This window comes from Halobellus litoreus (genome assembly GCF_024464595.1).
Taxonomy (GTDB): Archaea; Halobacteriota; Halobacteria; order Halobacteriales; family Haloferacaceae; genus Haloquadratum; species Haloquadratum litoreum.
Genome location: NZ_JANHAW010000003.1, coordinates 230,192 through 287,862 on the forward strand (window position 1 = coordinate 230,192; position 57,671 = coordinate 287,862).

43 protein-coding genes and 1 pseudogene (2 of these 44 running past the window's edge) are annotated in these 57,671 nt (G+C 62.4%); 20 read left to right on the top strand and 24 right to left on the bottom strand.

The window, feature by feature from the left end; all coding sequences use genetic code 11:
- A protein-coding gene (locus NO360_RS15425; protein ID WP_256308740.1) for a heavy metal translocating P-type ATPase crosses the window boundary here: on the bottom strand, positions 1-2,117 show its 5' portion. Its footprint begins 478 nt before the window's first position; 2,117 of the gene's 2,595 nt are visible here — the first part of the coding sequence; it begins with the start codon at positions 2,115-2,117; the stop codon falls past the left edge of the window.
- A 350-nt stretch (positions 2,118-2,467) separates the two neighbouring features.
- Here NO360_RS15425 and NO360_RS15430 point away from each other — a divergent pair, with 350 nt between their 5' ends.
- The 5 genes from NO360_RS15430 to NO360_RS15450 all read left to right on the top strand — a co-directional run bounded on the left by NO360_RS15430 (position 2,468) and on the right by NO360_RS15450 (position 7,850).
- Positions 2,468-3,496: a zinc-dependent alcohol dehydrogenase gene (locus NO360_RS15430; protein ID WP_256308741.1), complete on the top strand. Its 1,029-nt coding sequence runs from the start codon at positions 2,468-2,470 to the stop codon at positions 3,494-3,496.
- 76 nt (positions 3,497-3,572) lie between these two features.
- Positions 3,573-3,980 (top strand): 6-pyruvoyl trahydropterin synthase family protein, encoded by a 408-nt coding sequence (locus NO360_RS15435; RefSeq protein ID WP_256308742.1) that lies wholly within the window; start codon positions 3,573-3,575, stop codon positions 3,978-3,980.
- A gap of 19 nt (positions 3,981-3,999) precedes the next feature.
- A complete protein-coding gene (locus tag NO360_RS15440; protein ID WP_256308743.1) occupies positions 4,000-4,911 on the top strand; it encodes an SAM-dependent methyltransferase in 912 nt (303 codons plus the stop codon).
- A 62-nt stretch (positions 4,912-4,973) separates the two neighbouring features.
- The gene (locus NO360_RS15445; protein WP_256308744.1) at positions 4,974-6,002 is read left to right on the top strand and encodes a sodium:calcium antiporter; all 1,029 of its coding nucleotides are present in this window, start codon (positions 4,974-4,976) and stop codon (positions 6,000-6,002) included.
- Between the two features lie 261 nt (positions 6,003-6,263).
- A complete protein-coding gene (locus tag NO360_RS15450) occupies positions 6,264-7,850 on the top strand; it encodes an APC family permease (protein ID WP_256308745.1) in 1,587 nt (528 codons plus the stop codon).
- A 106-nt stretch (positions 7,851-7,956) separates the two neighbouring features.
- On the opposite strand, the gene NO360_RS15455 is transcribed toward NO360_RS15450, so the two are convergent.
- The 7 genes from NO360_RS15455 to NO360_RS15485 form a co-directional block, all read right to left on the bottom strand.
- Positions 7,957-8,709, bottom strand: coding sequence for a hypothetical protein (locus tag NO360_RS15455; protein ID WP_256308746.1), 753 nt, complete (start codon positions 8,707-8,709; stop codon positions 7,957-7,959).
- Positions 8,710-8,757: 48 nt separating this feature from the next.
- Positions 8,758-9,780 carry a metallophosphoesterase family protein gene (locus NO360_RS15460; protein WP_256308747.1) on the bottom strand — a complete coding sequence of 341 codons (1,023 nt, stop codon included), beginning with the start codon at positions 9,778-9,780 and terminating at the stop codon, positions 8,758-8,760.
- A 90-nt stretch (positions 9,781-9,870) separates the two neighbouring features.
- On the bottom strand, positions 9,871-10,707 hold the full coding sequence (locus NO360_RS15465) for a mycofactocin-coupled SDR family oxidoreductase (protein ID WP_256308748.1): 837 nt from the start codon (positions 10,705-10,707) through the stop codon (positions 9,871-9,873).
- Complete coding sequence (locus NO360_RS15470; RefSeq protein WP_256308749.1) at positions 10,704-12,230, bottom strand: aldehyde dehydrogenase family protein; 1,527 nt, start codon at positions 12,228-12,230, stop codon at positions 10,704-10,706. The genes NO360_RS15465 and NO360_RS15470 overlap by 4 nt, the downstream gene beginning before the upstream one ends.
- Before the next feature lie 3 nt (positions 12,231-12,233).
- The gene (locus NO360_RS15475; protein WP_256308750.1) at positions 12,234-13,298 is read right to left on the bottom strand and encodes a zinc-dependent alcohol dehydrogenase family protein; all 1,065 of its coding nucleotides are present in this window, start codon (positions 13,296-13,298) and stop codon (positions 12,234-12,236) included.
- A gap of 144 nt (positions 13,299-13,442) precedes the next feature.
- Positions 13,443-14,240, bottom strand: coding sequence for an IclR family transcriptional regulator (locus NO360_RS15480; RefSeq protein ID WP_256308751.1), 798 nt, complete (start codon positions 14,238-14,240; stop codon positions 13,443-13,445).
- Between the two features lie 770 nt (positions 14,241-15,010).
- Entirely contained in the window at positions 15,011-15,385 is a 375-nt protein-coding gene (locus NO360_RS15485) for a DUF7344 domain-containing protein (protein WP_256308752.1), read from the bottom strand.
- Positions 15,386-15,973: 588 nt separating this feature from the next.
- Here NO360_RS15485 and NO360_RS19110 point away from each other — a divergent pair.
- The 7 genes and pseudogenes from NO360_RS19110 to aglF all read left to right on the top strand — a co-directional run.
- Positions 15,974-16,240 (top strand): annotated as a pseudogene (locus NO360_RS19110) (HalOD1 output domain-containing protein); the annotation flags it as partial.
- A 264-nt stretch (positions 16,241-16,504) separates the two neighbouring features.
- Positions 16,505-16,732 (top strand): DUF7563 family protein, encoded by a 228-nt coding sequence (locus tag NO360_RS19115; RefSeq protein WP_425601429.1) that lies wholly within the window; start codon positions 16,505-16,507, stop codon positions 16,730-16,732.
- Positions 16,733-17,726: 994 nt separating this feature from the next.
- A complete protein-coding gene (locus NO360_RS15490; protein ID WP_256308753.1) occupies positions 17,727-18,029 on the top strand; it encodes a HalOD1 output domain-containing protein in 303 nt (100 codons plus the stop codon).
- Between the two features lie 337 nt (positions 18,030-18,366).
- Positions 18,367-19,545 carry a sugar phosphate nucleotidyltransferase gene (locus tag NO360_RS15495; RefSeq protein WP_256308754.1) on the top strand — a complete coding sequence of 393 codons (1,179 nt, stop codon included), beginning with the start codon at positions 18,367-18,369 and terminating at the stop codon, positions 19,543-19,545.
- Positions 19,545-21,356 carry a glutamine--fructose-6-phosphate transaminase (isomerizing) gene (gene glmS / locus NO360_RS15500; protein ID WP_256308755.1) on the top strand — a complete coding sequence of 604 codons (1,812 nt, stop codon included), beginning with the start codon at positions 19,545-19,547 and terminating at the stop codon, positions 21,354-21,356. Before NO360_RS15495 ends, glmS begins: the two co-directional genes overlap by 1 nt.
- 347 nt (positions 21,357-21,703) lie before the next feature.
- Positions 21,704-22,603 (top strand): NAD-dependent epimerase/dehydratase family protein, encoded by a 900-nt coding sequence (locus tag NO360_RS15505; protein ID WP_256308756.1) that lies wholly within the window; start codon positions 21,704-21,706, stop codon positions 22,601-22,603.
- Between the two features lie 202 nt (positions 22,604-22,805).
- Positions 22,806-23,537, top strand: coding sequence for a UTP--glucose-1-phosphate uridylyltransferase AglF (aglF, locus tag NO360_RS15510; protein WP_256308757.1), 732 nt, complete (start codon positions 22,806-22,808; stop codon positions 23,535-23,537).
- A gap of 113 nt (positions 23,538-23,650) precedes the next feature.
- On the opposite strand, the gene NO360_RS15515 is transcribed toward aglF, so the two are convergent.
- The gene (locus NO360_RS15515; protein ID WP_256308758.1) at positions 23,651-24,664 is read right to left on the bottom strand and encodes a hypothetical protein; all 1,014 of its coding nucleotides are present in this window, start codon (positions 24,662-24,664) and stop codon (positions 23,651-23,653) included.
- 277 nt (positions 24,665-24,941) lie between these two features.
- On the opposite strand from NO360_RS15515, the gene NO360_RS15520 reads away from it, so the two are divergent.
- Complete coding sequence (locus NO360_RS15520) at positions 24,942-27,479, top strand: bacterio-opsin activator domain-containing protein (protein ID WP_256308759.1); 2,538 nt, start codon at positions 24,942-24,944, stop codon at positions 27,477-27,479.
- Between the two features lie 166 nt (positions 27,480-27,645).
- Positions 27,646-27,891: a HalOD1 output domain-containing protein gene (locus NO360_RS15525; protein ID WP_256308760.1), complete on the top strand. Its 246-nt coding sequence runs from the start codon at positions 27,646-27,648 to the stop codon at positions 27,889-27,891.
- Positions 27,892-28,037: 146 nt separating this feature from the next.
- On the opposite strand, the gene NO360_RS15530 is transcribed toward NO360_RS15525, so the two are convergent.
- From NO360_RS15530 to NO360_RS15545, 4 genes are all read right to left on the bottom strand, one after another.
- Entirely contained in the window at positions 28,038-29,330 is a 1,293-nt protein-coding gene (locus NO360_RS15530; RefSeq protein WP_256308761.1) for a nucleotide sugar dehydrogenase, read from the bottom strand.
- Positions 29,327-30,430, bottom strand: a complete 1,104-nt coding sequence (gene wecB, locus NO360_RS15535; RefSeq protein ID WP_256308762.1) for a non-hydrolyzing UDP-N-acetylglucosamine 2-epimerase — start codon at positions 30,428-30,430, stop codon at positions 29,327-29,329. The genes NO360_RS15530 and wecB overlap by 4 nt, the downstream gene beginning before the upstream one ends.
- The gene (locus tag NO360_RS15540) at positions 30,427-31,542 is read right to left on the bottom strand and encodes a glycosyltransferase family 2 protein (RefSeq protein ID WP_256308763.1); all 1,116 of its coding nucleotides are present in this window, start codon (positions 31,540-31,542) and stop codon (positions 30,427-30,429) included. Before NO360_RS15540 ends, wecB begins: the two co-directional genes overlap by 4 nt.
- Before the next feature lie 376 nt (positions 31,543-31,918).
- Positions 31,919-32,203, bottom strand: a complete 285-nt coding sequence (locus NO360_RS15545) for a PadR family transcriptional regulator (protein WP_256308764.1) — start codon at positions 32,201-32,203, stop codon at positions 31,919-31,921.
- A 424-nt stretch (positions 32,204-32,627) separates the two neighbouring features.
- On the opposite strand from NO360_RS15545, the gene NO360_RS15550 reads away from it, so the two are divergent.
- The 4 genes from NO360_RS15550 to NO360_RS15565 all read left to right on the top strand — a co-directional run bounded on the left by NO360_RS15550 (position 32,628) and on the right by NO360_RS15565 (position 38,062).
- Positions 32,628-33,221, top strand: coding sequence for a metal-dependent hydrolase (locus NO360_RS15550; RefSeq protein WP_256308765.1), 594 nt, complete (start codon positions 32,628-32,630; stop codon positions 33,219-33,221).
- Between the two features lie 279 nt (positions 33,222-33,500).
- Positions 33,501-34,430 (top strand): glycosyltransferase family 2 protein, encoded by a 930-nt coding sequence (locus tag NO360_RS15555; protein ID WP_256308766.1) that lies wholly within the window; start codon positions 33,501-33,503, stop codon positions 34,428-34,430.
- Between the two features lie 65 nt (positions 34,431-34,495).
- Positions 34,496-36,277, top strand: coding sequence for an ABC transporter ATP-binding protein (locus NO360_RS15560; protein WP_256308767.1), 1,782 nt, complete (start codon positions 34,496-34,498; stop codon positions 36,275-36,277).
- Positions 36,278-36,616: 339 nt separating this feature from the next.
- A complete protein-coding gene (locus NO360_RS15565) occupies positions 36,617-38,062 on the top strand; it encodes a lipopolysaccharide biosynthesis protein (protein WP_256308768.1) in 1,446 nt (481 codons plus the stop codon).
- 40 nt (positions 38,063-38,102) lie between these two features.
- On the opposite strand, the gene NO360_RS15570 is transcribed toward NO360_RS15565, so the two are convergent.
- The 3 genes from NO360_RS15570 to NO360_RS15580 form a co-directional block, all read right to left on the bottom strand.
- Positions 38,103-39,755: an asparagine synthetase B family protein gene (locus tag NO360_RS15570; RefSeq protein ID WP_256308769.1), complete on the bottom strand. Its 1,653-nt coding sequence runs from the start codon at positions 39,753-39,755 to the stop codon at positions 38,103-38,105.
- A 209-nt stretch (positions 39,756-39,964) separates the two neighbouring features.
- Positions 39,965-41,326: a sulfatase gene (locus tag NO360_RS15575; RefSeq protein WP_256308770.1), complete on the bottom strand. Its 1,362-nt coding sequence runs from the start codon at positions 41,324-41,326 to the stop codon at positions 39,965-39,967.
- A 49-nt stretch (positions 41,327-41,375) separates the two neighbouring features.
- Positions 41,376-42,542, bottom strand: coding sequence for a glycosyltransferase family 4 protein (locus tag NO360_RS15580; protein ID WP_256308771.1), 1,167 nt, complete (start codon positions 42,540-42,542; stop codon positions 41,376-41,378).
- A 373-nt stretch (positions 42,543-42,915) separates the two neighbouring features.
- On the opposite strand from NO360_RS15580, the gene NO360_RS15585 reads away from it, so the two are divergent.
- Positions 42,916-45,753, top strand: coding sequence for a hypothetical protein (locus NO360_RS15585; protein WP_256308772.1), 2,838 nt, complete (start codon positions 42,916-42,918; stop codon positions 45,751-45,753).
- 167 nt (positions 45,754-45,920) lie between these two features.
- On the opposite strand, the gene NO360_RS15590 is transcribed toward NO360_RS15585, so the two are convergent.
- The gene (locus NO360_RS15590) at positions 45,921-46,901 is read right to left on the bottom strand and encodes a glycosyltransferase family 2 protein (protein ID WP_256308773.1); all 981 of its coding nucleotides are present in this window, start codon (positions 46,899-46,901) and stop codon (positions 45,921-45,923) included.
- 102 nt (positions 46,902-47,003) lie between these two features.
- Here NO360_RS15590 and NO360_RS15595 point away from each other — a divergent pair, with 102 nt between their 5' ends.
- Positions 47,004-48,548: a hypothetical protein gene (locus NO360_RS15595; protein WP_256308774.1), complete on the top strand. Its 1,545-nt coding sequence runs from the start codon at positions 47,004-47,006 to the stop codon at positions 48,546-48,548.
- A 97-nt stretch (positions 48,549-48,645) separates the two neighbouring features.
- Here the strand turns inward: NO360_RS15595 and NO360_RS15600 are convergent, their stop codons facing one another.
- From NO360_RS15600 to NO360_RS15630, 7 genes are all read right to left on the bottom strand, one after another.
- Positions 48,646-49,788: a glycosyl hydrolase gene (locus NO360_RS15600; protein WP_256308775.1), complete on the bottom strand. Its 1,143-nt coding sequence runs from the start codon at positions 49,786-49,788 to the stop codon at positions 48,646-48,648.
- Positions 49,789-51,672, bottom strand: coding sequence for a hypothetical protein (locus NO360_RS15605; RefSeq protein ID WP_256308776.1), 1,884 nt, complete (start codon positions 51,670-51,672; stop codon positions 49,789-49,791).
- Positions 51,673-51,800: 128 nt separating this feature from the next.
- Positions 51,801-52,469, bottom strand: a complete 669-nt coding sequence (locus NO360_RS15610; protein ID WP_256308777.1) for a ParB N-terminal domain-containing protein — start codon at positions 52,467-52,469, stop codon at positions 51,801-51,803.
- A 226-nt stretch (positions 52,470-52,695) separates the two neighbouring features.
- Entirely contained in the window at positions 52,696-54,069 is a 1,374-nt protein-coding gene (locus tag NO360_RS15615; protein ID WP_256308778.1) for a prenyltransferase/squalene oxidase repeat-containing protein, read from the bottom strand.
- Positions 54,070-54,160: 91 nt separating this feature from the next.
- Positions 54,161-55,264: a DUF354 domain-containing protein gene (locus tag NO360_RS15620; RefSeq protein WP_256308779.1), complete on the bottom strand. Its 1,104-nt coding sequence runs from the start codon at positions 55,262-55,264 to the stop codon at positions 54,161-54,163.
- Between the two features lie 239 nt (positions 55,265-55,503).
- On the bottom strand, positions 55,504-56,451 hold the full coding sequence (locus tag NO360_RS15625; protein WP_256308780.1) for a DUF1616 domain-containing protein: 948 nt from the start codon (positions 56,449-56,451) through the stop codon (positions 55,504-55,506).
- Positions 56,452-56,696: 245 nt separating this feature from the next.
- Positions 56,697-57,671: the 3' portion of a glycosyltransferase gene (locus tag NO360_RS15630; protein WP_256308781.1), read on the bottom strand. 156 nt of this gene lie beyond the right edge of the window; only the last 975 of its 1,131 coding nucleotides appear in the window; the start codon falls outside the window, past its right edge; its stop codon occupies positions 56,697-56,699.

Sequence of the window (57,671 nt, forward strand, 5' to 3'; positions counted from 1 at the left end):
CGCTCGTTGTCGCCGGTCAGCATCACGGTTCGGCCGACGCCCAGTTCCTTCAACCGCTCGACCGTCCGCCTGGCCTCGGGCCTGACCTCGTCGGCGACGGCGACGACCCCCTCCAGTTCGTCCGCGGTTCCGACGAGCACCACCGTCTTCCCCTCGGCCTGGAGCTCCGGGACCGTCTCTTCGAGGAGGTCGAGACAGTCGTTGCGCTCGCAGATGTCCCGGGCCGTCCGCGTCACGACGCCGCCGTCGGTCGTCGCGTGGACGTGCGAGAGATCGAACCCGAGTTCCTCGAACAGCGCCGGCTTGCCGGCCACGTGCGGCGTCCCGTCGAGCGTCGCGCGGACGCCTTTCCCGGTGAGGCTCTCGAACTCCTCGATCGACCCGGCCTCCTCGGAATCGACGCCGACTTCGCCCGCCGCCGCGACGATGGCCTCACCGATCGGGTGCTCGCTCCGCTGTTCGAGGCCGCGAGCGCAGCGGAGGACGTCCTCCTCGGTGTTGCCGTTGAGCGCGATCACGTCGGTCACGGCGAGTTCGCCGCTGGTGAGCGTCCCGGTCTTGTCGAAGGCGACGACGTCGACCGCGCCCATCGCCTCCAGGTGGCTCCCGCCCTTGATCAGCACCCCGTTCTTCGCGGCGCTCGTGATCCCCGAGACGACCGAGACGGGCGTCGAGATGACGAACGCGCACGGACACGCCAGCACCAGAAGCGTCAGTCCGTAGACGATGGCCGTGGGCCACGCGACGCCGAAGACGAACGGCGTCCCGAGCGTGACAAGCACCGCGAACGCGACGACGACGGGCGTGTAGTAGGCCGAGAACCGCTCGACGAACTGCTCGCGCTCGGTCTTCTTCGACTGAGCGTCCTCCACCATCTCGACGATCCGCGAGAGCGTGTTGTCCTCGGCGCCGCCCGTGACGCGGACTTCGAGGTATCCGCCCTCGTTGATCGTTCCCGCGTAGACCTCGTCGCCGACGGTCTTGTCGACGGGGACGCTCTCGCCGGTGATCGGGGCCTGGTTCACCGCGCTCTCGCCGTCGACGACCTCGCCGTCCATCGGCAGTTTCTCCCCCGGTCGGACCACGACGATCTCGCCCGGTTCCACCGCTTTCACGGGGACCGTCTCCTCGCCGCCGCCCCGCTTCACCGTCGCCTCGTTCGGCGAGAGGTCCATCAGTTCCCTGAGGGAGTCGCGGGCGCGGTCCATCGAGTACCGCTCCAGCAACTCGGCGACGCTGAAGAGGAACGCGAGCGTCGCCGCCTCGAAGTACAGCGCCTCGCCGAACGCGAGGCTCGCCGACAGCGCGCCGAGGATCGCCACCGACATCAGGAAGTCGATGTCGAGGTTCAGGTTTCGTGCCGAGTAGTACCCGTTTCGGAGTATCGCCTGCCCGCCGGTCGCGACGGCCAAGAGGAAGAGGAGGTCGGCTAGCAACAGTTCGTTCCCGACGAGGCTCCCGATCCGGACGTTCGCGCCGACGAGGAGGAACTCGAACCCCAGCCCCATCGCCACGAACACGCCGCTCGCCCACGTTTTGAGCGCTCGGCTGCTCGTCCAGATCGAATCGCGATCCGCACCGGAACCGTCCGCTTCGCCCTCCCCGCCCGTCGCCCCGGTGACCTCGTAGCCCGCGCGTTCGACGGCCGCGACGAGATCGGCCTCCGAGACGCGTTCCCCGTCGTAGGTGACGCTGACGCTCCCGGTCGTCGGTCTCGTCTGGTACGACGTCACCCCTTCGACGCGGTCGAGCGCGGTCTCGACTTTGCCCGCGCAGGACGCGCAGTCCATCTCGGGGACGTCGAACGTCACGCGTGCCGTCGTCCCCTCCTCGACGGAGTATCCTGCTTTCTCGACGCGCTCAGCGATATCGCCTTCGCTCGCGACGTCCGCGTCGTACGTGACGCTCAGCCGCCCGCTCGCGACCTGTGGATCGATCTCCTCGACGCCGTCGAGCGAGGAGACGCTCGACTCGACTTTCCCCGCGCAGGACGGGCAGTCCATATCCGGCACGCCGAACGTCGCCGTCTCCGCTCGGTCCTGTCGGTTCGGCGGGTCACCGTCCACGCGATCCGACTCGGGACGCCGATCCGACTCGTTCCGACTCGGTTCTGCCATTACTCGCCCGTAGCCGGTCGCCATTTATTAACTTCACTGCTATCGAACCGGCCTAAATTCGCATAAATTATTAACTATATCTGATTGAGTTGTTAAAATTCGGTATTCGGGTATCGTCGGTCCGATATGGGGACGTCCCTTAACGGAACTCGACCGCGGTTGCCGGGGTCTCCACCGATAGCCTGCCAGGCCGCGACGGCCGACAGTATGAATACCACGTAGTTCGACCAAGAACGTATCATCCGACTTGCTATGCGCACTGTCTCGTTCGACCGGGGCGGGGACGGAGACTCCGCGTCCGTTCGAGTGTCCGGTCCGCAACGATTCCCGCGTCTAAGCGTCACTGGCTGATGGAACGGCAGTCGCTGTACTTCACCGGCCCGTTCGAAACCGAGGTCAGGCCGACAGACGTCGAGACGAGCGAGGAGGAGGTGCTCGTCGAGACGCGCGTTTCGGGTATCAGCGCCGGAACCGAACTGCTCATCTACCGAGGGGAAGCCCCCACGGACCTGCCGGCCGACGAGACGTTCGAGACGATCGACGGCGACCTGTCGTTCCCGCTGCGGTACGGCTATGCTGCCGTGGGCGAGGTCGTCGACGTCGGCGACGCGGTCGACGACGAGTGGCTCGGACGGTCGGTGTTCGCGTTCGACCCCCACGAAACCCGCTTTTCGATCGCCCCGGAGAACCTCCTTCGGGTCCCGCAGGACGCGACGCCGGAGTCGATGACGCTGTTCCCGTCGGTCGAGACCGCGACGTCCCTCGTGCTCGACGGCCGGCCGCGGGTGGGCGAGGAGGTCGTCGTCTTCGGGGCGGGCGTGGTCGGTCTCTGCACCATCGGTATCCTCTCGTCATTTCCGCTGGACAGGCTGGTCGCGGTCGAACCCATCCCCGAGCGGCGGGAGCGCGCCCGGTCGATGGGAGCCGACGTCGCCGTCGCTCCCGATCGGTTGTCCGAATTCCTACCCGACGGGAGCGACGGCCGTCCCCCGAACGCGGCTCCCGGCGGCGTCGACCTCGCGTACGAACTGTCGGGCTGTCCGTCCGCGCTCGACGACGCCGTCGACGCGGTGGGCTACGACGGGCGCGTGATCGTCGGCTCGTGGTACGGCGAGAAGCCGGCCACGCTCGACCTCGGCGCGTCGTTTCACCGAGACCGCATCTCCGTCGAGTCGAGCCAGGTGAGCACGCTCGCGCCGGAGACCCGCGGTCGGTGGACGAAGCAGCGCCGGGCCGAGACGGCGCTCGATCGGCTCTGCGACCTCGACGTCTCCTCGCTCATCACCCACCGAGTCCCGTTCTCCGACGCGCCCGAGGCGTATCGCCTCCTCGACGACCGTCGAGACGGGGTGCTGCAGGTACTGCTCACGTACCCGTGATTCACCACACCCAGACAGCCGAGTCACGCCACGCCGAGAGAGACGATTTATCATAATCCAACCGAGACGATTCACTATGACACGGAGCGACACAGACGACGCCTACGAACTGACCGTCACGAGATCGTTCATCGCACAGCATTACCTGACCGTGCCCGACCCCGGTCCCGAGGGCGACGTGCACAGCCACCACTTCACGGTCGAACTCAGATTCTCGGGTCCGAGCCTCGGCGAGTACGGGTACCTGGTCGATATCGACGCCGTCGACGCGATCCTGGACGACCTCGAAGACCGCTACCGCGACGAACTGCTGAACGACCTCCCCGAGTTCGAGGGCCGCAACCCGAGTATCGAGCACTTCGCGCGACTGTTCGGCGACCGCGTCGCCGAGGCGCTGGCCGATCCCACGCCGACGGGGCTGACCGTCCGGATCTGGGAAGACGACGTCTCCTGGGCGAGCCACAGCCGTCGCCTGCACGGATGACAGTCTCCCGGGAAGATCGATGAATCACGCTCGACCCAGATACCTGGAGTCGAAGCGCTCGATCGACGACCGAGCGCTCTCGCGACGCGTCCGGGAACGGCTGTTGACCGAACTCCCACACGACCCGCAGATCGTCGAAGCGGGGTGCGGGACCGGCGTTACGGTCTCTCGGCTCCGCTCGTGGGGTATCGATTCGGGCCGGTACCGCGGTGTCGACACCGACGAGCGGATCGTCTCGTTCGCCCGCGACGTCCGGCCCAAAACCCTCCGTCGTCGGGGCTATCGCGTGAGCAACGCTGGGAGGGCTCACCGAGAAGAGATGGCGGCTCGATCCACCGACGGCGACGCCCTCGGGACCGACTTCGCGGTCGGGGACCTCGGCGTTCGCTTCGAGGTCGGAGACGCCCTGGAGGTCCTCGACGCCACCACCGGCCGCGACCTGGTCGTCGCCCAGGCGTTCGCCGACCTCGTTTCGCTTCCCCGGTTCGTCTCGGCGGTCGAGTCCGCCCTCCGGCCGGCCGGGCTTGCCTACCTCCCGATCACGTTCGACGGGGGGACCATCTTTCAGCCGGACCATCCGGCCGACGACGCGGTCGAGCGGGCCTACCACGCGGCGATCGACGCGCGGCCGGGACGGGACGTTCGCGCGGGTCGCCACCTCGTCGATCTGTGCCGCCGACGCGAGGGGACGCTCCTGACGGTCGGGAGTTCGGACTGGGTCGTCCGCCCGCGGGGTCGGCGGTACCCGGGCGACGAACGCTACTTCCTGTCTCGGATCCTCGGATTCGTCGAGGAGGCCGTCGGCTCCGCTTCCCAGTCGGTCGAGGACCTCGACTCGTGGCTCCGGACCCGTCGCCGGCAACTCGAACGGGGGGAACTCACCTACGTCGCCCACCAGTACGACCTGCTGTACCGCGCGCCACCCGGCTGACCCCCTCGGCCCCGGCTGCCGACCGATACGTTCTTTCCCCTACTTCGAGACGTTCCGGAGAGATGGCGTTGTTTGGACTGCTCCCCCACACGCCGGTCGTCGACGCCTTCGTGATACTCGTCACGACCGGGCTGATCTGGATCGGTAGCGGATGGCTCGAAGAGAGCGCGGAGGGGCTGGCCGCCCACTACGGGCTTCCCGCGGTGGTCCAGGGGTCGATCATCGTCGCGATCGGGTCGAGTTTTCCCGAACTCGCGAGCGTCGTGTTCGCGGCGCTCTCGGGCGTGTTCGACATCGGCGTGGGGGCCGTCGTCGGCTCCGCTATCTTCAACATCCTGGTGATCCCCTCGCTGTCGGGACTCGCCGCCGCGGAGTCGCTGGAGACGAACCGGACGCTGGTGTACAAGGAAGCGCAGTTCTACATGATCGCGGTCTCGGCGCTGATCATCACGTTCGCGTTCGCGGTCATCTACGTACCGGTCCCGGGCCAACCCCCGCTCGTCGGCCGGATCACGCGCCCCCTCGCGGTGGTGCCGCTGCTCCTGTACGGGCTCTACGTCTTCATCCAGTGGCAGGACGTCTCCGACTTCGGGCAGGCGGGCGTCGAGGACGCGAACATTCGGCGGCAGTGGCTGACGCTCGCCGCCGGACTCGCGCTGATCCTCGTCGCCGTCGAACAGCTCGTCGGCAGCGTCGAGTCGCTGTCGCAGACGTTCGGCGTCCCGGAATTGCTCGCCGGCGTGACGATCGTCGCCGCTGCGACGAGTCTCCCGGACCTGCTCGTGAGCGTTCGTTCGGCCCGCGATGGCAACAGCGTCACGAGCCTCGCCAACGTCCTCGGGTCGAACACGTTCGACCTCTTGGTCGCCATTCCGGCCGGCGTCCTCATCGCCGGGAGCGTGACGATTGACTTCGCGACAGCCGTCCCGATGTTCGCGATTCTCACGCTCGCGACGGTGGTCCTGTTCGCGATGATTCGAACGGACCTGCGGCTCACGACCGGCGAAGCGTACGGTCTGCTGGCGGGCTACCTCGTGTTCGTCCTGTGGCTCATCACCGAGACACTGGGCGTAACGACCGTCCTCCGGTGACGAACCGACAGCAGAAAGTATAGAATTCAGAAAGTAAATAAAATATATAGCACATACGACAAACAAATTTTCTGTGCTAACCCGATTAATCGGGTGTATGATTCTATTTGCTGGATACTTCTCTTAGATCGATTTATTTTTGAAGGAAATACAGATATATAAGTAAAATTATAGCACGTTCTCTCACTCTATATTTATACTATATAAAATATCCATTACCGTTAAGTGTTACCGCGTTCAGGGTTGTCACGGAGGTTCAAGATGTCAGGGGACGATACCTTATTCGTCCGAGAAGCGACCGGATTGGTCCGAGACTGGTCGTCGTACGATGCAGGAATATACGCGTTCCTGTCGGTAAACATCGTCACGTTGGGCTTCTACATCTGGACGTTCAACGCGTTCATTCCGCAGGGGAGCCCGATCCTGGCGACGCTGATCGCCGTCGTCGCGATCACGTTGCAGAACGTGGTGTACGCGACGCTGGTGGCGTCGATGCCCCGCGTCGGCGGCGACTACGTCTGGCAGAGTCGGCTGTTGAGCGGCTTCTGGGGGTTCTTCCTCTCGTGGCCCGGGTGGGTGTTCATCCTCTGGCTCTGGGTCCCGATCTACGGGTCGATCCTGTCGTGGCTCGTGTTGGGACCGGTTTCGGCCCTGTTCGGATTCGTCGAACTGGCGAACTTCTGGAACTCGAGTCTGGGGCTTTTCGCCTCCTCGATGATCGTCGTCGCCTTCGTGTTCATCTACGTCAGCCTCGGGATGAAGTGGTACGCGAGAATCCAGCAGGCACTGTTCTACGTCGGCGTCGTCGGGTTGCTCCTCTTCGTCGGGGGACTGCTCACGACGAACCCCTCGCAGTTCCAGTCGGCTTTCGACTCCCAGATGGCCGCGTGGGGGATGGGTCAGACCTACAACGGTATCATCGAGGGAACGTCGGTGAGCTTCGCCTCGGCCTGGAACCTCAACTGGGGCGCGTCGTACAAGCTGTTCCCGATGCTGTTGTTCTGGATTATGTGGACGGTCTGGGGGTCGACGCTGTTCGGTGAGGTCCGGGAAGCGGGCGAGTTCAAGAAGATGTTCGGCGTCTTCGAGGGCGCGCTGCTCGCCGCCGCGGGGCTGGCGATCGTCCTGTGGCCGCTCTTCGACTCCGCGATCGGATACACGTTCTACCAGGCGCTGAACTACAACTACTTCGTCGGCGCGGGCGCGCAGCAGTGGCTCTCCTCGCCGACGACGCTGGCCGCCATCGCGATGGGGAACGGCGTCCTCGCGAAGCTTATGGCGATCCTGATGGCCGGGTGGTTCTTCGCCTGGTCGGGGACGGTCTTCCTCTCTTCGACGCGGGTCATCTTCGCGACGGCGTTCGACCGGACGATCCCCGAGGTCTTCTCGGAGGTCAAGGGACGGTACAACACCCCGATATACGCCATCCTGCTGATGGCGATTCCGGCCGCGATCCTCACGGTGATTTACTTCTTCGCGCCCGGCTTCCAGACGCTGACCTTGGCGGCCACGTTCGCGATCGCCGTCACGTTCCTCGGCTCGACGATCGCGTGTATGCTGTTCCCGTGGCGGCGTCCGGAACTGTTCTCGAAGAACCCCGTCTCGAAGTACGAAATCGCCGGCGTCCCGGTGGTCTCGATCGTCGCGGGCGTGTACGTGTTGATCCTCCTGTCGGTGTTCTACCTCTGGGCGACCGAGAGCGTCTACGGCCTCAACAATATGCGTTCGATGGGGTTCCTCGGCGTGCTGTACCTCCTCTCGGCGATCATCTACCTCGGAATGAAGTCCTACCGCGCTCAGGAGGGCGTCGACCTCGACAATCTCCACTCGGAGATCCCCAAAGACTGATCGCGTCGACGACGCGACGTCGCCGCGTTTCGGTTTGTTTTTTGTTTTGACCCCACCTCGGTCCGACGGTCGACGAACAGTCGTCGACGCCGTCGCCGAACGACCGTCACCCGAGTTCCGGCCGTTTGTACCACTGCTTGTGCTCGCCGACGACCGATCTGAGCTTCCACTTGAGGCTCTTCGAGTGATCGTCGATCTCGCTTCGGAGGTCGTCGATACGCCCGAGAACCTCGGTCTCGTCGATCGGGAGATCGTTCCCGTCGACGTACTCGCGGACCCTGTCGAGACTGAACGTCACCGTCCGCCACAGCCCCCAATCCTCGGCGCAGAGGCCGGCGACGTACGCCGAATCGATCGTTTCGGTGTCGTCGCCTCCGGCCTCCACCGGGTGATCGCTGAGCATCGCGAGGATGTCGCGAACGTCGCGGTCGCTGACCTCGACGATCTGGAGCTTCGACAGCAGGAGATCCTCGATGGGGACCGTCGGGTGATCGATGTCGATCCGGTCGCGAAGCCCCCAGGCGTGACAGAAGTCGAACCGGTCGATGATGTAGTCGGCCTTGCGTTCGTTCACCGGATCGAAGAACTCCAGTCGGAACCGACGCATCGTGTTGAACCGCTCGTTCGCCTCGTAGCCGAGGTCGATCATCAGTTCGGTCATCTCCTGTTCCTCCTCGCGCCGCCCGACGAAGTCCACGTCGCGATACCCTCGCTTGAACGGCTCTCGACGGGCCGTCTCGGCGTGGCGGTTGATTGCGGTCCCCCCGATCAGCCGGACTGTCAGGTCCCGTTCGTCGGCCCGATTGACCACTCGCTCGGCCTCCTCGATCGGATCGGATCGCGGCTGGCTCTGGCTCACGGCGGTAGCACCTTGCTACCGTGTAGCACTCCGTGACGATAATTAAATTTACCCCCGCACGAGGCCAACGACGTCGACCTCCGGTTTGAGGTCGATGACCGCCCCTTGCAGCGATCCTTCCGAATAGACGCTCCCGGGATTGATCGCGGTCGTCTCGCCGATCTCCGTCTGTCCGCGGGACTCGTGAATGTGTCCGTGCAGCGACAGCGGCGGCTGGTAGTCCTCGATGATCTCTCGCACCGCTTCGCTCCCCACGGGTTCCGTCGACTGCGCGCCGAACTTCGGTCGGAGGTCCTCGTCCAACTCCGGCGCTTCGTCGAGCCCCGAATCGTACGGCGGTTCGTGGAAGTTGAAAATCGCGCGGTCGTAGTCGTCGACAGACCCGACGACGGCCTCGAGGCGCTCTCTGAGTTCCGCCTCGGTCTCCTCGCGGTCGGTGTCCCACGGCGTCGGATGCGTCCACCCCGAACTGGCCATCTGATACCCCTGGCCGATGTCGACGACCTCGCCCTCGACGAGGCGGACGAGATCGGACGACTCCCACACCTCGTCTATCTCGAAGGGGTCGTCGTTCCCGGGACTGGCGTAGACCGGCGTGTCGTCGAGTCGCTCCTCGCCGAACTCGATCCACTCCTCGATTCGGGACTTCATCTCCGCGATGAAAATCTCGTCCTGACGGTCGTCGGCGTCGTCGGCCTCCTGTAACCGCTCGTACTCCGCCTGCTCCATTACGTAGGGGTAATAGCCCGTGTTTTCGAGCGACTCCAGGAGGTCGTCGAGTTCGTCCCCGTCGGTGATCGTGTGCTCGTCGCCCTGTCGAGTGTACGTGTACTGCTCTCCTTCGTCGACGATGGGAAAAATCGCCTTGCCGGTGGTGTCGCCGCCGAGAATCAGCACGTCGGCCTCGTAGAAGTCCGCACTGTTGATGAACTTCCGCCAACAGGCCGTCGATCCGTGGATATCCGTCGCGAAGAATATCCGCGTCACCCCCGACTCCTTGTCCATCCCGGCGCTCTCTCTGGAGGCGTTCTCCTGATTGAGCTTCCGCTTTAGCGTGTCGATAACTCCCATGGTTCTCCCTCTCAACAAATCCGTTTGTTTCCAAAAAAGGTTTGGCACGCTCCGGAACAGGGGGTTCGGTCCCGGACTCTTCGAGCGGCCTTATTTCGCCATCAGCCCCGCATCGACGGCCACTGCGGTTCCGGTGACGTACCGGGCGGCGTCGCTCGACAGCCACAGGTAGGCCTCGGTCACGTCCTGGGACTCGACTGGTCCCTCGTCTATCACGTTCCAACTGCCGGTGTATTCGTTGAGTTCGGCGATGGCTTCCTGTCCGTATTTCTCCGTCAGACCTCGGGTCATCGGCGAATCGATACCCGTCGGCGACACGCAGTTGACGTTGATGTCGTACTGGCCAAGTTCGATGGCAAACGACTTCGTCAAGCCCACGACGCCGTGTTTTGCGGCCGTGTAGTGCCCACCGCGGTAGCTCGCACCGTGACCGGCGGTCGAGGCGGTGCTGACGATTTTCCCGCCCTCACCGCGCTCGATCATGTGCTGGGCGACGTGTTTCGAGCAGAGCCAGACCCCTTTGAGATCCGTGTCGAGCATCTCGTCCCACTGCTGTTCGCTCATCTCGTGGAGGTATTCCAGGTTCCAGATGCCGGCGTTGTTCGCGAGCACGTCGATCCGGCCGAACTCCTCGACCGCCCGCTCGACGGCGGCCTGCACCTGTGCCTCGTCGCGAACGTCCATCTCGAGGGGCAGTGCCTCCTGTCCTTCGCGTTCGATCAGTTCGGCCGTTTCTTCGAGGTCCGCCGTCGTTCCGAGCGGGTAGTCGGCGGTCGCCAGGGAATCACAGATGTCCGTTACCACGACGTCCGCGCCGTGTTCCGCGTAGGCGACCGCGTGCGATCGCCCCTGGCCGCGAGCAGCGCCCGTGACGAACGCTACCTGACCGCTGAAGTCGTACTCCGGGATGTTCTCTCCTGAGGTCATAGGTTCGGGTTCTCCGATGGATCGTCGAGGTTGACGTAGACCGTCTTCGTCTGTCGGTAGTGTTCGATCGCTTCTTCTCCGAGGTCGCGGCCGATGCCGGACTGCTTGAACCCGCCGTAGGGCCCCTCTGGACGGATCGGCCCGTAGGCGTTGACGTAGACGATTCCGGCCTCCAGATCGGCCGCCGCCCCGTGTGCCAGATCTGTGGACTCCGTCGCGATGCCGGCAGCGAGACCGTAGTCGGTGTCGTTCGCCAGCGCGATGGCCTCCTCGTACGTCTCGAACGACTGAATCGTCTGCACCGGCCCGAAGATCTCGTCGCGGGCGATCCGCATCTCGTTGTCGACGCCCGTGAACGCGGTGGGTTCGACGTAGTGCCCGTCCGCGAGCGCCGGGTCGTCGGGAACGCCGCCGCCGACTGCGAGGGTCGCGCCCTCGGACTTCCCCACATCGATGTACTCCCGGACGGTCTCGAACTGCTCGCCGTTCGTGAGTGGGCCCATCGTCGTGGCCTCGTCGAGCGGATCGCCGAGTACGTACGATTCGGCTCTCTCGACGAACCGATCGACGAACTCGTCGTGGACGTCCTCGTGGACGAGCACGCGCGACAGCGCGTCGCAGATTTCGCCCGCGCTGTAGTAGACGCCGTCGGCCGCGGCGTCGACGGCGGTGTCGAGGTCCGCGTCGGGGAAGACGACGAGCGGTGACTTGCCTCCGAGTTCGAGCGTCACGGGAGCGATACGGGCGGCGGCAGCCCGCATTACGCCTTTGCCGACGGCCTCGCTCCCCGTGAACGACACTTTCCGCACGTCGTCGTGTTCGACCAGTTCCGAACCGACCGTCGAACCCCGTCCCGTGAGCACGTTCACGACGCCGTCCGGAAAGATCCCTTTCGAGAGTTGGACCATCCGAAGGGTGCTCAGCGGCGCGTGCGCGGACGGCTTGAGCACGGCGCAGTTGCCGGCGGCGAGCGCCGGCCCGAGTTTCCAGGCGGTCGCCCACGCCGGGAAGTTCCACGGCGTCACCTGCCCGACGACGCCGTACGGTTCCGAGCGCGTGTAGAGATGCAGTTCACTCCCAGTAGGAATCTGCTCGCCCGTCTGCGCCCGCGTGACCGAAGCGTAGTATCGAAGGGTCCCGATCGCGCCCTCGACCTCCCCGCGCGCCTCCTGCAGCGTCTTCCCCGTGTCGAGTGACTCCAACCGCGTCAGTTCGTCGACCCGGTCTTCGAGCGCGTCGACCCACTCCGAGAGGCGTTTCGAGCGCGTTTCCGGCGTCGCCTCGCTCCACGTGCGGTCGTAGGCGTCCCACGCGGTCTCGACGGCGCGGTCGACCGCGTCCGCGTCACAGGCCGGCACCGCCACGATCGGTTCGTCGATCGCCGGGTCGGTGGTCGCGACGGTCGTGCCGGCCGTCTCGGTCTCGCCGTCGATCCAGGGTCCGACCTCGACCGTCAGAAGCGCCTCGGTGTGTGCGCTGCGGTGTCGCTCCCGAATCGCGTCTTGGGTTTCGTTTCGGGACATCGCTCACGCAAACTCGCTGACGACGGGGATACCGACCGTCTGGTAGTCGGTCATCGCTTCGAGTTCCTCGCTGACTCCGTCCAGGCCGATCTCGTCGGTGATCACCGCACCCGGGTCTAACTTTCCGTGTTCCACCATTCGGAACATCTCGCCGTATTTCGACGGCGGGAGACCGCTCGACCCGTTGATCTCGATCTCGTTCATGACGATCGTGTCGGTCGGCAGGGGATTGTAGCCGTGTTGCTCCTTCGTCGTGAGCCCGATCTGCACGTGGCGTCCGCGGGTCCGCAGGGAATTTATGGCGTTCTTACACGTTTCCTCGATCCCGAGGGCGTCCAGCGAGACGTGCGCCCCGCCGTCTGTGATGTCTTGCACTTCGTTCACCGGGTCGTCGACGTCCGCTCCGTCGACTGTCGCAATCGCGCCGAGCTCCTCGGCCAGGTCCAGTTTCTCCTCCATCAAGTCGACCCCGATCACGTTGGCGCCCAGCGCATCGGCGATCTGGACGGCAGAGAGCCCGATGCCGCCGAGTCCGTAGACGACGACGTACTCGCCGCGGCTGACGTCCGCCTGGTGCGCCATCCCGCGGTAGGCGGTCATATACCGACAGCCCATTCCGGCGACTTCGACTTGATCGACTCCGTCGGGAAGGGGGACGGCGTTGATGTCCGCGTGCGGAATGGGGACTTCCTCGGCGAACGCGCCGGGTGCGCCCTCCTGGAAGCCCAGACCGAGGTGGTTCTCACAGAGGTTCTCGTAGCCCACGCGGCACTCGTGGCAGTGCCCGCAGGCGAAATTGAACGGAATTGCCACCTCGTCGCCTTCGCTGACCGATTCGACCTCCTCGCCGACTTCGATGACGGTTCCGGACGGTTCGTGGCCCAGGATGTGTCCCCGTGGCGGCTTGTAGTCGAACCACTCCCAGTTACCGACCCACCCGTGCCAGTCACTTCGGCAGACGCCACAGGCGTCGACACGTGCGACGACGCCGTCGGGATCCGGCGTCGGTCGCTCGACGTCCCTGATGGCCAACGGCTCTTCATACTCTTCGAGTACTGCTGCTCGCATACGGATTGAGGTGTGTGACCTCCTGACAAAAAACTTCCCCTGGACCTGACCGATTCGCGCTAACCGCCGCGTAGCTGCTCCGAAGATTCCAAAAGACGCCACCTTCGAGTCGCTCTCGGGCGAGATGACCACCGACGTGGGCGTTCACACCGGGGGCAGAATGGATTCCAGTTCGGATTCGAGCGAGTCGACGACGGCCGAGAGGGAGCGCGGGATTTCCGTGTCGAGCACCGATCCGTCGATGCGATACGTCGGTCCCGACACGCTGAGCGCGCCCAGTGCGGATCCGTCGACGCCGGTCACCACCATACCGACGCTCCGGAGTCCTTCGGTGTAGTACCTGTCACCGATGGCGTATCCCCGCTCGGAGATCCGGTCGAGTTCGTCGAACAGTTCCTCCCGCGACGTGATGGTGTGGTCCGTGAGCGCGGGGAGTCTGTGTTCGTCGATGATCGAATCGACGCGCTCTCTGGGGTAGGACGACAGGATCGCGAGGCCCGACCCGGTCGCGTGCATCGGATAGTACGTTCCGATGTTCGCTCGGTAGCGTTTCGTGCCGTCGTCGCTTCCGTACTTGGCCCACTTGTGGTACGATTCGACGATGGTAATGACTCGGCCGTGGTCGTCGACCACGAAATCGCATTCCTCTTCGGTGCGTTCTGAGAGTTCCTCGACGGCCGATTTGACGGCCGAGAACCACGACCACTGCTCCCGAGCGTACTCGCCGAGGTTCAAGAACCGGTAGCCGATGTAGTACCGCTCGCCGACCTTCCGGAGGTATCCCGCCCGCTCGAGAGTCGTGAGGTGTTTGTGTGCAGTACTTTTTGCGATGTCGTGGGCCTCGACGATCTCGTTCGTCCGCGCGCCGCCACGATCTCGTATCGTGGAGACGATTTCTAGTGAGGTTTGCGTGGTCTTTACAATCGTTTCATTGTCAGACATTAATTATCAAACTATAGCACGGTGGTATAAAGATTTCGTATATTCGAATTAGTCGGGCTCGTATGCTGATACCGTCGCTCGGCTGATTTGGATTATGCCCCGAGCAGTCACTGATACAGATCCGAAAGTGGGCAAATAGGACCGATTTAGCGGTGGTCTTACGCGAATCTGGCGGCCGGCCAGGTGACCCGCTACAGCTCCGTGCGCCTTTCCAAAATTATAAAATGTGAAATAACACGAGCAAACCGGCTGGCCGGACCTGCGATATTCCCGAACCTCCTGTCTGGAACTATTCAGAATTGTATTATATATCTTATTATCATTATATTTTCGGTTACACGCTGTCTACGAGTTGAGTTCGGTTTAATCGAACTGGGATGATACAAGTAACAAACGTACATATGTTAGAAACCGCTAGCGCCCGCTGAGAGAAGTCAGCGATATTCACCGGTGGGTCTCGGGGGGATTGTTCTTTTTATAACTCCGCTGCGGAAACAGAACTCTGTTCGCCGGCGTCCCGGAGTGGTTTATATCGCTCCGAATATATAGTATACCATAGATAAATTATATTATTGTACAAATAATATTATGAATATCCGTCTCTTGATCAGGCCACCTGTTTTTTCCGCAGGGATCGGCCGATTTGACGGGAGTCGAACCCACGAGATACCGCTCTCGAACAGATTCAGTCGGTAACAGCTATTCATCTCCTTCGATATATTTATCAGATATCTCGTGAACGTCCGTCGCGATCGTCGGGACGAATAGTATCACCAGCCCCCGGGAAGTTCGTCGGAATTGTCTCTGAGTAGTTCTACGACCGGTCGTACATCGTCGAAGGACGGCCCCCGAGCGATCGCGTTCGCCTCTTCGTCCCAGTCGATCACGTCTCGCTCTTCCAACTGGGGCAGGTGGTTGTGTCGGAGTTCGACTGCGAGTCGTTCGATCGCGTCATCGGTTCCGGACTCCCGATTCCCTTCCCCCAGAGTGGTTTCTGCGAGGCGTTCGAGCATCGCTTCCACACGGTATTGGTCGTCTGGGTCGCATTCACAGAGCGTCAGCAGGACACGGTACCGGTTCTCGTCTGCGAGCAGTCTGAGGGCCTGTTCGGTCGACAATCGATCGCCGCTTCGGGTCGGACTCATCGCACTATCCCGGCGGAAATTGGACTGGAATGGACCACGCCACGGCCAGCTCGCAGCGGCCTCTCGCTTCGAGGCCCGCGGGTTCGGTTGAGTGACATACTATCTGATAGACATTTTTCACACATTGGTATTAGTAACAGCCCTTTACTCGGCTCTTTTCGACCGCCCCGTGTCGATAGCGGGGATATAACGAGCGTATGGACTCGGTGTGGGTTTGGACGCACTGCCGGCGAAGCGCGGACTACGAAGCAAAGTGGTCATAGTTGATCACGACTCCTCCCGGGCAGTGCTCGCTACCAACGGGACTGTCCGGCTCAGTGGATTGAATTGGTCGGGAGGTACTTCGTATGCCTCCGTATGTACACCGAACCGGCTGTAGGAACGCGGTAGCAGATCGGCTTCAGTGACCGAAACAACAAAATATCAGCCTACGCTACAGAAAACGAATAATGCACAAATATTACTTCACTGCAAATATCCGATCGTCGGGTCGTCGTCCGGCGACTCAACGACCGCACGGTGTCTCGGAATGAGTGGTGAAGTTGAACAGACTATGTACCGTACGACTGGGCGGACGTTACCCCGTCCGTCGCCGTCGTTGCGGCCCTCGGCCGAGTTACCGGGCGGGAACCAACCGATCTCCCGCGGTTGAACGAGCCGGTCGACCCCGACGCGCTCGACGCGCTATCCTCGAATCTGACGTTCGACCAGGGATCCGTGACGGTGTCGTTCGCCTCCGCCGACCGTTTGGTGACCGTCACGGGCGACGGCACAGTTGTGGTGAGCTGCGATTCTGAAACGTTCAGACCTGATCAGTACGGGGTCAACTCGAGGCTCGTTTGGATCGGCCGATAAAAATAGCGCCCGTCGATCCGACGGATCGTGTATGGTTGTAGAGGGGGTGGGTGGGGGGGACGTCGGATGTCGGGGCACAAGGAACGTGCGTCGCCATCCCCTTGGTTAGCATCTCGTTATCGCCCGTTTCGGACGAATTATATCCCCGTGTTACCCGTCAGGCGACAATCAGTCCCGGTAATCCGTCCGTCTGTTCGGGTTTTCCAGCCTTATCGCTCGATAGCTCCTGTATAACCAAGAGTGCATTGTGATATCGAGAGACGTATGTCAGACCGAACCGCTTCGACTTCGACGACTCGACAGTGTACACGGTGTGGATCGGCGGTCAGCAAACAGTTCATCCGCGTGTTCGGCGTCGACAATACGGTTCACGGGTGCCTCAACTGCCTCACTCGAACGCAGTTGGCCGTCGGTGAGGCGGCGACGCGTGGTGACCGAAGCGACGAGACGCACGATCAAAAGATCCGGTGGCCGACCAGTGACTTGCCGTAGGAAACGAGACCCGCCTCGCCTGCACGACGCGCGGCGGATAGCGTCGCTGCGCCTCTTTCCGATGGAGCCCTCGCGTTCGAGTCAGTGGCCAGGAACCGGTTTCGAACGCCACTATCGGTACGCGACAGTACGGCGGCGTGCCGTCCTGGGGATTCTTCTGATGCGGTTCGACACCACGCTATCGACGACTCGCGCTCTTCGTTTGCTGACTTCCGGACCTTACCGGCGAGGGGTATCCAGAGCCGACGCGGATGAGATGGGCGCAGAGCTCCTGCCGACACTCTGAGACCGGAAGGCGCCGCCCGTCGGTCGACCCGTTCGACCTCTCGAAACCAACCTGTTCTGGTGCGAACGTCCCACTGTGAACCGAGCGTGCCCCGATCGAGACTGGAATCGCCACCCGATGTCGCCAGCCGGCGGCTTTCAGGTCGGGGAAACGCACTCGGGGACGTGCGCGGAGGACGGCTCGACCTGACCGTCGGCCAGGGCTACGGCGTCAGCGACGTCCACTGGTTCGAACACCTGTCGTCCGAGAGTCCCGTGGAAGAAGCGCCCGCCAGCCGATGGTTCGACTGTTAGCTCGATCGTCTCTGAGAGCAACCCCGTCGATGTCGGCGACTTCACTCGTACTGATTCGAAGAATTCGGGGGGAGGCCCCCGAAATTCGGGGTCGAAGATCCAAACGCAGAGACCGTACCGCAACTGCGGCGGGATGTCCGGGGTCAAGGGACGCTCGCAGACAGCCGCGGTACGCTTGCAGTTTCGGCGATCCCGATATTTACTATAAATCATCTAAATCCGATAAGGAGAACTTATTCTTTCCCGTAATTAGGCCACTACACGCCGGTATGCGACGACGTTTACTCTCCTCCTCTCGGCTGCGTTCGGACGCGGGCGACGCGGAATGACGACTGAACCGATCGCTGACACGACTGTGAGAGCAGGATCGACACTGTTTATACCGCCCGGTCGGTACGCCCGACAAGCACTCAGTATGAACTCGTCACAAGTGACACCTTCGGGCACGGTCGCGAATGCTGACTCCTCGATCATTTACCGATCTCGGCGAGAACCCGACGCGTCGGCCACCGTCTCCGTAATCAGAGCGGTCGCCGAAGTCGAAGACGTGACGCCGGGCGATTTACCGGTCTTAGGCGACGTAATCGATCCAGAGGCGCTCGACGGCGTGTTCGAGGGAGGTCAGCGCGTCGGGCGGTCGAACGCGCGGCTATCGTTCGACTACTGTGGGTACACCGTCACCGTCACCGAGGACGTCGTGACGCTCAGCGTTCGATAACCAAGTCTCGGGGAGCTTCCTAACGGGAGCGGTGGGGACTCTATATCGTGCCTTCTGAGGCGGTTATCACGCCAATTACGGATCGAAATCGACCGTTTTTCCGACAGGAGCGATCGACTATTTTTGTCAGCCAGTAGGAATCACTTAACGAACAATCGGCTATTATGGTTCTTTTGACCGTCCGTCGACTTTCTCCAAGGCTATTCATTACAATACTTTAATCCGGTGTCAGGCCGGATATGCATAGCTCCGGCCAGAGAACACACGCGTTGCTCCGGACGATTGATGCCCTCGGTGGGACTGTTCCGCCTCGTTCGACGCTGGTTGCGTCTCACGTATGACTTCGATCGATCAAGCGGTGGTACTCGCTGCGGGCGAAGGTCGTCGGATCCGTCCGCTGACTCGGTATCAACCCAAACCGATGCTTCGAATCGCCGGTCGTCCGATACTCGAATACCCCCTGGACGCGCTCGCAGACAACGACGTCGAGTCCGTCGTCCTCGTGGTCGGCCACGCGAAAAACCGGATTCAAAACCACTTCGAGAGTAGCTATCGGGACCTCGAAATCACGTACGTCACGCAATCGACGCAGTTGGGAAGCGGTCACGCGCTCCAGACCGCCGAGGAGTACACCGACGAGGAGTTCCTCGTCGTCAACGGCGACAACGTCATCGACGCGGCGATGGTACGGGAAACCGTCGATCGATACGTCGATTCCGCCGCCGCCGCGTGTCTCGCCGTCGCGGCCTCGAAGCGGACGGCGGAGTACGGGACGGTCGGGATCCGCGACGGCGTCGTCGAGCGGATCGACGAGGACGGGCACGGCGGATCCGCCCGCGTGAATACGGGCGTGTACGCGTTCGATCGGCAGATATTCCACGCCCTCGACCGCACTGACTTCGAGGACGGCGAACGCCCGCTCACCGGTGCGATCGACGAGCTCGCGGGCGACGTCGTCGCGGCGACGCCCAACGGCGTCTGGTTCGATCCGTCGTACCCGTGGGATCTCCTGTCGACGAACCGGACGCTGATTTACTCGCACTCCGAGCTCGTCGCGGCCGACTCTCCCGTCGACGAGTCCGCCAGGGTGCACGATTCGGCGGTCGTCGGCGAGAACGTGCTCATCGGTCCGGACTGCAAGGTGTCCGCCGGTGCGGTCGTCAGTGACGGGACGTGCCTCCACGCGAGTACGATCGTCGGGGAGAACACGGTCCTGGAAGGGTCCATCGTCGGGCCCGATTCGCGCGTCGGGTCCAACGCCGTCCTCCGGGACACGATCGTCGGCGGCGGCGCGACGATCGGCGACGGCACGGTCTCGCCGGGGCGATCCGCGACGCTCGTCGTCGACGGCACCGAGTACGTCGATCGACGGCTCGGCGGGGTGGTCGCCGACCGCGCGACGGTCGGATCGAACGTCACGGTCAGGCCCGGGTGTCGAATCGGACCGCGAGGGATGATCGCTTCCGGAGTCGATCTCAGAAACGACGTTTCCGAGGGCGCGGAGGTGCTGGGATAATGTGCGGTATCACCGCCCGGGTCGGGCGCGGCGACGCGGTCGAGGAACTGGTTTCGGGACTCCGTAACCTCGAGTACAGAGGATATGACTCCGCCGGCATCGCCACCGCAAACGCCGACGGCCTCGACGTCGTCAAGCGGGAAGGCGAGATCGACGCTCTGTGCGACGCGGTCGAGACGGCTTCGATTCACGGGACGATCGGCATCGGTCACACGCGTTGGTCGACCCACGGTCCGCCGACTGACGCGAACGCGCACCCACACACCGACTGTCGGAACCAGGTCGCAGTCGTTCACAACGGCATCATCGACAACTACGCCGAGCTCAAATCGGAGCTCTCGACGCACGAGTTCACGAGCGAGACGGACACCGAGGTCGTCCCGCACCTCATCGAGGAGTTCCTCTCGGCCGGCTATTCGCCTGAGCAGGCGTTCAGACGAACGATCGATCGGATCTCCGGAAGCTACGCGATCGCCGCCGTGTTCGAGGGCAGCGACACGGTGTTCGGCACTCGGAGCGGCTCGCCGCTGGTGCTCGGTCGGTCAGCCGACAGCTACTACCTGGCCAGCGACGTGCCGGCTTTCCTCGAATACACCGACGAAGTCGTCTACGTTCAAGACGGCGACGTGGTCGCGATCCGCCCGGACGGCTACACGATCACCGACTCCGACGAGGAGACCGTCGATCGTCCGGTCGAGACGGTCGAGTGGGATCCCACCGACGCCGGCAAGGGCGGGTACGACCACTATATGCTCAAAGAGATCTACGAACAGCCGACCGCGCTCAGGCAAACGATTCGCGGCCGGAGCAACCAACTCGACAACCGCGCGGAACTCGAAGCGCTCCCTCGCGGGGTGTTCTCAGACGTGGAGTCGGTCCACCTCGTCGCGATGGGGACGTCCTACCACGCGGCGATGTACGCACGGACGTTGCTCGCGGATCGGGGGATTCCCGCACAGGCGTTCCTCTCGGGCGAATACGGCTCCAACCCACCGCCCACGGGCGATCGGACGCTCGTGATCGCGGTCTCTCAGAGCGGGGAGACTGCCGACACCCTGTCGGCGATCCGAAGCGTGCAGGGAACCGGGGCGCAAACGCTCGCCGTGACGAACGTCGTCGGATCGACGCTCACCCGAGAGTGCGAAGACACGGTGTACATCCGCGCCGGGCCGGAGATCGGCGTCGCGGCCACCAAGTCGTTCTCCGCGCAGGTCGCGACTCTGGTGCTCCTGAGCGAACGGATGAGCCAGGACATTCAGGGCGGGACGCCGAGAGCGACCAGCGATCTGCTCGACTCGATCGCGGTGCTCCCCGACGACGTCCAGCGCATCCTCGACGAGTCGACCGCCGAATCGGTCGCGAAGGCGTACCACGACAGCGACTCGTACTTCTTCATCGGTCGCGGCATCGGTCACCCCGTCGCGCTCGAAGGGGCGCTGAAATTCAAGGAGATCACGTACGATCACGCAGAGGGGTTCTCCGCCGCGGAACTGAAACACGGGCCGCTGGCGCTCGTTACGGAGCGGACTCCTGTCTTCGCGATTTTCACCGGCCGAAACGACACGAAAACGCTACACAACGTCAAGGAGGTGCGGGCCCGCGACGCGCCGGTCGTGGCTGTCGCCGCGGACGGGTTCGGTGAGATCGACGAGTACGCCGATCACGTCCTCCGGATTCCGGACACCCACAACGACGTCGCCGGCGTCCTGGCCAACGTCCAGCTCCAACTCGTCTCGTATCTCGCCGCCGACGAACTGTCACGGCCGATCGACAAGCCGCGTAACCTCGCCAAGAGCGTCACTGTAGAGTGACTACCTGTCGAGTCAGCCGATTCTTGCGGTGCCGTTTCGCGGCGGGCGATCTCGGCGAGAGAGACGGACGGTTCCTGGCGGTTGGATCGTCGACCCGACCGTCCGTCAATTTGATAACACCTGAACCCATACGTTAGCACGGGACCCTGGTCGCGAGATAACCAAACAGCTTGTGTGCCAGCAACTGTGTGCCACGGTCCGGGTCCCGTCTTTACTCTCCGAGCGACGCGTCAGTGATTCGCCCAGGGGACCTCCGGTCGCACCGCGAAAGCTACTTTTCCAGCAACTGAGGGTATTCCGCCATCAGGCACCGACTACTAAACCGGCTGTCGCCCCGACTGGGCGGTATGGAAGCTCGGCGCGTCTTGGTCACGGGCGGTTCCGGGTTCATCGGCGGGGCGCTCGTCGACTCCCTCCGGTCGGACACGGACGTTCGGATCTTGGATGTCGACCCCGGCGCGAGGGCACCCGGCGATGTCGAATTGATCGAAGGCGACGTTCGCGATCCGGAGACGGTCGCGGACGCGGTCGAGGGCGTCGACGTCGTCTTTCATCAGGCTGCCTTGGTCAGCGTCGCGGCGTCGGTCGACGATCCGCTAGAGAGCCACACGATCAACGCTACCGGCACGCTCCAGGTACTGGAGGCCGCCCGACGACACGACGCCCGGGTCGTCCTCGCGTCGAGCGCTGCCGTCTACGGCGATCCTGAACGCGTCCCGGTCTCGGAAACCGACCGACTCGTTCCGCGGTCGCCGTACGGACTGGACAAGTTGGCCTCCGATCACTACGCGCGACTGTACCACGACCGCTACGGGCTGGAAACAGTCGCGCTTCGCTACTTCAACGTCTACGGGCCCGGACAGTCCGGCGGCGATTACGCCGGCGTTATCGACGTCTTTCTCGAACAGGCCCGGAACGGCGACCCGATCACGGTCCACGGCGACGGCGCGCAGACGCGGGATTTCGTCCACGTTCGAGACGTCGTTCGCGCGAACCGCTTGGCTGCCGAAACCGACGACGTCGGCGTCGCCTACAACGTCGGAACCGGCGAGTCGACGAGCATCGTCCGACTCGCCGAGCGGATCAGAGCGGCGGTCGGATGCGATTCACCTATCGTTCACACGGACGCCCGCGAGGGAGACGTCAGCCACAGTCGGGCGGACCTCTCCCGGGCCCGGTCGCGACTCGGCTACGAACCGACCGTGGGTCTCGACGCCGGGCTCGAAACCCTCGTCGACGAGACGTAGCTCGATGAATCGATCGGTTCGAGAAATCGGCTCGCGGTTACGGTCGGCATACGCGGCTGGCATTCACGCCGGATCTGCGTCGCCGCTCTCCGTCGTTTCACCTCCGAGTAACACGGGACCATCTGAGAGGGGTCGCCAGTGACCGCGGCGCTAAGTTATTACGACCTCCATAAACTTATCCCGAAACGTCGACAGTGCCCGTATGCAAGCAGTCGTACTCGCTGCTGGGAAGGGGACGCGACTCCGTCCGTTGACCGACGACAAGCCGAAAGTCCTCGTCGAGGTCGACGGAACACCGCTCATCGAGGACGTTTTCGACAACCTCATCCAGTGCGGTGCGACCGAGTTCGTCGTCGTCGTCGGCTACAAGAAAGAGCAGATTATCGACCGCTACGGGGACGCCTACGAAGGAGTCCCGATCACCTACGCGCATCAACGCGAACAGTTGGGGCTCGCGCACGCAATCCTCCAAGCGGAGCCACACGTCGAGGACGACTTTATGCTGATGCTGGGAGACAACGTATTCAGAGGGAACTTGGGCGACGTTGTGAACCGTCACAGAGAGGAACGGGCCGACGCCGCCTTCCTCGTCGAGGAGGTCCCGTACGAGGAGGCGAGTCGGTACGGCGTCCTCGACACCAACGGGTACGGCGAAATCGTCGAGGTGGTCGAGAAGCCGGACGACCCGCCGTCGAACATCGTAATGACGGGATTCTACACGTTCACGCCGGCGATCTTTCACGCCTGTCACCTCGTTCAGCCGTCCGACCGCGGCGAGTACGAACTCCCGGACGCCATCGACCTCCTCCTTCAGTCCGGGCGGACGATCGATGCCATCCGTCTCGACGGCTGGCGGATCGACGTCGGCTATCCGGAGGACCGGGAGGCGGCCAGCGAGCGCCTGGCCGAGGACGTCGGCGTCGAGGAGGCCTAATCCGAAGACGACGGCGTGGTGGCAGACGGCTGATCGCTCCGGAAGGGTAACACTGCGGACGACGGGGAGTGCACCGGAATCCGAATCCCCGCCGCCGCAGCGACGGCCGACCGTCACTTGTAGCCTTCGCTCGCCAGGTGGTGGTTCATCACTGCCTGAATTCCGTCGACGAACGCGTCGGCGTCGACGCTCTCGACCTCTGAGGTCCGTTTCCGAACCGTCTTGTTTCGGATCTCCCACTCGCGGACGAACTCCGACTCGATCCCGTGTGATTTGATCCGATCGATCAGCCTGCGCACCGTTTTCTCGTCGGCCTCTGTCACCTCCGTCGGCGTGATGACGCCGCGCCTGAGCGCGCAGACGACGACGCCCGAGCTGAAGTCGCCCTCCGCGAGCTCGCGTTCCCAGGTCGTGATCCAGTTGCCGATCCGGGCCATCTGCTGGAGGTCACAGATCAGACTCCGGAGCGCGCCGTACTCGTCGCGGTCGAACGACGGCGAGTGCATCAGATCGATCCCCGCGTACGGGAACATCGCCATATTGTACGCGTCGTGTCGCTCCGCTTCGGTCCGGTTCGCGATCATCGGTTGGTCGTTCAGCAGTCCCGAATACTCCATCGCATCGAACGTCTGTCGGAGGTCGTAGTCGAACACGTCCGCGTAGTCCCCGTACTGGGGGGCTTCTCGGAGACCGCCGTCGATCTCGCCCCACAGGTCCGCGAGCAACTCTAGGACGGGTGCTTCGAGGCCGGCACGTTCCAGGTCGATGTCTGGAAATCCGTCGACGCCGAACGGGATGCGACGGCCGATCTCGAACGTGGGCCGGTCGCCGCTCCGTTCTGCGAGGTCGTCGAGGACGGTCACGAAGATCGTCAAGAGCGTTTTTCGTTCGTACACGTCCGCTAACGCCCCCTTCGACACCGAAGAAAGGGTGAACTCCTCGAAGAGGTTGTGGATCCACTTCCAGAGAAAGCGGTCTCTGTCGCCGATGACCCGGTCGCAGCGGTTCGCGAACTCGCGAACGCTCGGTGGTAGCTCGACGTTTTCGACCGACCGCTTGTACTCCCCCATATTCACGTCCGTTCCCCCGCTGATTGTGGTGACCTGCCCGCGAGCCTCGTGTGCCATACCAGGTTAGTATCTACATAACGAAGTTAAATCTTTTGTTCACGCATTAAGCATAGTTAAAAAAGTATGATTTTGTGACTATCATAAATATTCTGGTAACGTATCGTATGTATTTCCGCCAGATAATGAACGATTTACAGAACGTGAGAGTCTGGATTTCGGCTTTTATGGCCGTTATCTATCATCCAATTGTATAATGATGTGTGAATATGACGGAATATTTATCAATATCCGTGGGCACTGAACGACGTGTCGCGACACCGCAGGTGGGGGCCGAATGACTGGTGACGGAGCGTCGTCTGAAGAGTCGACCAGCGTGGGGTCGTTTCTCGATCGAGCGATCACGGGGTTCCTGTTGATCGACAATTCATTGACCATCACCGCCGCGAACGACACGAGCGCCGGGTTGCTCGACATCGACGGCGATCCAGTCGGGAGCGATTTGGCGACGATCGATCCGATCGTCGGCCCCGAGCTGGCGGAGATCGTCGACGACGCCGCCCACGGCGACACCATCGTCGAAACCGAGGTAACGCTCGACCGGGGGCGGACGGTCGAGGTGCGTGCGGTTCCCACCGGTGGCAACACCGTTTCGATCCTCGTCCGGGACGCCAGCGACCGGGTCCGAATGCGGTGGAAACTTCAGCGATCGAATCGGATCCTCGAAACGCTGGAAGACGGCGTTTACACGCTCGACGAGGCGTTCGTCATCACCTCGGTCAACGACGCCGTCACGTCGATGACGGGGTACGACCGCGACGAACTCGTCGGGTCCCACGCGTCGATGCTCGCCGGCGAACAGACGCTCTCGATGGCGGACGAGCTCATCGAGCAACTCCGCGGCGACGGCGCGGACGTGGGGATGATCGAATCGTCGATTCGGACGGCCGATGGCGACTCGCTTCCCATCGAGACGCACTTCTCCTCGGTCGAGTTCCCCAACGGCAGACAGGAGCGCGTCGGCGTCATCAGAGACGTGACCGACCGGAAGCAGAACGAACACGCGCTCCGGGAACTGAACCGATCGGCCCGCCTCCTCCTGGGCGCGGAGGAGACAGAGGCGGTCTATCAGACGATCGTGGACGTCGCCAGGTCAGTGTGGCCCGCCGCGGCCGTCGTCGCCTATTCGCTCGATCGCTCCGCGTCGGTCCTCGCTCCGGTCGCGGCGTCGATAGACGACCCCGAGGTGGGCGAACCTGGGACCACCGTCTGGGAGGCCTTCTCGACCGCCGACAGCGGAGGCGGAGCCCCGGCGTCGACGGGCGAACGGAGCGACCCAACGAGCGACGGTTCGGCCGAGTCGGCTCCGTCGTTCCACCGCATCAGTTCCGCCGCTCCCGAGCCGATGGGAGGCGAGGGGGGACCAGACACACCGTCGGGAAACGTGGTCGAACGCTCGGACGACGCGGATTCGACCGGGACTCGGACGCTCTATGCGACCCTCGACGAGTACGGGCTGTTGCGGATCGAATTCCCGGACGCCGATCCGGCCGGCAACGTGGGGGAGTCCGTGGAACTGCTGGCGGCGAACGCGGTCGCGGCGCTCGGTCGGGTCGAACGCGAGGCCGAACTCGCACAGCACCGGGAGACGCTCAGTGAACGGACGCGCAAACTCCAGCGGCTCCACGGGTTCAACGACCTGCTCCGTCGGATCAACGGCGCGCTCGTCGAGGCCGACACGCTCGAAGAGATCGCGACTGCCGTCTGCGACCCGCTCGTCGAGGCCGAGTCGGTCGCGTTCGCCTGGTTCGGGGAAACGTATCGGACCGGCGGACGCCCGCGACCGGTCGCGTGGGCAGGTGACGACCGAGGGTATCTCGACGAGCTTTCCGCGGCGACAGATTCGACCGAGTCCCCGGAAGGTGGGTCACTCGATGAACCGAGCCACAGCGCACTCGATTCGGGGGAGCGGGTGCACGTTCCGGACGTCTCCGACGGCCTCCGCAAGTCCCCGTGGCGCGAACGCGCCCTGGTCCGGGGGTTCGGTTCGGTCCTGAGCGTGCCCCTCGTCTACGACGACGTCGAGTACGGCGTCCTTTCGGTGTACGCCGACAGGCGGGGCGCGTTCGAGGGTGAGTTCGGTGAACTGCTCGGGGAACTCGGCGACACCGTCGCCGACGCGATCAACAGCATCGAGACGAGACGGTCGCTCCGGAGCGAGTCCGTCGTGGAACTCGACGTCCGAATCGACGGGTCCAACGCGGTCCTGCCGCGGATCGCGACCGCGCTCGGCGAACGGGTCCACGTCGAGGGGACGGTGCGGCAGTCCGATGACCGGTCCCTGGTCTACCTCGATACCGAGGCGGACCCGACCTCGCTGTCGGAGGCCGTCCACGCCGTCGAGTCAGTTCGCGTCCTCGACGGCGACTCGGCGGGTCGGGTCGAGGTAGTGATAGCGGGCGCGACCGTCGTCGATCGGTTGACGAAACACGGCGTCACCGTGGAGCGTCTGGTCGCCGATTCCGCGGGGTTCGACGCGACCGTGACGCTGTCACCCGCTGTCGACGTTCGAACGGTCCTCGAGAGTCTGGGCGATCGCTACGAATCGGTCGAACTACTGGCCCGCAGGGACCGCGAAATGGGAACCCGCGACGCGAGGGACCCGGGCGCGATGACGGGGGAACTCACGGACCGGCAGCGTGAGGCGGCGCGAACCGCCTACCTCAGCGGCTACTTCGAGTGGCCCCGCGCGAGCACGGGTGAGAACGTCGCAGCGGCGATGGGAATCACCCAACCCACGTTCAACAGACACCTCCGGACGGCCGAACGCAAGCTCTTTTCCTCGCTGTTCGAGACTCCCGGCGACGACGGGTGAGTTGTCTCCGGCGGTCGCGTTCGCTGGAGACTTTACTTCAGATCGGCCCGGACCAGCGTGTGCGTGCTCCCACGGTTTCTACATACGTAGTACCTGATTGATTGACATACCATACGAATCGAAACAACTGCAATGCCCCTGTGACCGCACTGTACAGATGGAGCCAATGACACCGGACTTGGTTGACGACCTCTGCTGGCACATCGTCACGACGGTCGCCGACGAACGCGACGTAGAACCCGAACAGATCGACGACAGACTGTACGACGTGATCGACGTCGAATCGCTGGCACACCTCGTCGATCAGGCGCGCAGTTCCGAGTCGATCGACCTATCCGTTTCATTTCGGATGGCCGGGTGTTTCGTCACGGTGACCGGCGAAGAGACCGTCCGGGCGACCGCTCCGAACTGACTCGCGACCAGGGAGACGTACCGGGAGGAAAGCGCCGGGGGACCGACATGGGGTGGGGAGAGGGGGCGGCGTCGGGGGACGCACGCCGGAAGCGGGGTCGAACGCCCGCGTCAGAGGCACCCACATCGGGGGATGGGGGGAAGGCATCACACTCGCCGGGCTTCGAACCCCGCGTTTCGCCACCGTTCGAGATCGAGGATGGCCCGCGTATCGACGACGTTCGGGTCCGCCATCAGTTCCCGAAGCCGATCGGGGTCGAGTTCGGCGAACTCGTCGTGATCGGTGGCGATCACGATAGCGTGCGCGTCCGTCGCAGCCTCCTCCACGTCCAGGAGTCGCAGCGTCGGATCCCGAACGTGCGGATCGTGGATCGCCACGCCGGGTGTGTCGAGCGTTCCACCGTCCGTCGCGGGCGCCGAGGGCTTTTGCCCGTGCTGTAACTCGCGGACCAGCTCCAGACCTGGACTCATTCTGGTGTCGTCGACGTTGCCCTTGTACGCGGCTCCGAACACGGCGACGCGCTTCTCATCGAGGTCGGAGAGCAACTCCTCCAGGAGGTCGACGACGAACTCGATCATCCCGTCGTTGACCGCCCGCGCCGTCGGGACGAGATCGAGCGCGTCGGAGTCGGCCCCGAGGAACCACGGATCGATCGGGAGGCAGTGGCCGCCTACGCCGGGCCCCGGTTGCAGGATGTCGACACGCGGGTGCGCGTTGGCCATCTCGATCGCCTCCCGTGAATCGATCCCGTAGTCGTGTGCGATCCGGGCGATCTCGTTCGCCAGTGCGATCTCGACGTCGCGGGCGGTGTTCTGGATCAGTTTCACGAACTCCGCCGTCGTCGGGCCCTCGGTCGAGCGGATCGCACCGTCCACGAACGACTCGTAGAGCCTGACCGCCGCGGTCGCGGAGCGGGCGTCGACGCCGCCGACGATCCGGTCGTTCTCCCGGAGTTCGGCGATGACGTCTCCCGGGAGCACGGTCTCCGGACAGTGCGCCAGTCCGAAATCGCGCCCGGCTGCCAGTCCGGACTCCGACTCGATGACGGGCTTCAGGTGTCTCTCGGTGGTTCCCGGCGGGACGGTCGATTCGAGGATCACGGTGTCCCCCTCCCGGAGGACTGTACCGACTGTCCGCCCGGCGGCGGTGACGTAGTCGAGATTCGCCTCCCGTCGGTCCTCGTCGAACGGTGTCGGCACGCAGATCACGTGGTAGGCCGCGGCCGCGACATCGTCGACGATCCGCAACCGTCCCGACTCGACCGCCCGCGCGACGAAGGCCTCGAGTCCCGGTTCGTCGAGGCTGACGTCGCCGTCTCTGAGTTCCCGGGTCAGGACCGGATCCGTGTCGTAGCCGTACACGTCGTGGCCGTGCGTCGCCAGCATCGCGGCGGTCGGTAACCCGACGTATCCTAACCCGTGGACGCAGACCGAACTCATCGCGCGACCTCCCGGGACTTGGTTTCCAGCGGCAGCGACTGCAGGATCCGTTCGGCGGCGTCACCGTCTCCGAAGGGGTTCTCCCAGTCGTCGCCTCGCAACAGCATCTCCGTCGCGCTCGCGACGATCTGGCCGGGATCGCACGAACTGAGGCGGTTCGCTCCGACGTCGATAGTCTCGGGCCGTTCGGTGTTGTCCCGCATCGTCACGCACGGGGTGCCCAGGATACACGCTTCCTCCTGAACGCCCCCCGAATCTGTCAGGATCAACTCCGCTGTCGAAGCGAGCCGCAGGAAATCGAGGTACTCCAGCGGCTCTACCGCCCGTATCGGATCGGGGACCTCGATTCCGAACGTCTCGATTCGGTCGCGTGCGCGGGGGTGGACCGGATAGATCACGTCGGCGTCGTGTGCCTCGGCCGCCCGCTCGACGCCTGCCAGTAGGTCTCTGAACCGGGCCTCGTCGTCGACGTTTTCCTGTCTGTGCGCCGTCATCACGAAGAAGTCGCGGTTCTCGATTCGGAGGTCCGCGAGGACGGTGCTCTTCCGTCGGGCGATCTCCCTGTTCCGGAAGAGGGCGTCGACCACGGTGTTCCCGGTGACGGTGATTCGGCGTTCGGAGAGGCCCTCGTCCAGGAGGTACTTCTTGCTCTGCTCGGTCGGCGCGAACAGGTGGTCCGAGACGTGGTCGGCGATGACCCGGTTGGTCTCCTCCGGCATCGATCGGTCGAAACTCCGCAGGCCCGCTTCGACGTGGCCCAACTCCGCGTCCATCTTGCTGGCGGCGAGCGCGCCGGCCAGGACGCTGTTCGTATCGCCCTGGACCAGGACCACCTCCGGGGCAGTCTCCGCGAGCGCCCGCTCGACGCCGATCAGCATCTCGCCGGTCTGCTCGCCGTGCGACGACGAGCCAACGCCGAGGTCGTAGTCTGGCTCCGGCAGTTCGAGTTGGTCGAAGAAGACCGAATCGAGGCTGTCCGAGTAGTGCTGTCCGGTGTGGACGATCGAGTAGTCGACCTCCAGGCGGTGACACGCCTGAACGACCGGGGCGAGTTTGATGATCTCCGGTCTCGTTCCCAAGACGAACGTGACGTCGGTCATTGTGAACCCTCCTCCGCCGACGCGGCCGTGGTTCCGCCGTCCTGGTATACCTCGAGGCCAGAGGACACGTGTGGAAGGTCCTCGGTTGTCTCGTCCGCGACCTCCCGTCTCGAGTAGTCGACCTTCCGGACGAGCCCCTCGTTTTCCGAGACGTCGAACCACAGTCCGAGCACGATCAGTAGCCCGCCGAGCGTGCCGACGGCGACCGACACCATCCCGCCGAGGAACGAGTCCACCGCGGGCGAAGACAGCGCGTGCAGTCCACCGGCGACGCCGGCGAGCGTCACGACCGCGCCGAGCACGTAACAGGCGATCAGCGGGTGGAACATCCGGAGGACGTACGATCGGGTGAGTCGCTCGACGAAGTTCCGGCCCAGGAGGAAAGAGACCCGCGGGATGAACGTCCAGTAGTTGATGCCGCTTTGCTCGTCCGCGTAGACGGCCGGGTGTGAGACGTCTGCGATCGGTTCCCTGTTGACGTTGAGCGCGAAGAGCACGTGGTTCAGGAACCCGTACCGATCGTAGAGACGTTCGAAGCCGATGGTCCGCAACCCCTCGTTCGATATCGCCGTGAAACCGTTCTGTGGATCGGACAGCTCCCAGTAGCCGCTGGCGATTCGCGTCAAGAGGGTGAGCGAGACGTTTCCGAAGAGCCGCCAGTTCGACATCGAGGCGTAGTCCTCGCGCGAGGACAGCCGGTTTCCCTTCGAGTAGGTGACGTCACCGCTCGTGACGGGCGCGAGGATTCGATCGAGGTGGGCCGGGTCCATCTGGCCGTCCCCGTCCATCACGGCAGCCACGTCTATCCCGTCTTCGAGCGCGCACGCGTAGCCAGTCTTCACGGCCGCCCCCGCGCCCCGGTTGCGCTCGTGTTGTACGGTGACGACGCGCGCTGCAGCATCCCTCTCATCACCGCCGACGGCGCTGGGCCCGGCCTCGGAGTTGATACGGCGGGCCGACTCTCGTACTTCCTCCCAGGTGCTGTCGGTCGAGGCGTCGTCGACGGCGTAAATACGGTCGACGTACGTGGGCATCGTCTCGAGTACGTCACCCACCTGACCGGCTTCGTTGTACGCGGGGACGACGACGCCGATAGTCTGTCCGTCGTACATCGTCAACTCGCGACCTCGTTCGGCGTCGCGAGTCTCCCCGACGTCCAGTTCGCGAAGCGGGGTCGGTACGGGCGAACGGTCTCGGTACTGAATCGGTGCATATAGGATCCTCCATAGGTTCCCGACGCGCGCGGTTCGATCACCGCCAACACGGCGGGGCGTATCCGTACAACCGCTCTATGTGGGTTTTGTTATACACTGCCTCAGTGACCGCCCGGGGACGGAGTCGCACGTCGGCTCCGGTGGTCGGAGTTATCGAACCGAGAGACCACTGACACGATATTCGGCGGTTTCAGGCGCATTAGCCGATCGATCTTCGGTTAACAGGACACTTACTCAGCGGATCGAAAGCCTCGGCCAGCGGGTCCTCACACCCTTACAGATTCACGTATTGGTCTTCCCACTCTCGCCGGGACCTGAGGCTTTCGGTCCCCTTCTCCGTGATCTCGTACACGTTCGTCCGACGGTCGCTCTGTCCCTTTTCGACGTATCCCTTGTTCACGAGCGTATCCAGGTTCGGGTACAATCGCCCGTGCGTGATCTCGCCGATCACCTCCTGCAGTTCCGTTTTGATCTCCTGACCCGATGGACTGGACAGTCCCACGATCACGTAGAGCAGGTCCCGTTGAAAACTGGTGAGCTCGAAAAGCGGTTCGGACATATTCCTGTGCTCCGCCCGTGAGTGTTTTGTTATACGGAACTAAACGCCCGACCGGTAGTACATATCCAGCCCTTTGTGATCGACGTCGCAGAACAGACGCTCCCACGGTTAAAAACAGTGGTCGGCGGAGACATTCGGACGCCGGTTGTCTATCTATTAGCTACGTATTTACCGGCGTCCGGTCCGTACAGCTGCTCTCGTCTCTAACGACGGGGAGACGATACCAACGACATCGATTCTGACAGCGGCCGGTCGGCAACGACGTTGATATCGGCAGCCGCCGGTCTGGAGGGAGACAACCTCCCGAACCGACGGCGATGCCAGGATCGTCGCGTCACATAGAGATCCGAGGAAGTCGTCTCGACGGCCGCGAGATCGGAGTAGTCTAATACTAACTAACCCCAGGTGACTAGTCAGACCGAGTATGTGGCCTTGGGAACACGCACTCTTCGCATACGTGTGTTACTCGCTGTATCTCAGGGGACGCTATCGATCCCGACCCGCCGATTGGCCGGTCGTCGCGCTCGCGGTGGGATCCGCCTTTCCGGATCTGGTCGACAAGCCGCTCGCGTGGCAGTTCGGGTTTTTCGAGAGCGGATACGCGGTCGCACATTCGGTGTTCGTGGCCGTTCCGGCTTCTCTCGTCCTCGTCGCGGTCGCGAGACGATACCGACGTGAACGGATCGGAATCGCCTTCGCCACCGGCCATCTGCTCCATCTGGTCGGCGACGTGCTCCCCGCGTCGCTCTCGTCTCAAACGCTGTATCTCACGCCGGTCCTGTGGCCGATCGCTCCCAGCCGAGTTATCGTCGATCGGGGATCGTTCGCCGACGGCGTCCGAAGCCTCCTGACCGAGTACGTCGCACAACTACTCACCCTGGACCTCACGGCGGTGATCGCGTTGCAGATCGGATCCGTCATCGTCGGACTGGTACTGTGGTTCGCCGACGGATTGCCCGGGCTGATGCTCGTGCGCTCCACGGTCGGGCGGACGATGAAATACAGGCGGAGTGACTAAACGAAACCGTTGAATCGGTGTGTGGACTCATTCTCAAACGACGGGTGGGACGTCGGCGTCGAGTCACGGATGCACCAGACTGAGGAGCACCGAATATCGGGCACCTGGACCGATCGCGGGCTCGGTCCCGCCCGTCGCTGAAGTGTTCCGATGTTAGCGAAACCCAGGAGATCCGGGCTTGACCCATCGCCATCGAACTGAATCCACGAGGATTAGATATAAAAAAAAAATAACGATAGGGACGAATTAACAAATTGACCCATCTTCCAAGGGACGCATATGCCACCGATCATCTCGGTCATCATTCCCACCTACTATCGGAACGAGCTTCTTTCAAGAGCGATCGAGAGCGTCCTCAGACAGGACTATGACCCCGTCGAGCTGATCGTCGTCGACGACTCAGGAGAGGGGAACGCCGATCCCGTCTTACAAAGATATGACGGAGTGAAGCGAATCACTCGCGATCAACCCGGTCACTGGAATGCGGCACTAACTACTGGAATAGAGGCCTCGACGGGTGAATACATCCAATTCCTCGATGATGACGACGAGCTCCTTGAGGGGAAGCTTACGAAGACCGCTGAAATACTGCAAGAGAATCCGGACGTGGGTGTCTCATACTGCGGCGTCATCAGGGGCGACGAACGACACTACCCGAAGCCGAGTGTCCGCGGCGACTTTCTCGAGGAAGCCCTGGCTTTCCAAACGTTCCCACTGTGGACGGGATCGATGCTGATGAGGCGGGACGTGTTGATCGATTGCTTGCCGCTCGCGGGGATGGGCGAAGACGACGATCTGGATATCATACTGGGGGACACGGACCTGAAGATCGAACTGGCTCGGCGGACTAAAGCCGACTACGTGGACGAGTGTCTCGCCTTTTATCGTCAGGAGACGAATAGTCTATGGACCGGACCCAACCGATTCGAGATTGTGAAAAAGACAACCCAACACCAACGAGAACTTTACGATCGGTATCCAGAAATCCGACGGAATCTCCTCTCCTCTTGGCATCAAAAGCAAGCGGTCTACTGGCTCGAAAAGAGATTCTGGTCTCCGAAGGCCATTTCCCACTTCCTCAGGGGCGCCTACTACGCCAATGGGCTTACGAACCGGGCAAAATGCGGGGCTGGAGCTGCGGCGTCGATCCTGGGTCGTCCGGGCTGGAACGCCGCCGAAAAAGTTCGAAATTCACTCCATCACGGTTGACACTCCGGGCTGTGACGGTGATAGGACCGTATTAACAAACTCCGTTCGAGGATACTTAAACAACGATGCCCGAAGATCTAGGATTTCGAGAAAAGCTTAACGCGCTCTATCTGATTGCGTCGTTCAAGCCTCGTTTCACCACCGCTATCGTCGGGTTCGGTGTCCTGACCGCGCTGCTTGAGGGAGTCGGTGTGACGCTAATCGTCCCGCTGATCGAAGTCGCCCAGTCATCGGGAGCGGCGCCCGACGGCGGGATCGCCGGGGCCTTCGCCAGCATCTACGAGTTTCTCGGACTGCCGTTTACGGTCGGGTCAATCGTCCTCGGAGTCGGGCTTGTACTGACGGTTCGCTACGCCTTCACGTTCCTGACGGAGTGGGCACGCGTGCACCTACGGATGAATTACGTTTGTGACCTCCAGTCTCGTGGCTTCGACAACACCTTGGAAGCGCGTATCGCTTACTTCGACCGCGAGGGTTCCGACGACATCCTCAACGCGATCGTCACACAGGCACAGCACGCCGGTGAAGCGATCGAGGCGTTTGTCCGGATGTTCCAGCGGAGTATGCTCATCGTGATGTACCTCGGTATCGCGCTGTACCTCGCTCCGAGGCTCACGGTTGTGTCGGTGGGGCTCGTCGGCATCCTGACCTTCGGGCTCCGCAACACGATCGAATCGGGGTATACAATCGGAGACCGCGTCGCCGACGCCAACGAAAAAATCCAGCGTGCGGTCCAGGCCGGGACGCAGGGGATTCGTGAGGTGAAGACGCTGCGGTACGGCTCAAAACTCCGCAACGACTTCGGCGACGCGATGGGACAGTTCGTCGACGCCTCGATCCGGGTCAAACGGAACGAGGCCCTGATCGGCAACGCGTACAACCTCTCCATCGCACTGCTGATATTCGGGCTGATCTACGCGGCGTTCGTATTTACGAGTATGTCGTTCGGCGTGCTCGGGGCCTTCCTGTTCGTGATGTTCAAACTCGGACCCGTAGTGAGCGGTACGAACAAGCGGTTCTACCAGTTGGAGGGGATGTTGCCCCACCTCATCCGGACCGAGGAATTCATCGATACGCTGCAACGTCATCCGGAGATCGAAGGTGGCGAGGAGCCGGTTCCGGAGGACCCCTCCCCGGTTACCTTCGAGAACGTCTCCTTCTCGTACGACGGGACCGAAGAGGTGCTCTCGGACGTTTCGTTCCGGATGGACGAGGGTGAGTTCGTCGCCTTCGTCGGCGAGTCCGGGGCCGGTAAATCGACCATCGCGTCGCTTCTCGCGAGACTGTACACGCCGGATTCGGGACAGATCACGGCGGCGGGACGACCGGTGAACGAGTACGATATCGACGACTGGCGCTCGCGGGTCGCATACGTGCGACAGAATCCGTTCATCTTCAACACGACCCTCGAAGAGAACCTCCGTATCGCGAACCAAGATGCCAGCCCCCAGGAACTGGAGCGCGTCTGTGAGATCGCACAGGTCTCAGAGTTCGTCGACGACCTTCCGAACGGATACGGGACCGAACTCGGAGACGATGGTGTCCGTCTCTCCGGGGGACAACGCCAGCGGGTCGCCCTCGCCCGCGCCTTGCTGGAAGACGCGGACGTTTTGGTCCTCGACGAGGCTACGAGCGACCTAGACACGAACATCGAATCCCGAGTTCAGGCCGGCATCGAGTCGATGGACCGTGAATTTATGATTCTCGCCATCGCGCACCGTCTCTCGACCATTAGCGACGCCGACCGGATTTATACTGTCAAAGACGGAACGATCGTCGAGCGGGGCGAACACGAGTCGTTGCTCGAAGACGACGGCCAGTACGCGGAACTGTACTCCGCGCAGTGAGGTGGCGGTCGTTCCTTCTGGCCGCGAACTCCTGCCAGTGGGTATCTGTGCCGATCGCCGGATGCACGCGTCACGATAGCCGGGACATTCCGACGTCCGACGATTCAACGAGCTGTCCCACGGGGTGGGGTCGACCTCCGGAGTTGTACGAATCCTAACCTGTTTTTTGTCGTGATTACCTTTGTCTGGTGGTTGCGATATCGAGTCATACGGGTGAGACCGCAGTATGAGCAGACCGCCTAGAGGACTGACGAGATCGCTACCCGATTCGACCGGGGGACGACCGTGAAAGACCGCCTCCGTAGTCTCCTGGAATCAGCCATTCCGAGCGGATCGATAGTGGATCGCAGCATCCAGAGCGGGCTGTGGGCCGGCGGAATCAAGTTTTCCAGTCGATTCCTGCAGATTCTGATGTTGATAATCCTCGCGCGACTGCTCGTGCCCAGGCAGTTCGGACTCGTCGGTATCGCGTTGATCTCGTTGAGCGCGACGCGAAACTTCTCGAAGATCGGTCTGAAGTCGGCGCTCGTCCAGCGACGCGACGAGAACGTCGACAAGTATCTCGATACGGCCTGGTGTCTCGAGGCGCTCCGAGGTGCGGTGATCTTCGGGGTGCTATTCGCGTTGGCTCCCACCATCGCAGGCGTCTTCGACGAACCGTCTGCGACGCCGTTGATCCGAGTCATCGGGCTCGGTCCACTCCTGTTCGGCCTCCGGAACCCGGGCATCATCTACTTTCGGAAGGATCTCGAGTTCCACAAGGAGTTTGTCTACAAAGTCAGCGGCGGGTTCGTCCAGTTTTTCGTCGGCGTCGGCTACGCGCTCGTCTCGCCGACCGTCTGGGCGCTCGTGTTCGCGTACGTCTCGGCGGACGTGTTCCGCTTCGGACTCTCGTACTTCATCCACGACTACCGCCCCCGGCCTTCGTTCGACAGCTCGATCGCGAAGGAACTGATCGACTACGGGAAGTGGATCACGGCGTCTTCGGTCCTCTATTTCCTGTACCGGGAGGGCGACGACGCCTTCGTCGGGTGGTTCATTTCAGCCACCGCGCTCGGGTTCTACCAGTACGCGTACCGAATCGCCGACACGCCGTCGTCCGAGGTCTCCGAAGTGATCGCCAGTGTCAGTTTCCCGGCGTTCTCGAAACTCCAGGACAAACCGGCTGAACTCCGTCAGACGCTTCTCGCAACGACGCGCGTCACGGGTTTCGTCACGATTCCGATGTCGCTCGGCATCGCGATTGTCGCTCCGAGCTTCGTCCCGGTCGTCCTCGGATCGGAGTGGACGCGGATGATCCGACCGATGCAGTTGCTGGCGCTGTACGGATTGTTTCACTCGATCACGCGGAACTTCGGTTCTATCTTCAAGGCGCTTGACCGCCCCGATATACTGGCGAAGCTTGCTGCCCTCAGAGTCGCTTGTATCGCCGTGCTGATCTGGCCGGCGGCTGACCTGTTCGGCATTGAAGGCGTCGCGCTCGTCGTCGTCGGCGTGTACGCCTTCCCGATGCTCCCGCTCGACGTGTTCGTGGTATCAAGGCTCACGCAAACGGCGCCGATGGCGCTCGTCAAGGAGTGGTTCTATCCGGCCATCGCTGCTGGCATTATGCTCGGTATCCTCTGGCAGCTCCGCAGGATGTTAGAGGTGGGGCCACTGGTAGAACTCGTCGTCTTGATCCCGTCAGGTATCGTCGTCTACACCGTTAATTGCCTCCTCTTCGCGCGGTACTTGTCGTGGCGGATCGAAGACGATATTCGGTCCATCGGCCGCAGCCTTGGATGAACGGCCCACACCGGTTGCGACGCTTATCGTATTTTCTACCTTACCCCTGGAGTGCACGGTCGAATTCGTTCTGCACCGGAACGTCCCAGAACCCCCTCTGATACAGATAGAGGAGCAGCAATGTCCTCGGCCTTATTGTATAGAATGACATCGATTCGAACTCCTCTTTACTGATAATTCCATATCTAGGGTCCTGTTCGTACCAATCGATATCACGTTGATCGTAGTACGTCTTGCGTATGTAATCCATCAGTGAGTCAGGGAGACTGTGGATTAGTCGGGTCGCCGAACTCCAGGTCCTCTCTCGAAATGATTCTCCAGTACCACGGGGATCAAACTCCTCACTTTCACCGACTATGCGAACGTGTAGCTCGTCGACGTAGTTCTCAAGGATGCGTCGTTCAATCTTGTCCTGATACCTGGTTCGCTCGTAAAACGAACACAATCGGCGATCGAGTAACGGATACCACATATCGAAACCCAGATATTCGTACTCGCGCCGAGCGAGAATGTACTTCGGCAACCGTTCCCGCCAATACCACTGTTCGTATCCTCGAACAGCGTCCATCGTCGACTCGAAGTTTCCGTGTTCATACAGGGCTCCCGGGACTCTATCCAGAATTCGACCCTCGAACAGTCTTCGAAAGTCAGTGTCTCCCTGTGCGATCCAGTTGGCGTAGTGGCGGTTCCACATCAGATCTAGAAACTGGCCCCGGCTGATCCCATCCTGTTCCCTAATTTGGCCGGAAAGGGACTCACCAGCGCTCATCAGTTGGTGGCCCAGTACGTGAACGACGTCTTCGACTTCTACTCCAGCCTCCTCGAGTTTTCGACGGAGTACGAACTTGTATAAGTGTGGATATTCTGATAAAAATCCCACATCGTGGATAAGGCTACTCTGATCTGCCGTCTGTAGCTGCTGGAAGTCCGACTTTTCACTCGTAATCTCGATGTGCTCGAAATTTAGTTTTTCAGCGATTGATTCAGCGATTCGCATCTTCTCCCGGCTTCCTGAAGCAGTCAGTGTCGTGTATGTCACTGTGTCATCGTACCCCAGACGGCGGAGCATCAACGCCATGAGGCGCGAATCGTATCCGCTGGAGAGTCCTAATAGTATCGTACGTCCGTCGGCGTACCGGATCAACCGCTTAAACACTTCTACGAGTCTTTCCTCGAAGGTCTCTGCACTGGCTGGTTCGACGTTTCTACCGGGGTCATAGCAGTAGTACTGCTCTTTATTGATGGAAGATTCCGCATTGCCTTCCCGAAATATAACCAACTCCCCGGCCTGAATCTGCTTGACGTCGTTACTTAGCGTGTCGCTCCCGGTTACATAACACGTAAATATGTATTCGTCCGTGGCTGTCGGATCGTAGCCGTTTTGACCTCCTGACTTATGCACCCATTCCGACGAATCACTGACGTACACCTCGTCGGTGTTTGCGTAGTAAAGGGGCCAACTTCTGACGTGATCGACGGCGGCGTAGACCGTGTCGCCCTCACGGTGTATTACGGAGAAGAAGCCATTAGCTCGGGATAGTATTGACAGTAAACCGGCTTTTCCATCCGCGTCAGATATCCTAGCAGCAAATTCCTCCCGTGATACGTGTTCCCCGTCAATGAACGCGTTTCCGCTGACCAGCGTCTCCCCGGACTTCGACCAATGGTCATCGGATCGAATATGTATCTCCATACTGCCCGGACTTGCTCACAGAACATTGTTACCAGATTCCTAATCTGAACAGATAGTACATTCACTCAGTTCCACGTGAACCTGTTCCCTTCGTTCGGAGGTACTTCGCTCCGCACGCCTCAATGCGGGTTCGATAGGACCTTGACATACGGCCGTTTCACGGGTCTTCGTTACTTTTCCGGAGCGATCGTTGGCCGAGCGAGCGCTGTTCACTCTAAGTAGCCCAGGTCTTCGAGTTGGGACTCGATACCGCGTGAGAGGGTTTCCGGCTCCGCCTTGGCTCCGTCGCCCCGTTCGGCGAGTCTCGCCACTCGACTCTCCATCGCCTCTGCGAACTGGTTCCGCAGGTCCCCTTCGTTCTTGGAGAGCTGACTTCCGTCAGGACCGAACAGGTACTCCCTGCCGTCCTCGGCCCTGACGTATCGGTGCGTGCCGTCGGAGAGGACCCGCCACCGTGTGGTCGGTTCGCTGGTCCGCCCGGTGTGCGGCACGTAATCCTCGACGAAAGCGCCTTCGTCGCCACACAGCGCCGCCGTCGGCGACAGTTCGGGGTCCGAGGCGAGATCGAAGATCCCAGTCAGCTCCGCGGGGTGTGACACCCGTTTCGGGTCGTCTTGTCCGGGTCGTTTGACGACCAGTGGAACATCTGTGTTGACGCTCCGGGTCGAGTGCGGTGGCGTTCCGTTGCGGTCGTGCTCCCCGAGGTTCTTCCCGTGGTCGGCGACGATCACCACAAGCGAGTCGTCGTACCGCCCGGTCTCTTTCAGTACCGATAGCAACTGGCCGAGCTTTCGGTCCTGGTATCGGAGGCTCGCGTCGTAGAATTCCAGGACCCGTTCGCGTTGCTCCGGTGCTAGGTCGCTTCGACCGAGGACGTACGCGAGAAGTCTCGTGTTCAACAGCCGTGGCTCGATCGGCCCTGGAGGCGAGAGGTCCAGCGCCTCGAAGGCGTCTCTCGGCGGGAAGTACGGGCTGTGTGCCTCCATCAGGTTCAGGAACGTGAACGTCGGCGGGCCATCGCGGGCGGTCGCTCGCAGCCATCTGGTCGCCCGTTCGACCAGATTCGCCGTGAACATACGTCGCTTCAACAGGAAAACCGGCTGGCGAGCGGCCTGTGCGAGCAGCCCGTGTGCCGCCGAGTACAGTCGATCCCGCGTCGTCGAGATGTCGGTGTCGCCGTCGACGCCGATCTCGAGGTCCCACTCGACGTACTCGTCGAACCCCCTGTCGATTCCGGACAGCGAGCCGACCCACGGGTTGTTCGAGAACCCGGCGGTCCGATATCCGTCGGCCGAGAGTCGTTCGGTGAGCGTATCGATCGATTCGGGGAGACGCAACGACTGGTCGGAGAAGCCGTTCGTGACGCCGTGCTCGCTGGGAAATACCCCGGTAAACATCGAGCAGTGCGACGGTAAGGTCCAGGGAGCCGGCGTGTAGGCGTCTTCGAACAGGGTCGCCTCCTCGGCGAGTTGGTCGAGGTTCGGGGTCGTCGTTCGGTCGTGGCCGTACGCCGAGACACGGTCCCGGCGAACCGAGTCGAGAACGACGAACAGGATATCTGGATCAGCCATACGAGGGTGGAACAGCCGTATCGGCTTCGTTATGGACTAATTGACGCGATTACTCCCGGCTAGACCGCGTGAGAATTCGCGTTACGTGTTGCCAATCTTCGGCAGCGTCGGCGATGGAGAAGCGATTCCGAACGCCGCGGGCGTTCGCACCGAGCCGTGCCCGTCGCTCCGGATTCGCAAGTAGTTCTTCGATGGCCGTCGCGAAGCCCTCGATCGTCGCCGGGTCGACCACCCGGCCGTTCCAGTCGTCGACGAGGAGGTCTGAGACGTTTCCGACGGCGGGCGCTACCGGAACGGTTCCGCTCGCCATCGCCTCGATCAGTGTCAACGGCAGTGCATCGCGTTCCGACGTCAGTGCGAATACCGACGCGTCGGCATACCACGGGGCCGGGTCGTCGACCCAGCCCGGCGTGTCGATCACGTTTTCGAGCCCGTAGTGTGCGATCCGTTTCGTCACGTCGGCCGAGAGCGGACCGTCTCCGACGATGACCGCCCGTACCGAGGGATACCGTTCGGCGACCACCGCGATCACGTCGACGAACAGCACCGGACGCTTTTCGGCGGTTAGCCGACCAACCCACAGCAGGTCGTAGGGCCGCTCGGCGTCTTCCCCTCCAGGAAACCGATCGGCGTTGATCGGATTCGCCAGAATCGCTGTCCGGTCCCAGGGGACGCCGACGAAGCGGTGGAGCCGTCGTCTGTGTGTGGGTCCGGGAACCGTCACCGCATCGAACCGACGGATGAGCCACCGGACCGGGCGACCGTACCACGCCCGGGCGTGGACGTCGATGTCGTAGCCGATGATTCCGAGATGAGCCGGAATCCCATTCCATCGAGCGGCGAGGAGTCCGAGGCAACCGTGGGGGAACAGTGATACAGACACGACGGCGTCGTAGTCTCCTCTGATCGACTCGACTGCTGTGAGCAGGGATAACAGGAAGATGTCCAGTAGACGGACGCCCGTCGAGGGGGGTGAGAGCTGGTTGATCCCGGTTACGTTCGGATGGGGTTGGGTGCAGAGGAGCGTCGTCGTGCCGACGACGTCTGCCAGGGGTTCGATGTGCCGCTCTATTTTCTCGATGTTCGTCGGTCCGTATACAGCCAACACCCGTTCGATGTCGCCACCGACATCCGAGTCGGTCCGTTCGGAGCCCGCTCTCGGGACGGTGTCGTTCTGCCACCTGTCGGACTGATAGACGCCGTCAGTCGTCGCCATCTCCTGAGCATTGCGGGCGATCAGTCATCGTTACGATGTGGCTACTTCTGACGACTTTACGCCACCGGCGGACAACCCCGATCACTTTGCCGGTGGCGGGGGTCGTCCTCGACACGTGCTACCGAGTTCTCGACAGACGGACCCGACACGCTCCCTACGGTTGCACGCAGCAGTCTACACCGGCGTTAAGACCTTGTTAATACGATGATAACGACTGATTTCCTACGTGTTTCTCCTCCCGGCAAATCGGCTCAAAAAATGCAGGACTTCTGGACATTACACTTTAGAAATATGTTTTTCTGTGATATTCACAAGATCGAGAACATATAATTAACGATACATTTATCCGGGTTACGTAGATATTACAGCCTGCATGGCACGCAAGCTGGCAGGCGAGGACTTCGATAGCGACAGGTCCACCCAGGTCGAGGAATCGGACGACGAGCACACGGACGGCGGGCGGTTGCTGAACCGGCGCGACTACGTGAAACTGAGCGCGGTGACGGCGGGGACGGTCATCGCGTCGACTGGAGTAGGCTCGGCTGCTGTCGAACGGCACGGGATCCAGTTCGATCGCGTGCTCGACGCCGTCGAGGATCTCGGTATGGATCCGAACGGCGACGACCCGATAGATTCGGCGTTAAGCAGCGCGTACGAGACCGGAACGTTGATCGAGTTCCCGGAAGGAACGTATCGGATCGACGACGAGGCACCGATCTCTGGGTCGAAGAGTCGGTTCGGAATGAGAGGTCTCGGTGACTCCCAACGGGACGTCCAGTTCGTGTTTCCGAACGCCGCCTCGTCGGACGGCTATTGGGCCTTCCGTCAGTACGGCGGTACGGACGTACTGTACGAGAACTTCTCGATCCAACTGACCGACGACCACGAAACCAGCGTCTCGATCCAATTCGACGTGAACGACAACGGGCTCGCGATCGACCTCGAGTGGCTCGGATTCATTCCGCCACAGGTCGAATCGAACGGGTCCCTGCTCCGGATGAACGTCGACGGCGACCGCGGCGCGACGACGGAGGGCGTCAACATCGCGCGACGTATCACGATGGGGAAGCAGGGCAGCCACCTCGGCGGTCATATGTCTTCGACGGACGACACTCCCGGCACCACGTTTATGCGTCACGATACGTCGCATATCGGTGAGTTGCGGCTCGAGGACGTCCACTTCGAGCAGTGCGGGCACAACGCGATGCGGTCGACGAACAACGACGGGGTCGTCACGGTCAAAGGCGGGTACTTCCTGAACTGTGACGTCTCGAGCCTCCGTTTCCAGGGCGGGGACCACCCGACGAAGACGTCAGTCATCGACGGGGCGCACATCGAAAAAGACCACTCGAAGCTCAACGACACCGGCGGCACCGAACCGCATCAAGGGGCGGGCATTATGGTCGACAGTCGCGTCGGTAACTCGGGTCTCGTGATCAGAAACTGCGACATCGAGTACAAGGACCTCTCGGTCGCGCCCGACAACGCTGGCTCCCTGTGGGGAGTAATCCGTGTCACCGACACCGCCAACAGCAACCCGGGTGGTATCACCATCGAGAACACCCGAATCCACAACGAAACCCTCGCGCCGAACCTCTGGTTCCAGACTATCGATTCGGGGGCCAAGCAGCCGCACGAAGTCGTCTTAGACGGCGTTCATCTCACCTCTGAGTCGGAGAAATCGAGGAATATCGACTCGTTGGTGTACTTCGAGGAGGGCCGAGATGGGTCCGTGATCCGGAACTGTTGTTTCTATGCGCCCAACGGCGACGTCGACGCGGTCCTGTTCGAGGGATGCGATGACGTCGTCGTCGAGGACTCGAACATCAACGTGACCGGTGAAGCCGTGCAGTTGCAGAACTCCGACGGAAACGTCCGGAACATTACCCACGATGCGACCTGTGACGTCCCGGACTTCTCCAACGACGATTCCAACTCGGACGATTCGACCGACGATGACTCGAATTCGGGAGATTCCACCGACGACTCGTCGGACGAAACCGACGGTTCAGACGGCGATTGGACCTCGCTCGCGGTCGACGGCACCGACTCGGACACCACCTCGGAGTACGAGTTCGTCGTCGACGGCGACGCACGCGAGAACACCGAACTGAGCGAGTACGGAACCGTCAACACGATCGAAACGCTCGACGACGGCACCGTCCGCGTCGCCGGCGCGATCCGCTCCGGCGTCGACGCGTTCGACTACACCGGCTCGATTCGGAGTTTCACTGCCGGCGACGATATGGACCTCGAACGAGACGGGGAACTGATCACCAGAGACGAGGTCGTCGACGGAGACTCCGATACTGACGAGTCGACCGACGACGGCTCTGCCGACAGCGGCTCGGACACGGACGACTCCACCGATGATTCGTCCGAGAGTGACGATTCGACGGACGAAACTGACTCGTCGGACAGCGACTGGATCTCGTTCGCTGTCAACGGCACCGACTCGGACACCACCTCGGAGTACGAGTTCGTCGTCGACGGCGACGCGCGCGAGAATATGGAACTGAGCGAGTACGGAACCGTCAGTACGATCGAGGCGCTCGACGACGGCACCGTCCGCGTCGCCGGCGCAATCCGCTCCGGCGTCGACGCGTTCGACTACACCGGGGCGATTCGGAGTTTCACTGCCGGCGACGATATGGAGTTCTCGCGAGGCGGGACCGAGATCTCCCGCGACGAGGTCGTCGACAGCACCTACGAGCATTCTCTGCGGATCGTCGGGACCGGAACGACGTCCACCTACGAGTTCGCCGTCGACGGCGAGGTCGCGGCCGCGCCGGGGTGTGAAGGAGAGTGCGCAGACGCGATCTCCGGTACCGAGGTTGCGGGTGAACTGTCTTCGGGTACCGCCTCGTTCCGCTTCGACGGCGACGTCACCGAGTTCTCGCTGGACGGCGAGGCTGGTGTCTACCTCGACGACAGACAGGTCGACGCCGACCTGCTTGGCACTGACGCGGACCCGTTCCTCGAGAACTGGCTCACCGTCGACGGGATCGAGGACGAAACCTCCTACCAGTTCGCCGTCTCGGGGACGCTCCACAAATCGCCGGACCTCGGCTCCGCAGAGGCCGACGACGTTATCGAGGACGGGATGGTCATCGGCTCGGTGTCCGACGACGTCGACGGCTACCGCTTCAACGGTGACGTGACGATGATGCGGGTCCAGGGGACCGCCGAACTCCGGTTCGACGAGGAGTGATCACTCGTCGGATCGGGGCATCCCCCCGTTCCGACCCATCAGTGTAGCGAACAGTTCGGCCGATCGCCTGCCGCGTGGATTTCTGCTCGCGGGTCGAACGCACGTGTTCGATCCCCGGGGCTTCTGACACTGGCCGCTCGTTCGTTTCGTTGGCCGTTTCGACACTCTCAGGGGTTTTTGCCCGCTTTCACGCCGCTGAGTCTCCGCTTGATCCGGCTCGCTGGTTCGAAGGTGAACGGTCCACCGAGGGCCAGACAGAGGTACAGGTACGTTCTCGGATCGAACGGATAGTACGCGAGTGCGACGAGGAGGTATTTGATCGCGTCCCGGTAGTAACCGTTCGAGAGTCCGGAGAACCCGAGCGTCTTGGAGAGACCGGCGACGAATCGGCGTTCGGCGAGCGGTCCCTGTTCCGCGGCGAACGCGCGGTGTTTTTCGATGAACTTCGGGTAGGAAACGTCGCGCTTCCGTTCGAAGTCGTCGCTGATACGACCGCCGGCGTCGATCCGCCGTTCGACGAGAACCGTCCTCTCCGAGGCGAACGTGTAGTGCTTCGCGAGCCTGAAGTACCACTCCCGGTCCTGCCAGCTCGGGAACGACTCGTCGAGCAACCCAGCACGCGCGACCGCCTCCGCCCGGACCATCACGCGCGAGAACGACCCGACGATGCCGCCGTTCAGGAGCGGCTCGATAGCGTCTCCTTCGACCGAGGACCGCTTTACGCCGATCTGGGTCCCGTTCTCGTCGACGATCCGGCTCCCGACGGTGACGACCCCGAGGTCGTCCGGTCCGTTTCTGAATCGCTCGACCTGTCTGCTAACCTTCGTTTGTAACCACCAGTCGTCGTCGTCGAGGAACGCGATGAAATCGCCGTTAGCCTCTCGGATACCGGTGTTCCGGGCCGCGTTCGCGCCCCGGTTTCTTTCGTGGCGAACGCATCGGACGGTCGAGATGGAATCGACGGGTACCTCCCCGAGCGTCTCGGCTGCTGGTTCTGGCGATTGATCGTCGACCACGAGGAGTTCGATCGAGGGATACGTTTGATTGCACACGCTCTGCACCGCCCGCTTGAGATACTCCGGGCGGTCGTAGGTCGGGAGCACGACGCTCACTAACGGCGATTCCCCGTCGCCCCGGTCGTCGGTCATCGACACTGTACGCGCCGTCGGTGGGGTAACCAGTTAGTTAATTCTCAGTTTATCCGGAAGAAGGGTGTTAACAATATATCCAACCCGCTTATCGGACGCAGTATGAAGCGGCTGAGTCGGAGAGCAGTTCTCGGCAGTCTCACGACAGGACTCATCGCGGTAAGTGGCTGTAACACTCCGGACCAGGCAGAGGTCACGTCTACTGACACTCCCGATGCTGTTAGCACCGAAACCCCGACACCCGGCTACGACCTCGGCGGATTCGACCCCGACGCGTACGACATCGAGTTCGATCGCACCCTGCACGCGGTCGAGGACCTCGGAATGGATCCGTCCGGCGAGGAGCCCATCGACGACGCGTTGAACGACGCCTTTGAAACGGGCACCCGCATCGACTTCCCTCCCGGCGACTACACCGTCGCCGAGCAGCCCCCGGTCGATCCGCCACACAACCCCTCACGGTTCGGCCTCGTGGGTATCGGCGAGTCGCACAGAGACGTCCAGTTCCACTTCCCGAACGCCGCTGATCAAGAGGGGTTCTGGTTCGTGTATCAGAAGGGCGGCGAGGACATCATCCTGGCCAACTTCTCCATCCAACTGACCCAGGACGACCGCACGTCCGTCTCCATTCTACTGGACGCCAACGACAACGGTATCGCCGTCGACCTCGAGTGGCTCGGGTTTATTCCACCGCAGATCGAGTCGGCTGGGTCCTTGCTCCGGATGAACGTGGACAGTGCCAACGGCGCGACGACGGAGGGCGTCAACATCGCACGACGAATCACGATCGGGAAGCAGGGCAGCTATCTCGGCGGTCACGAATCGTCGACGAATACGACGCCTGGCACCACGTTTATGCGCCACCAGCCGACACACGTCGGCGAGTTGCGGCTCGAGGACGTCCACTTCGAGCAGTGCGGGCACAACGCGATGCGGTCGACGAACAACGACGGGGTCGTCACAGTCAAGGGAGGGCACTTCCTGAACTGCGACGTGTCGAGCCTCCGCTTTCAGGGCGGGGACCACCCGACGAAGACGTCCGTCATCGACGGGGCGCGTATCGAGCACGATCACTCGAAGCTCAACGACACCGGCGGAACCGAACCGCATCAGGCCACTGGCATTATGATCGACACCCGCGTCGGTAATTCGGGTCTCGTGATCAAAAACTGCGACCTCATTTACAAGGACATCTCAGTTGCACCCCAGAATGCCGGCTCGCTGTGGGGAATGATCAGATGTACCAACACCGTCGAGAGTAACCCCGGCGGATTCACCGTCAAAAACTGCCGAATTCGGAACGGAACGGAGGCCCCGACGCTCTGGATTCAGTCCAGGCAGCCCGGCGCTAAGGAACCGCGAGCAGTTACTTTGGAAAATCTCGACGTGCGGGTCACCGCCGAGAAACAGACCAGGAGTTCAGTCTGCGAAATACACAGCAACCGCGATGGATCGAGGGTCTCGAACTGCTGCATTCAGGCGGTAAACGGCGACTTCGACGGGGTGACGGTCAGCAACTGCACCGACGTGCTCGTTCAAGATTCGAACATCGACGTCAGCGGCGATGCCGTTCACTTGATCAACAGCCAGGGCGACATCTGGAACATCAGTGTGGAGAGCTTCTGTGGCGACGGCGAGGCGGAGTAGCGGCTCGGATCGTCTCTCCGGCTCTCGAGTACTTTCTCCGGCGACTGACCTGGTATGCGACGGGTGGAAGTCGCTGTCGGGACGGGTCTGTCCCCGGCTACCCGACCGTTCTGGGTTCCGTCGAGAGTCGCGGGGCCTCCGTGAACGTGGCGGGATGACTGACGAGAATCTGCCCGTGGTTGTGATCCGTGTTGAACGGATTAATGAGTACCGCTCCCTCCGGCGTCGTCCCCAGAAACGCGTACGCGTTCGCGGTCGGAATCCCTGGCACCGTCGTTCCGAGCGCAGGTGACCGTTCGAGAGAGAGCAGTTGGTGCCACCGTTCGTATCCGGACCGCCGCGAAGCAGCAACCACCTGCACCGGCCCCGATCCGGTTCCGTCGGTCCCCGGGCCGGTGCTGTCCGTTCCAGTCGTTGCCGCAGTCGAGAACACAACCCAGGCCGTTCCCCCCGACTGAATCGTCACCGCGTAGAACACCGGCGAATCGACTGCACCAACGACATCAGGAACGGGACTGTCGGTGTCGGACGGTTCGGGAGGGATGTCGTCTCGCGATAGCCGTAGGATCTCGATCCGGGGGGCGTACGAGCAGTCCATCCCCCAGAGCACCGACTCGGGAGTGAAGGCGAGGTCGACCGCTCGCCAGGTCTGGCTCCCGCCACCGACGGGGTGGAACTCGCCGTCCACGAAGCGTCCGATCGCGCTCTCCTCGTTCGTATCCCCGGTGGTCCCCCACAGCGAACCGCTGTACGGGTCGTGAAAGACGCCGTGGAAGTGACGCACGTCAGAGCGACTCACGTAGGTCGACCATCGCCGGCCGTCGTCGCTGACCACTACTCTCGCCGCCTCGCCGCCGAGGGGATACTCGGCGAGGTAAAGGCGGTCCTCGTGCCGACAGACGGCGGTCGGAAGCACGCCCATCGGTCCCGATGACTCCGGCAGTCTCCTGACGAGACGCCACGACTGTCCACGATCGGACGATTGGAACAGTTCGGCGCCGACGGTGGCCAGCAGCCGATCGCCACCGATCGGCCACAGGTTCGTCGTCGTGACGGATCCCGTGACGCGATCGAGCAGTCCGCTGATCGGTGGGATATCGAATAGCCGTGCGGCGACGTTCGATCCCGGTATCGATCCGATCCGTTCGAACCCCCGTCCCCGACTCCACGTTCCGGCGGTCAGTCCTCGGGTGGCGTAGACGGTGCCGTGTTCGACGCCGCCGAGTTTCAATCCCGGCATTCAGGTCCCGCTTATCTCCTGTCCCGTCTCGGGGTTCCTCGGTGTGACGTAGTACAGGTCGAATCCACCGTTGTCCTGTATGTGATGCACACCCGATCGAGTCCCGATCGATTCGAACGACTCCGTCGAGTACCGAAGCTCGCGGTAGGCGATCACTTCCCGGTCCCGGTCGATCTCCGATACCGGGAGATATCTGACCTCCTCGAACTCCCCTGAGAGGAGTTGGTCGAGGTCCTGATCCCCGTACGTTGAGGCGCCCGTACTCACTGCCGGGCGAGTGTACATTCCCACTCCGGGTGCAAGAGCGTCGAACTCCCTTCCAGGTCCTCTTCGGATCCCGCTCCACTGGATGTCATCGCTGCTGTGTTCGATCGCCGTCTCGAAGCCGTTGAAGTGCTGATCCGTCACGTGATGCGACGCGTTGTAAATAAACGGCGACGCGAAAATGGTCGATAGAGAGAGGGCGAGCGCGACGACGAGGATCCCGATTGCGACCGGTTTTGCCATCGTACGCCACCCGCTCGTCGAGAGCCACGACGCGAGATGGTGGATCATCACGGCTCCGAGGATGGTAACGAACACCATCGCGAACCCGTAGTGTCGGAAGAACAGATGTGACACCGGCCCCATGAAGTGGGCCAGGAAGAACGGACCGAGAACGAGTCCCGCGTACCCGAAGTACGTGATGACGGATCGGCCGTTGTGCGCGGCTTTGGCGTCCCGGTGTGTCCCGTCGGTGAACGGGATCCGAAGCTGGAGGAGCACCGCCAGAAGCGCCAGCACGGAGTACGTCGCCGGGACTAGGAACAGTTTTACGAATAGCTCCAAGAGCGTCGCCTCGACCGCTCGCGCCGACTGGACCTGGGTCTCGACGGACTCGCCCGGGTCGGTCGTTCCGATGATCGCCTCGTAGGTGGACACGAGCACCCGTTCGCCGACGTTGAACACCTTATCGAACTGGAGGACCCACACCAGCCAGACGAGCAAGAGGAGAACGAACACACCGTAGACCGGGCGCAGGTCCGAGACCACGAGTTTCTCCCGGTTCCGAAACGCGACGTGCAACACGACCAGCGTTCCGAGGAGGATGACGATGTTTAACGCCAGCTGCGGGTGCGTGACGACGAGTGTGATCCCCAGGATCGCGAGCACGAGGTTCCAGGAACCGATACGGTCGAACGCCGATCGGGCCGTTGGAGCGCTCGTGAGGTGTTTCACGAGAGCGTACAGAAACACGGGGAACAACAGCATCGCCATCGAGTACGTGTGGAAATACAGCCCGTTGCTGATCTGATTGATCGGCAGCACCATCGTCCCCGAGAACGCCGCGATGACGGTCAACCGCCGATCCTCGAACAGCGCTTTCGCCGTCAGCGGAATAAAGATCGTATACAACGCGAAACACAGGGCCGCAAACAGAATCATCCCACGTTCGATCGGGACTCCCATCGAATCCGTCAGCAGCGCGGTGATACTGTGCCCAGCAGGATAAAAGAGGTCACCGAACCGCATACGACCCGTCATAATTTCGGTGGCCCACCCGAGATGGGTCAGCGAATCCGAGCGGCCGTAAAAGCGAAAACTCCTGATGACCGGGAGTGCCCCGATCGTGATGGTAGTCAGCAGCCCGAGCCCAACCGCTACCCCTGCGTTCCGGTCGCGACACGACGCCAGCGTGACGAGCGCAGCGGAGAGTAACCCGACCGCGGCCCCGACCCAGAAGACCCTCGGCGTTCCTGCGTACACGGACACTTCGTACCCCGTCGCGGGCGTTTGCCAGGCGCTGATCGTCCCGATAGCGACGGCGAGGAAGCCGGCGGTGAGGACAAGCTTTCGCCAGTCGCCAGTCGGTCGATCACGAACTGACCCCAAACGATCGCGCATCGGCTGCATCTGGCACCCCTACGGAAATTGTTATCCAGGTCCTAAACGGTGCTATACGTCCTGAGAGTACGTTTTGGCTCCGTCTCGGGACGCAATATCGCGGGTAGCCGCGAACGTGACTGGTCAGCTCAATCGATCACGTCGCGAAGATCGGGGTGGTCTGCGTACTCCGCCACTCCGGCGGCACGGACGTCCCCGTCGAAACGATGTACTCTTTCCCGGACCTGTTGCCACTCGGCGTGCCTCGCGAGCACGTTTACCGGCACCTCTTCGACCCCCACGAGTTTCGCTATCGCCAAGCGATGGAACCCCTCTGCGAGGAACGGTTCGCCGTCTCTCGCGATGAGCACCAGTGGTTCGAGAGAGTGGAGGTGTTGGAACTGGCTCTGTCGGCCGTCGATGTCCGGCGCGTCGTGAGCGGCTCTGTGATTCGGCCGGTATCCGTTGTCTCGTATGTCGTGGTACAGCCGCTCGACGTACGCCAGCCGGTCCGTCTCGGCCTCCGAAATCGAGTGTTTGCGCTGCTGATAGTACTCCGTGTCCTCCCACTCGTTCCCTTCCTGAAACCGCTGTTTCAGCCCCCGGTAATGAGTCGTCGAGCGGATGGGTGCACAGTTTTCCGGGGCGTCCCAGTCTCCGCCTTTGATGATCCCGAGCCCGCGGTTCGTATCGATGGCCTCGTTGAAGCGTTCGATCTCGTCGGTGGGAATGTTGATCACCTTGTACGGGTCCGCGGGCGCGTCGTACCGCAACCGTTGAACCCTGTATCGGACCGCCGTCACGCGTTTGAAGAGCATATCGCTGCGAGCAACGGTTTTCGCCTGACGAACCGCTGACCGACACACCGGACGTAGTCCCTCCCTCTGATATTTTTTGACCGCCTTCCGGGCCAGTCCGAGGGTGCTCATACCCGTACCTCGAAGGGCCCCGAATAAGTAATATTCTCGGTACGCGGGGTATTCTGTGGCTAACGGTTGGTCGCAGCGATCACGATTTCGTCGCTCGCAGTGTCACATCTTCGTATCACACCCGGACTTCGCCGTGCCCCCGTTTCAGGAACGCCGACAGCGCCAGGCACATCCACGCCTGATTCCACCGGATGTACGGCGTTTCGTCGGTCACGAACCGCCCGATTCGGCGGTGAAAACATCCCTCGGAGTCGTACAGTCGGTCCAAAGTCCACTCGAGGACGCGGCGTGCGAGTTCCACGTCCTCAGGCCGCTCGCGACGCGTGAAGGTTATCAGCGCCTGTGCCGCGGCGTGGACGTCGTAGGGCCGAGACTGGTCGTCCTCGAACTTCGGCGCACCGTCGGACTCGAAGTGGTTTTGTCGGTGGAACCGCATTCCCCGGTCGTAGGCTTCCCGGGCAGGGTGATCGGCGTCCCGTTCCCGGACGTACCGGCTGAGGCTTTCGAGCACGAACCCCGTGTGAAAGTTGTCGTACCCCAGGTGTGAATCCGACGCCGGGGCCGAATAGTGCCAGCCGCCCTCCTCGGTCTGCGCGTCGACGACGAACGCAAACAGCTCTCGCGCGCGAGATTGGAACTTCCGCTCGTCGAGCCGCTGGCCCACCCGCCACAGCAGGTCAGCCGCGAGCGCGTTCGCATTGATCGCCACGTACGAGTCGTACGGCGTGTACGTGAGTACTTCGTGACCGTCGACGGACTCGGTCCCGATGTCCTCCAGGAGGAACTCGGCGGCGTCGCGCGCCACCTCGAGCGACCGATCGTATCCCGTCAGATCGTGGTGCTGGAGGAACGGCCGGGCACAAAACACAGTCACGACTCCGCAGGGGTGGGTCGCCGGGAGAAAGAACTTCGTCGAGTTCTGCCAGTCGAAGTTGTATCCCCACGAGGAGCGATCGAACGCCGGTGACCTGTTGTCCGCGAGCCAATCCAGCAGTCGTTCTGCCTCGCCGAGGGCGACGTCCTCGCCCGTCCGTTCGTACTCGTTCAAATACGCACTGGCGAACAGTCCGACTCCCTTCGGGTTTCGTTCCTTGGGGACGCCCAGGTACGGCCTGAGGTTCAACGGGAACTTCTGGACGCCGTGGATCACCACCAGTCTGAGCAGCCAGTGTCGAGCGGCGGCCGAGAGCACCGGACTGTTCAGTCCGTCGTACGGATCGTACCCGGCGTAGTCACGCTCGCGAGCCCACGCCAGAGCGGTTCGACAGACGGCCGCCGCATCGTAGCCGGCGACCGCCGGGCCGTCTCGGGAGCCGATACCGTCCCGTTCAAAGTCCCGACCCACGGTGAAATCGGGGTTCTTTCGGCGCTGATCTGCCGCGACTGGACGCTCCCAGTCCGGTGCGGTCGCTCCTCCGCCCGAGTCGGAACTGACTGTCGACCGCGCTCCTGATCTTTCGGCGTCAGTATATCGGGCGTCCCGATCCATTCTATCCGTCACTCGGAGCGGTTTCAAAAAGTTATAGAGCGGTTTCCGCGTCTCATCTCACGTCGGTCTTTGATCGGATTCAACCGGATGTTCACTCGGTCCGGTGCAGATTAGATCCCTCGACCGGCCCCGGATGCGAGCCGAGTGCAGGGTCCTGCGGGTTCTCGATCAGCGCGCGCACGAGCGAAGACGCCTGCTCGCGTACCTCGAAGCAACGATCCCGATCCGGGACTCGGTCCGTCGTCCCGACAGCTGATAGGTGCGAGACGATTTCGTCAGGGTCACGCGAGTGAACGATCAGCCCGTCGTCGACCATCGATCGGTCGACCGACAGCAGCGGTCCGGGGAAGAACGAGACGGCCGGCTTCCCCATACAGGCCGCTTCACGGGCCATCGTTCCCGACCCCGTCAGGACGCCGTCAGAGTGCCAGGCGAGTTGCAGACCATCGAGCGCTCCGTCAGGCACGAACACGCAGTCTTCTGTGTAGGGATCCGCGTACGCTCGATCTCCCGGCCTGCGGGGGAGGTATACGACGCTCGTTCCCGCCGCCGTGAGCGCTTCAAGCAACCGGGGCACGAGCGATTCCGCTTCGTCGACGTATGCCGCCCCCAGCGCCTCGGGACGGAGCACCACGAACGTATCGAACGGAAGCGCTTCGGGAAACGTCTCGTCGGGTTCGAAGTTCGCGACGTAGATGTCCTCCTTGTAGCCGTCGTACGTGTGGATTCGTTCCGGGTCCGCGCCCCACCGCGTCAGCTCAGAGGTCTGAAACGCCGATGGCACGACGTGATGGCTTGCGGTCGACCTGAACCGACAGAAGGCCCGCTCGACGAGGGGTGCGTCGACGTACGCCGTGATGTCGTTGTCGGTGAAGTGGATCGATGGGATCCCCCGTGCCCGCGAGGCCAGCACGCACATCGCGTTTCGGGCCGACAGCGACACGTCTGCCGTCGGAGCCTGCACGGCAGCTTGAACGGTCCGCAGCGGAACGGCTGCCGTTCGCAGGGCGACGTTCTCGAAGTCCCGCCCCAGCGTCTCGAATTCGAACCCTGCCTCACGGGCCAGGTCGACGGTCTCGGTCTTCCGTCGGACGGTGGTCCGAAACGTGACATCCCCCAGGTCGTCCAGTAATCCCTCGAAAAAGAACGGATGCGACGGGCTAATTAGATCGAGCCACGCCGTGACCTCGGTCATCTCGGATCCCACCCGCAGTCCTCTGTTCGGATCGCACTCGGAGTGAGTGCGCTGTCGGTTGGATTCCGTTCGGGTCGACGCTTCGGAGCTCGTGGATCGTTCCTGTGCATAACCTATCTCGTTGCGATGTACCGCAGGACGTGTCCCGACCCGCGACGATGGCCGGTTGAAACGTCCATACGCACTTCGTTATGGACGACCTCACTGGTGGGGACGATGCTGGACGCGCACCCGCTTGGCTATTCGACGTCAACCCAGACGTGAACCGCCCGGTACGCAGTTTCGGGTCCCGGGTCGGTCGGTGGTTCGTCGCGGTACAAGAAGAACCGCAATCGAACGTCGTCACCAGTTATCGATCGCACCGCGCTGTGACTCCTGATAACGGTCTCGCCCGGGTCGACAGTCACGGTGAAGCCACCCGCGCTCTGAATGGCGGTTACAGTGCCGTCCTCCACTCGCTCGAAGCGGGCGACGACGTGGTATTCCGTGAGTTTGTCCTCGCTGTTCTCGATGAGCACAGCCGTCTCGGCCGCTTCGCCGACTGCGAGGTCTTCGGGGTAGCCGTCGGTAACGAATTCGCCTCCTTGCTGAGTTCCGACCGCGAAATCGGTGAACGTCGCACCTTCCTGCGGAACGGCGAAGGCGATACCGACGGCCCCGACGGCCAGCACGATACTTCCAGCGAGCGCGACGTTGACCACGGCCGCCCCCGTCGAGTTCTCGCGTACCGATGTTATCGACTCCTCGAACCACCGCTCGATCGGAATCTCGAAGCGGTCCGGCTCGGGGACCCGCGACCGCCGGTACCCCCCAAGGAGGGCCATACCAGCCGAGAAGACGGCGGTGGCGACGATTATTGGGCCGACGACCTGGCCGAGAACGAGGTCGAACACGAACGCGAACAGCGGAAGCAGTCCGACGCTCAAGCCGACGGCGAGTGCGGCTCGTTCGACGGTCCCGAGCCGCGAGATTCCGTTTGTCGCGGTCGACCTCTCTCCGACGGGTCGTCCCGGGAACAGTACCGTACTGAGGGTAAATCCGGGCAGGAACAGCAACACCGGCGCCAAGAGTGCAATTCGGATCGGTGAGAGGAGTTCGATCCACTGGAGTGGAACGACCGCGGCTGCATAGCTGAGAACCGCAACGACGTCCCACGTGAGTATTCGTTTGGATGGGATTTCGATCATCTGTGATCTCTGTTGCTGTCGTCCCGCCTGCACGCTCGGTCGAAACGAACCCTCGAACGGACTCCGAGAGGACCGATGTCGATTTCGATCTCGACATCGATGCTGGACGTGACCCCGGACGTGCAGCGCTTCCGTGAGCCTCGTTAGGACGAATGTGGACTTCGTTAGGCGGTCCCTTCGCTCGAATTTCGATTGCTATGTGCGGATACCCGCTCCACTTTGGCGCGACTCCCCCCGTGACCCGGTCACTTCGTCTCCTCCGGGCATCGGTACGTCCGCGCTGCATCGAGCGTATACACGTCACGCGTCCGTTCGGCCACGCGGTCCCAGTCGTACGCTTGCGCCACATCGCGATTCCGCAGCCCCATCTCCCGTAACCGCTCGCGGTCGTCTATCGCCCGTCGAAGCGCGACTTTGAGCCCTTCGGCGTCTCCGGGATCGTACAGATGCCCGCCCTCGGATCCGACCAGTCCGGGGAGACACCCCATCAACGGCGCCACGACGGCGCGGCCGAACGACATCGCCAGAACCACGCTGCCGGAGGTGAGAACCGAGTCGAAGGGCAGCGCCACCGCGTCCGTGGCGCGCATATACACCTGTATCTGGTCTTCGGGCACGTATTCGAGCACGGTGTGTACCCGCTCATCGTCGGCGTTGGCTGCGCGCACCCGGTCCGCCACGTCATCGTTCCACGGGTTTCCGACGACGAGGAGCCGCGCGGTCCCGGAAAGGCGTTTGAACGCCTCGATCAGCCCAGGGACGTTCTTGTAGGGCCGGATCAGTCCGAAGAAGGCTACCACCGGGACGTCGGGCGGGAGGTCGAGTCGCTCGCGGGCTGTCGACTGCGACACGTCATTCTCGTAGACGTTCACGAAGTTGCCGTGAGGGACGACGCGGACGCGGTCAGCGACTCGCTCGGGAAGTCGGTACGTCTCCTCGACTGAATCGGCCGCCGCATCGCAGTGGACGATAATTCTGTCGACGAGGCGTGCCACTGCGTGTCTGACGGCGAGTTCGCTGCGCGGGGCGGTCCGTTCGTGATCCAGTAGGTTGTGGACGGTCCAGACAATCCGGACGCCGAGCGCCCGCAACAGTGCGATCTCGAGAACGAGCCTCGCGCCGAGCAGTATGGCGAGCGCCGCGGGAAACCGGCGGTTGGTGATGACGAAGCGATGGAGCCAGTGGAGGTGGAGCACGTCCGGCACTCCCTGACGACGAAG

What these genes read in the sequence shown, in the direction of transcription:
- NO360_RS15620 (WP_256308779.1), bottom strand. Translation starts at nt 55,264, where the DNA reads ATGACCGAGGTCACGGCGTGGCTCGATCTAATTAGCCCGTCGCATCCG.
- NO360_RS15435 (WP_256308742.1), top strand. Translation starts at nt 3,573, where the DNA reads ATGACACGGAGCGACACAGACGACGCCTACGAACTGACCGTCACGAGA.
- NO360_RS15575 (WP_256308770.1), bottom strand. Translation starts at nt 41,326, where the DNA reads ATGGCTGATCCAGATATCCTGTTCGTCGTTCTCGACTCGGTTCGCCGG.
- NO360_RS15520 (WP_256308759.1), top strand. Translation starts at nt 24,942, where the DNA reads ATGACTGGTGACGGAGCGTCGTCTGAAGAGTCGACCAGCGTGGGGTCG.
- NO360_RS15465 (WP_256308748.1), bottom strand. Translation starts at nt 10,707, where the DNA reads ATGACCTCAGGAGAGAACATCCCGGAGTACGACTTCAGCGGTCAGGTA.
- NO360_RS15430 (WP_256308741.1), top strand. Translation starts at nt 2,468, where the DNA reads ATGGAACGGCAGTCGCTGTACTTCACCGGCCCGTTCGAAACCGAGGTC.
- NO360_RS15550 (WP_256308765.1), top strand. Translation starts at nt 32,628, where the DNA reads ATGTGGCCTTGGGAACACGCACTCTTCGCATACGTGTGTTACTCGCTG.
- NO360_RS15605 (WP_256308776.1), bottom strand. Translation starts at nt 51,672, where the DNA reads ATGCGCGATCGTTTGGGGTCAGTTCGTGATCGACCGACTGGCGACTGG.
- NO360_RS15580 (WP_256308771.1), bottom strand. Translation starts at nt 42,542, where the DNA reads ATGGCGACGACTGACGGCGTCTATCAGTCCGACAGGTGGCAGAACGAC.
- NO360_RS15570 (WP_256308769.1), bottom strand. Translation starts at nt 39,755, where the DNA reads ATGGAGATACATATTCGATCCGATGACCATTGGTCGAAGTCCGGGGAG.
- NO360_RS15590 (WP_256308773.1), bottom strand. Translation starts at nt 46,901, where the DNA reads ATGACCGACGACCGGGGCGACGGGGAATCGCCGTTAGTGAGCGTCGTG.
- NO360_RS15470 (WP_256308749.1), bottom strand. Translation starts at nt 12,230, where the DNA reads ATGTCCCGAAACGAAACCCAAGACGCGATTCGGGAGCGACACCGCAGC.
- NO360_RS15505 (WP_256308756.1), top strand. Translation starts at nt 21,704, where the DNA reads ATGGAAGCTCGGCGCGTCTTGGTCACGGGCGGTTCCGGGTTCATCGGC.
- NO360_RS15600 (WP_256308775.1), bottom strand. Translation starts at nt 49,788, where the DNA reads ATGCCGGGATTGAAACTCGGCGGCGTCGAACACGGCACCGTCTACGCC.
- aglF (WP_256308757.1), top strand. Translation starts at nt 22,806, where the DNA reads ATGCAAGCAGTCGTACTCGCTGCTGGGAAGGGGACGCGACTCCGTCCG.
- NO360_RS15495 (WP_256308754.1), top strand. Translation starts at nt 18,367, where the DNA reads ATGACTTCGATCGATCAAGCGGTGGTACTCGCTGCGGGCGAAGGTCGT.
- NO360_RS15485 (WP_256308752.1), bottom strand. Translation starts at nt 15,385, where the DNA reads ATGAGTCCGACCCGAAGCGGCGATCGATTGTCGACCGAACAGGCCCTC.
- NO360_RS15625 (WP_256308780.1), bottom strand. Translation starts at nt 56,451, where the DNA reads ATGATCGAAATCCCATCCAAACGAATACTCACGTGGGACGTCGTTGCG.
- NO360_RS15460 (WP_256308747.1), bottom strand. Translation starts at nt 9,780, where the DNA reads ATGGGAGTTATCGACACGCTAAAGCGGAAGCTCAATCAGGAGAACGCC.
- NO360_RS19115 (WP_425601429.1), top strand. Translation starts at nt 16,505, where the DNA reads ATGTCAGACCGAACCGCTTCGACTTCGACGACTCGACAGTGTACACGG.
- NO360_RS15450 (WP_256308745.1), top strand. Translation starts at nt 6,264, where the DNA reads ATGTCAGGGGACGATACCTTATTCGTCCGAGAAGCGACCGGATTGGTC.
- NO360_RS15610 (WP_256308777.1), bottom strand. Translation starts at nt 52,469, where the DNA reads ATGCTCTTCAAACGCGTGACGGCGGTCCGATACAGGGTTCAACGGTTG.
- NO360_RS15480 (WP_256308751.1), bottom strand. Translation starts at nt 14,240, where the DNA reads ATGTCTGACAATGAAACGATTGTAAAGACCACGCAAACCTCACTAGAA.
- NO360_RS15560 (WP_256308767.1), top strand. Translation starts at nt 34,496, where the DNA reads ATGCCCGAAGATCTAGGATTTCGAGAAAAGCTTAACGCGCTCTATCTG.
- NO360_RS15555 (WP_256308766.1), top strand. Translation starts at nt 33,501, where the DNA reads ATGCCACCGATCATCTCGGTCATCATTCCCACCTACTATCGGAACGAG.
- wecB (WP_256308762.1), bottom strand. Translation starts at nt 30,430, where the DNA reads ATGACCGACGTCACGTTCGTCTTGGGAACGAGACCGGAGATCATCAAA.
- NO360_RS15440 (WP_256308743.1), top strand. Translation starts at nt 4,000, where the DNA reads ATGAATCACGCTCGACCCAGATACCTGGAGTCGAAGCGCTCGATCGAC.
- NO360_RS15515 (WP_256308758.1), bottom strand. Translation starts at nt 24,664, where the DNA reads ATGGCACACGAGGCTCGCGGGCAGGTCACCACAATCAGCGGGGGAACG.
- glmS (WP_256308755.1), top strand. Translation starts at nt 19,545, where the DNA reads ATGTGCGGTATCACCGCCCGGGTCGGGCGCGGCGACGCGGTCGAGGAA.
- NO360_RS15530 (WP_256308761.1), bottom strand. Translation starts at nt 29,330, where the DNA reads ATGAGTTCGGTCTGCGTCCACGGGTTAGGATACGTCGGGTTACCGACC.
- NO360_RS15595 (WP_256308774.1), top strand. Translation starts at nt 47,004, where the DNA reads ATGAAGCGGCTGAGTCGGAGAGCAGTTCTCGGCAGTCTCACGACAGGA.
- NO360_RS15445 (WP_256308744.1), top strand. Translation starts at nt 4,974, where the DNA reads ATGGCGTTGTTTGGACTGCTCCCCCACACGCCGGTCGTCGACGCCTTC.
- NO360_RS15585 (WP_256308772.1), top strand. Translation starts at nt 42,916, where the DNA reads ATGGCACGCAAGCTGGCAGGCGAGGACTTCGATAGCGACAGGTCCACC.
- NO360_RS15615 (WP_256308778.1), bottom strand. Translation starts at nt 54,069, where the DNA reads ATGGATCGGGACGCCCGATATACTGACGCCGAAAGATCAGGAGCGCGG.
- NO360_RS15525 (WP_256308760.1), top strand. Translation starts at nt 27,646, where the DNA reads ATGACACCGGACTTGGTTGACGACCTCTGCTGGCACATCGTCACGACG.
- NO360_RS15490 (WP_256308753.1), top strand. Translation starts at nt 17,727, where the DNA reads ATGAACTCGTCACAAGTGACACCTTCGGGCACGGTCGCGAATGCTGAC.
- NO360_RS15540 (WP_256308763.1), bottom strand. Translation starts at nt 31,542, where the DNA reads ATGTACGACGGACAGACTATCGGCGTCGTCGTCCCCGCGTACAACGAA.
- NO360_RS15475 (WP_256308750.1), bottom strand. Translation starts at nt 13,298, where the DNA reads ATGCGAGCAGCAGTACTCGAAGAGTATGAAGAGCCGTTGGCCATCAGG.
- NO360_RS15545 (WP_256308764.1), bottom strand. Translation starts at nt 32,203, where the DNA reads ATGTCCGAACCGCTTTTCGAGCTCACCAGTTTTCAACGGGACCTGCTC.